A 57,671-nucleotide genomic window follows, 5' to 3' on the forward strand; every position below is an offset into this window, starting at 1 on the left:
TAATAAGGATAAGGAGTGAATATCGTGAGAGTAGAAAAGATAACGTTAAGGCACTTAAAAATGCCCATGAAAACACCATTTACAACGAGCTTTGGCACAGTCGATGAAAAAGAGCTGTTATTAGTAGAAGCAAGAGATGAGTCAGGAATTACAGGATGGGGAGAAACCGTTGCTTTTGTAGCACCTTGGTATACAGAAGAGACATTAAAGACCACATGGCATATGCTACAGGATTTTTTGATACCCATCTTGTTACATAAAGGGATTGGGCATCCAGATGAGGTCAATTCCTTATTTGCCCCTATTCGTCGAAATTGTATGGCGAAGGCTTCGATAGAGGGTGCTGTCTGGGACATCTATGCTCAACTAACGAAGCAATCACTTGCACAGGCATTAGGTGGCCAAAAGCAGCGTATTGAAGTCGGAGTCAGTGTAGGTATCCAGCCTTCCACTGCGCAATTAATAGAGGTAATAAAAAGTCATATTGAAAAGGGTTACAAAAGGGTGAAAATAAAAATAAAGCCTGGCTATGATGTTGAGGTAGTACGAGCAATCCGTGCGGAACTACCAGACTTACCTTTGATGGTGGATGCAAACTCTGCTTATACATTAGAGGATATAAATATACTTCAGCAGCTGGATGACTTTCGTTTATTAATGATTGAACAACCATTAGCTACGGATGATATTGTCGATCATGCAACATTACAGAAAAAGTTAAAAACGCCTATTTGTTTAGATGAAAGTATCACATCTTTTGAGGATGCCAGACGAGCGATTGAGCTTGGGAGCTGTGGTGTCATTAACATCAAGATTGGACGAGTAGGTGGTTTAACAGAAGCGAAACGAATCCATGATTTATGTAAAGCGAAACGAATTCCAGTTTGGTGTGGTGGTATGTTAGAAGCAGGGATCGGACGAGCACATAATATTGCCTTAACATCGCTTAGTCATTTTATTTTACCTGGTGATACTGCAGGTTCTAGTCATTATTGGTATGAAGATATAATTGATCCTGAAGTAGTAGTGAAAGATGGTTATATTGAGGTGTCGCAGTCAGTTGGTATTGGGTATGCGCCTAATATGACTATTATTGATAAGTTAACGATTAGTACAGAGGTCTATCAATAAAGCATTAGTAAGTCAATAAAGGAAAAACGAGGAGAGAACTGATTGAAAAAAAGCTTGCAAGTCGGTGGGGCCTATGTAGGAATCATCGTTGGAGCTGGATTTGCATCAGGACAGGAAATTGTCCTCTATTTTACAAGCTATGGCTTTCAAGGCGTATATGGTGCGCTGTTAGCCATGGTTGGCTTCTCTATTGTTGGCATGTGTATTGCTCAAGTGAGCTCAAGACTCCGCACAGCCTCACATAAGGATTTGATTTATCAAATTTCAGGGAATACGATTGGCTTTGTGTTGGATTTTGTATTATCTCTCTTTTTATTTGGTGTAGCCGTAATTATGTTTGCTGGTGCGGGTGCAACATTTCAGCAAATGTTTGGACTACCTATTTGGCTAGGGAGTATTTGTATGATCTTACTTACAGTAGCTACGGTCATGATGGATGTCAAAAGCATTATTAATATCATTGCCCTTGCCACACCCTATCTACTAACAATTGTCTCTATTATCGCAATCTATGCTATAGCAACGATGGACCTTACCTTTGTAGAGCAGGCAGTTATTGCCCAACAGGTTCAAGTAAGTGCAAACAGTTGGTGGGTGACGGCCTTACTGTATATGTCATTCAATGTAGGGGTTAGCTTTTCTTTACTAACGGTTATGTGTGGTTCTATACGCAATGCCAAAGTTGCTGGCATGGGTGGCATAATTGGTGGCATTTTGTTAGGTGCTTTAATTTTACTTGTTAATTTTTCCCTTCTAGCAAAAATGAATATCATTGTTGGACTAGATATTCCAATGCTAGCCTTAGCGAATGAAATTCATCCTATAGTGGGCCTTTTAATGGCAATTTCCCTTTTGGGGATGATTTATAATACGGCCGTAGGAATGCTCTATTCTTTCATGGTAAGATTTTTCGAGCCTAGTAAAGCTAGCTTTAGAGTAGCGGTTATTTTTATAGGTGGTCTCGGATTTCTAGCGAGTCTTGTAGGCTTCACGACACTAGTGGCAAAGCTGTATGCAGTCATGGGCTATGTAGGTTTGGTGTTAATTATATTTATTGTTTCTGCGTGGTTAAGAGGTACGAGGAAGATTATTTAATATAAAAATGGTAATTGAGAGATAGCTTTTGTTCTCAATTACCTTTTTGTTTGGATAAAAAATTTGTAGAAATAGTGAATTATTTCAGTTGTAGAGTTTAGCGAACTTACTGATATTTTGTTTATTAGACACGTTTTTTAGTTAATACTCAATAAAACGAGAATAATTCTCAATTGTTGGTTGACTGACAATAAAATCATGCTTATAATGGGAAACGTGAGTAATGATAATCATTTTCACTAGAAAGTGAATTACACACAAAAATGAAATCTACCGGGGATTACTATGAAAATAAGATATCTTTTAACAGCAACGATTGTGCTGTCTATTGTGTCGCTATTTATCGGAGTAATAGATATTAAGCCTAGCGACCTATTAGACTTTCAATCAGAAGAAGCTAGACTATTTTTAATTAGTCGTGTACCTAGACTTGTTGCTATTTTGCTAGCAGGTGCAGGTATGAGTATTGCTGGTTTAATTATGCAAAGCTTAAGTAGGAATAAGTTCGTATCGCCAACAACAGCTGGTACATTAGATGCCACGCGGTTGGGTGTATTGATTTCCATGATGTTCTTTACGAATGTCACGTATTTTCAAAAAATTTCCTTCGCTTTCATATTTGCTTTAGCCGGCACATTACTATTTATGCAAATATTAAACCGAATTAAGTTTAAAGATGCGATTTTTATACCGCTTATTGGCTTAATGTATGGAAATATTTTGTCCTCCGTTACAACATTCTTTGCGTACAAGGCGAATATTATCCAGAACATTTCTGCATGGTTACAAGGAGATTTCTCATTAATCATGAAAGGCCGTTATGAACTGTTATACATAAGTGTGCCAGTACTTATTTTAGCTTACATTTACGCAAATCGTTTTACTGTAGCTGGGATGGGTGAGGATTTTGCAAAAAACCTTGGTCTATCCTATAAATTTGTGGTGAATTTAGGCTTAGTGTTGGTAGCCCTTATCTCCACAACAGTGGTGTTAACAGTCGGTGTCATTCCTTTCCTTGGTTTGATCATTCCAAACATAATTTCACTGTTTAAAGGTGATAATTTGGCAAAAACCTTGCCACATACAGCATTACTTGGTATGTCATTTTTATTATTCTGCGATATTTTGGGACGTGTACTGATTTTCCCTTATGAAATACCAATTAGTATGACTGTTGGTGTAATTGGAAGTGCCATCTTCCTATTCATGTTGTTTAGGGGGAGAGCATATGCGTAATCGTACAAAGATGTTCATTTTACTAGGTCTTGCCGTAATAGCCATTTTATTGTATTTATTTTGGGCACTAAATGGTAACTATCATTATGCTTTTCCACGTCGTGTCATAAAGGTAGTAGCGATGTCGTTAACAGGTATAGCTATTGCCTATTCAACAGTAGTTTTCCAGACAATTACCCATAATCGTATTTTAACGCCAAGTGTCATGGGATTAGATGCTTTATATATGTTGATTCAAACATTCATCTACTTTTTCTTTGGCTCTACATCTATATTAGTCATTAATATTTACTATAATTTCACGCTTGCTATTGTAGTGATGATTATATTCGCTTTAATTTTTTACCGAGTATTATTTAAAGAAGGAAAGCGACCGATTTATTTTTTACTGCTTGTCGGAATGATTGTTGGTACGTTTTTAGGAAGTATTACGACGTTCTTCCAAGTATTAATCGATCCTAATGAGTTTTTAGGTTTACAAAGTAAAATGTTTGCAAGCTTTAATAATGTCAATTCAGATTTAGTTTGGCTAGCAGGTGTTATCATTTTAATAACGTTTGCATATGGTGCTCGCCACATGAATCAATTAGACGTGATGTCCTTGGGACGAGATACAGCGATTAATTTAGGTGTACCTTACGATAAGTTGGTACAACGTATGTTGATTTTAGCTTCGATCTTGATTGCCGTTTCGACGGCGCTCGTTGGGCCGATCACATTCTTTGGTTTAATTGTTGCAAATTTATCGTATCAGTATTTCAAAACATACAAGCATTCTATTTTGATTACTGGCTCCTGTGTCATGAGTATTATTGCTTTAATCGGTGGACAGTGGATGGTTGAACGTGTATTTGGTTTCAGTACTACACTTAGTGTCATTATTAATTTTGTGGGTGGGGTTTACTTCATCTACTTATTATTAAGAGAAAGTAGGTCAGCAGGATGATTCAAGTCAAAGAAATTACGAAGTTTTTTGGGAAAAAGCCTGTCGTTCAAGATGTAAGTGTTGACATTGTTTCAGGAAAAATCACATCTTTTATTGGACCGAATGGTGCAGGGAAGTCCACGCTACTTTCAATGGTAAGCCGTTTACTGAATGCAGATACTGGCGAAGTACTACTCGATAAAGCAGATGTACGTCGTTGGAAATCAGATGATTTTGCCAAGCGTGTCTCGATATTAAAGCAATCAAACTTTATGAATGTCCGTCTAACCATTCGTGAGCTTGTATCCTTTGGTCGTTTCCCTTATTCAAAAGGAAACCTAAAGCCTGAAGATGAAGAAAAAGTGGACGAAGCTATTCGCTACATGAATTTAGAAGATATGCAACAAAGTTATTTAGATGAACTATCAGGCGGTCAACGTCAGCGTGCTTTTATTGCAATGGTTATTGCGCAGGATACAGAGTATATCTTACTGGACGAGCCATTGAATAATTTAGATATGAAGCATTCTGTCCAGATTATGAAGATTTTACGTAAACTTGTTGATGAGTTAGGGAAAACAGTGGTCATCGTATTACATGATATTAATTTTGCCTCTGTTTATTCTGATAATATCGTGGCATTGAAAGATGGCCGTGTAGTTAAAAACGGTCCTACAAATGACATTATTAACTCAGATGCATTGAAGGAAATCTATGATATGGATATCCCTGTTCAAGAACAGGATGGCTGTCGAATTTGTGTTTATTTTAATTCGTAAAAATAGTTATCGATGGATCAACCATCAATTGACTATCAAATAAATTATTTAAAGGAGAATTTTACAATGAAAAAATGGAAATTACTTACGGTATTAATGGCAATGATGCTATTAGTATTAGCTGCTTGCGGTTCAAAAGACGAAGCAAAAGAAGAAGATAAAGGGACTTCAACTGACAAACCGGCTGAAGAACAAAATGAAGAATCATCAGTATACCCACTAACAATTCCTGGAAGCACAGTTGAAGGTCGTGATAGCACTACTACATTTGAAGAAGTAAAACTTGATAAAATGCCAGAAAAAGTTGTCGTTTTTGATAATGGTTTCCTAGATACATTAGATGCTTTAGGTGTTAATCCTACTGCTGTAGTACAAGATTCATTACCAGCTTACTTAAGCAAATATAAAGATAGCACTTATGTAAATGCAGGTACATTATTCGAGCCTGATTATGAAAAACTATCTGAAATCAACCCTGATATTATTTTCATCTCTGGTCGTGCATCAGCAGCTTATGCTGAATTATCTAAAATTGCACCTACTGTATATGTTGGTGTAGATAACAATAACTTCTTAGAGTCATTCAAAGCTAATACAGAATTAGCAGGTAAAATCTTTGGTAAAGAAAAAGAAGCAGCAGATGCAATTGCTGCCTATGAAGCAAAAGTAGAAGAAGTTAAAGCAAAAGCAACTGCAACAGAAGAAAAAGCATTAATCGTTTTAGGTAGTGAAGGTTCATTATCTGTATTTGGTCCTGGTTCACGTTTCGGTGTGATTCATGATGTATATGGTGTAAAAGCTGTAGCTGAAGCTGGCGGATTTAAAATTGAGTCTCATGGTGATAATGCAAGCTTTGAGTTCGTACGTGAGAAAAACCCAGATATTTTATTCGTTATTGACCGTGACGCTGTTGTAAATGAAAACGGTGAGTCAGGTACAAAAGCAGCAATTGAAAACGAAATCGTAAGTGCAACAAATGCTGTGAAAAACAGTAAAGTATTCTACTTGGATCCGGAAGTTTGGTACCTTTCAGGTGGCGGTTTACAATCAGAAACACAAAAAGCTGAAGATGTGTTAAAGGCGTTTAACTAATATGTTTGTACAAATTAAACGTATCGTTGTGACGGAAGGTAATTCGGATAAGGTTGTGGAACGCTTTGGTGCTAAGCCAAACAGTCCATCATTACTTGAACAACAACCTGGTTATATTGATAAACAGGTTCTTGTAAAGAAAGTTCGCCGCGGTGATGAGGAAGTGCTAGTGATGGTTCGCTGGGAATCAGAAGAAGCATGGAAAAATTGGGAGAAGAGCCCTGAGCATATTGCCGGCCACAAGGCAAGCGCAGGAAAGCCAAAGCCTGATCATATCATTGAAAGTGGACAAGAAGTTTATTATGTAAAAGGTTAATAGCCTTAAGGTGTCTCAAGAGATTGAGGCACCTTTTTTAATACATATAAAAGCAGGTCACGTTGATGATGGTGACCTGCTTAACTATATTTTAATGTTTGATTGATGTTTTTCGCCACCCACTAAATGTTGAATCCATATTAAAGGATATCGTGCTTTCATTGATGGACAATCCTGAAATGCTTGTATTTCCTTGCTCATCAAAATGATCTTGAGTCGTCGTCTCCATTTCTAGCCCTCTAGCATTGATGATGGTGTATTGTGGTGTCATATAGACAGAAGGTGAATCTAGGTTTAATCCAAAGGTAAAAGGATTGACAGATGCCATACTGGATAAACTTTCGGTCGAAACTCTTATAATGCCATGCTGCTCCATATAAAGATCCCTTTTTTGTTGGAATGTATCCTCAAATCCAGGAATATCACTAATAAGATTTGATACGGTTGAAATACCTTGATATGCTGCTAAAGTTTCTTGATAAGCTTTTAACTCGGATTGAATAATGACTTGCTCCATTCGATGTTGATCAATTGTAGGCTGTTTAATTGTAATTTCTTCAGCTGAGACAGAGATATTACATGAAAAAGTAGCCGTAAGTATGAAAATAGTTTCATTTAATGCATTTTTCAATATTAAATCACTCCCAGTACAAAAGAATTTATTGTTCACTAATGTTTAATTTATTGCTATAAAATCTTTTGTTCTAATAATACAGATATTGTAGTAATATCAAATTCCGTTAATTGGTATATTAGGTAATTAGGACAGAAATAAACATACAGAAAATAATATTTATTTCAAACCGTAAGTCCTGATCCCCTTATTTGTAAATTAAATATGTATAAGACAGTACAGATAGTCATTTACCAGTACTTTCATTTGTTTTACATAGCAGTAGTATATTGAGCAGGATAAAAATCTTGCTATAGTTAAAATTACTAATCCTCGAGTTACTATAAGCGTAACATCTGTTAGAACGCCATTTCAAGGGTAAGTTTACGCCACTTTAGTGGCGGTGCTTAGTTCTCTACCGCCATTTTTTTAGTAATTATTAGCAAAAATCTGGCGTGGTTTGCATGAATAACGCCATTTTTTGGCGGTCTCTATCTCTAAAAAAGAATTAATGCTTTTATATGGCTTACCTAATTATGTTACTAGTATTAATTCCCACTAATCTATATAATATCTAGTAATATGCTAGAGAGGAGAGAGGACTATTGAACGGTTTAGATGAACGTATTAATGAATCATTAGACATTCTTATAGAAAATGAGACATTACTGGGACATGAGCTACAATTACTGTTAAAAAGCTTTAAAGAAGAAAAAACAACCAGAGGTTTTTCCTTTGGTAAGTTATGTTTTTGGCATTATGAAGCATTTTCTGACGGAGTAAATGAAGATATCTATAAAGTAGCTGCAGCAATTGAACTTTTAATACTTTCCTTTGATATTATTGATGATATACAGGATAAGGATTCAGATTATATTTGGAGTAAAACACCTGAGTTATCATTAAACGTTGCCTTAGCAATGCTGATCATGGCATCTAAAGCAATCGATGACACTTCCTTTGAGCATAAACAAGTTGCTATAAGGCTACTTGAGAAATACGCGTTACAAAGTATAAATGGTCAACAACTAGATTTACTAAATAATTGCCGCGATGAAGAATCCTATGTACAAATGATAACTCAGAAATCGGGCTCTTTAACAGCAATGGGTTGTTTGATCGGCGAAGTACTTGCAAAAGGGGAAGTTTCTAAAGAAGTAGAGGAGTATGGGAAATACATAGGTATTATCCAGCAAATTAAAAATGATATACAAGGCTTGAAAGTGTGGGGCCCTAAAAATGACCTGCTAAACAAAAAATATTCTTTGCCTATTATATACCTTTTAACCAAGAAAAATGATATTTCAAATTCTGTTGCCAGCTATTATAATGATGATATAGTTACAGTTTTAGATCAAAATGCAACAGAAAATGAGTTGACAAATAGTGGGGCAATACGCTATGCCATCACAATAAAAAATGTTTACAAGTTTAAAGCCTTGAATTACCTTGAAAATGTAGAGATAAACGAATTAGGTAAAATATATCTGCAAGAATTAATGAAATGAGGAGAGATTAGTATGATTAATGTAATCCAGTATTTAGAACAAAATCCTAGCCTAGTTGGACTATTAAAAGAACAAAAAGCCTCATTAATTGGAGTTTCACCTGTTGAACAAAAAGCAATTCTAGAAGCATTTAGCGGAGAGATGATTGCAGAAAGTGATGTTTGGAACTAAAAACATTGCGTAGTAAATTATTTTGGCCAGCTATAATTCTCTATTTAATGATTGGCTTTTATTTAAATTATGTGAATTATAGCGCGCCATATATTGATATTGAGGTAGAAAAAGAAAATGGTCAGTGGGTAGTAACTCAACTTGATTATAAAGACTGGGCGGACAGTCAAAATATAGCCATTGGTGATGTTATTGTAAAGGTAGATGAACGTCCAATTGACCATTTAAATCAGCTGAAGTATAAATCCAAAATATTATCAGCTAATGATTTAACAGTTATGAAGCCAAGTGGAAGTTTAATAAACATACATATTAGACACTTAGATATTCCTCAGCAATTTTTATATATATTTTTTGTTCCGGCGTGTTATTATTTTTTGACGTTATTCATTGCGTTTTATTTACATTCCAAGCAAAGGAATTCAAAGTTAGCAGACTTACTTATTCTTTTTATGTTAAATGTTTCATTAGCATATGTGAGCAGTGGTGTCTCTGGTAGGTTAGATGCGATCGGTATTATCGTCAATCGTAGTAGTATGGTGTTATGTTTAGTCCTATTATTACATTTTTTAAGAAATTACTTTTTATTTGTGAAAGCGAATTGGGTATTTATGGATAATGTCAAACTCTTTTATGTTTTCCCCATAATCGCTTTTATACTAGGTTTTACAGGCACTATTTATCCTGCTGCTAACGATATTCTTTCCAATATAGTATTAGCCATGTTTCTTCTTCTCCTTGTGATTATCCTTAGTATTTTACTAATAAGCTATTTCAAATACAGCTCACCACAGTTGAAAATTTTATTAAATAGTATATTAATACCGTTTCTACCATTTCTTTTTTTGTATGCACTTCCACAAATTCTTTTTCATACGTACATTCTTTCAGCTGAAATTTGCTCATTATTTTTATTGCTTATACCTTTTAGCTTTATCTTTACACAACTAACGGAAAGGCTATTTGATATTGAGTATCATATTACAAGATTACGCTATTATGTCATATTCTCTTTAAGCTTTACGTTATGGATTACTATGGGACTGTATTTTATTGCAGGACAGTATTTAACTATGACTGTCATGTCAGGAGTAGCACTTTTTACATTTTCATCATTAGTAATTCTCTTTTACGTAAAAGAAAAGGTTGATTATCGAAAACGGAAAATACTATTTTCTACAAAAGGTGACTATATTCATCAACTATATACTGCTGTAGATAAAATTGGTAAAACCATTAAAATCGACGAGCTTTTAGAGAAATTTGCTTATGAAGTTTCTATGCATCTTGAGTTAGAGGATGTTTTTGTCATAACATATAACTATGTTACGAATGAATTCTTAACGATGGCTGGAGAAAGTTTTACGATTCATCCTGATACTGTGGAAGAGTTGAGATTAGGAGAAATAAGAAAGATAGACAAAGTTTATGTAGCCTTTCTCCATCAAGACGCACATTATAAAAGAGCATTAGTGTTGGGGCATAATAATACGATCCATTTAAAAGATGAGGAGCTTTTATGGCTTGAATTGCTCCTATTGTATGTAAATAATTTTATTGAAAATACAAAGATGGTGGAAGAACTGATAGAGGAACTAAAGCATATGAAACAGGCTGACGATGGTCAGTTACCATGGCTAAATAAGCTATTATGGTTAAGGTTTGAAGAAGAAAAATACCAGTTAGCTCAAGAGTTACATGACACCAATTTACAAGAGCAACTCCATATTGCACGAGAAGTGGATGTCCTTGTTAATGCAAAGAATACATCGGATATTCAAGAGCAACTTGCTAAAATTCATAAACAAATGCTTATCTCTTTATATGAATTGCGGAGCTATTGTGAAAATCTAAAGCCTCCTTTATTGGATACTTTAGGTTTAAATGCTGCATTAGAAAAGTTAATTCGAAAAGTTCAAGAAAGAGCTAACTTTGTGCTCATTTATACAATCGATCGTCTTTATTTAGAGGATGAGCGCATGAATTTAATGATTTATCGATTGTTTCAAGAACTACTGAATAATGCGTTAAAGCATTCCTATGCCGCATCCGTTGAAATCCATTTAAATGAGATGAATGATGGCTTTGAAATCATTTATAATGATGATGGTGTAGGCTGTAACGTGGAGGATATTATTGTAGCAGAGTCTATGGGTATTCGAGGTATGCAGGAGCGTGTAAAAGCATTTAATGGGCAATTTTATATTGACGCTCACATAAACAAAGGGATGTCTATTAGAATAATAGTGAAAGAAGGGAGTGAAACACTTGATTACGATGCTCATAGTGGATGATCACCCAATAGTATTAGAGGGAACTAAAAACTTATTTCAAGAGAATGATGATATTATCATTGATACGGAAAGCGATGCTACTTGTGTTATTCAAAGAATAAAAAATAAGCCATATGATATCTATTTGATTGATATCAATATGCCACTCGAAAATGGCATTAACTTAGCCCGTAATATTAAAGCTTTTCAGTCAAATGCTGCAGTTATCCTCTATACAGGTGATGATATCACGGATTATTACCCGCTTATTTTGGAAAGAAAAATAGAAGGCATTTTAGCTAAAACGGCCTCTAAAGAGCAAATTTTACGAACGGTGAGAGCCATTGCAAACGGAGAAATTGTTTTACCTAAAAATTTCTTGGATTTTTTGGATGATAAATTTAAACTGCAAGATGCAAAAGATATTCATTTAAATGAAAAGGAAAAGAAAATTTTAAGATTGATTGCGGAGGGCCATACAAATAAAGCCATCGCGATTGAATTAAACATTCCTCAGCGAACAACTGAGAGATATTTGACACAACTCTTTTCTCTGCTCAATGTAGATTCACGAACAGAGGCTGTAAATCTAGCTGAAAGAATGAATTTACTCTAAACTATTTCTATGCTATACTCTTGGTATATTTTTCAATAAAAAGGGAGCTTTCTGGGAGTTTACTATCCTAAATATTACCTTAGTAAAATAAAACCATATTTATATGAGAAATAACCTATAAAATACTAGGAACACCGCCAAAAAAGTGGCGGTGTTTTTTATGACCGCCAAATCACGCCAGATTTTCACTTGAATCACGCCAAAAAATTGGCGTAAACCCGAAGTTGAAAAGACGGTGTAAGTACTGGTACGCTTAAATTAACGGTGGTTAAGTAGATTTGCTTTAGTGAGTAATAGACAATAGATTTTATTAGAATAAGCAGCCTGACTATCTATGAATAAAGTAGCGTTAGTAGATTGTAGAATGTTACTAGCTAGTCAATATACTTCACCATAAAACTTTATAAAGGTAGGCGTGTATTGTGAAAGTAGAACTTGAAAATTTGTTTTCCGTAGATGAAACTAGTCAAGATCAAGTTATTAACGTTTATAATCGTCATGGTATTGCGATTGGTGCGCCTGAAATTAGAAAAAGAAATTTAAAAACAAAGTTTAATCCTATTTTTACATTAAATGAAGATGTAACATACGAACAGGTAACAGCTTTATATAAATCATTAGAACGCGAATTTGGTATTGTTTCAATAGGAGAACGTTTTTACTTTGAATTTTCAGATATGGAATATGAACGGGCACCATTATTTACTTTAAATTCAACAGGTAATTCACCAGAAATGTTCTTAGAGGACAAAGGGACATTATTTTCTTTAAGCACACACTGTAAATACTGTGGTCTAATGGATAAAGAGCAGTTATCACCTATAGTCATTGATACTACACAAATGAAGGATCGCCATTTAGTCCATGTAAATGGTTATTGGGTTGCTTCTGAGGCACTAGCATCACTCATGAAAAAGGAAAATTTAGAAGGCTTTGAACTTTTAGAGGTTATCCATCAAGGACCTGAAGAAGGAAAGCAACTAGCTTATCAAATTATTCCTGTGCAAGTGCTGCCTGAATGTAGCAAGGATAGAGTAAAATTATATTTTGCAACGGAACAACCTCCATGTAGCTGCGGCTTAAATGGCGTGATTAATGGTCCTGATACCTATGAGCATGAAGATTTAAAGCACTTAAAAGGCGATGTATTTTACTCAGCTGAATGTAGTCACGATGGAAGATATCTTTATAGAAAGACTTTGTTCAGTAAAAGATTTAGAGAAACGATTATAAAAAATGGTATTTCTCGTGAAGTTAGAGGAGAAAAGGATTCAAACTTTGGCCCAAAAGATTGGCTATTTGATCCTGTGTTAATCAAGTAAACGAAGTGGAACAAAAAAGGATAAGGGAGTGTTTAGGATGTTTAGAAAAATACTACCTATAGTAGCCATTTTGTTTATTATTGCATTGGCTATTTCCGATTATTTTAACAAACCTGAAGAAGCATCCATCCATGTTTATCAAGAATACGAACGTGCTTACCTTTCTTAAAACGAGAGTCTATATTTCGCTCAGAATAGACTTATTTATGTTATGATGTGAAGATCATAGCATGAATGTTTTTGAGGTGAAAGAATGAAAAAATGGGCATATCCATTAGCAATTTTAACGCTAATTGTATTTTTCGTAGTAAGAGCTACTTATCAAAGCGAGTTCATGAATACATTTGACGCAAAGATGGCGGAGATCTTTTTTGGTAATCGATTTATAGAGATCTTTCATTATATAGGAGAGCCTAAATTTGTTGTCGCTGTCGCAGTAGTCTTAATGGTGTATTTAGCTTGGAAGGTAAAAAATTATCGAGCCATGCTATTTGTAGTGTTAACTTTTGCAGCGGGCAATGTTTTGAATCAATTACTAAAAAAATGGATCCAAAGACCACGTCCTGAATTGGAGAACCAACTGACATCCTTTAGCTTTCCATCTGGACATGCTATGACGGGTATTCTGTACTTATTCACAATCGCTTATATTTTCGCCGAGAATAATAGTAAAGGTCGTAAAATTGTGCTGTGGCTAGGTGCAATAATTCTAATGGTACTCATTGGATTATCACGTATTGCAGGAGCTCGACACTTTGCTACGGATGTGCTTGCAGGTTGGAGTATGGGATATACTTGGTTTATCATCTGTGTCATCTGGTATGAACGTCGTAAAAAATCATTTCAATCAAACCATAAATAAAAAAGTATAAATAGTATCAGGATGAACTGATACTGTCTACAAAAGGAATCGAGAAATTTAATCTCGATTCCTTTTTACATGTTTCGGTCCTTTTTATAAGCATTTCTTTAAATTCCCCACAACATCACAGTCGTGACAGCAAGATAAGCAAAATGTCTCTGTCTTTGCTATATTTGATTATCTTCTATGTAGAAGTAGATGAAACGGGAGGCAGTGACTCTCTCAGAAAGAATGTGCTCACGGTTTTTTATATACTAATGAATGAGCATGATTTCCCTATTGTAAAGAATGATATTTACCTTATAAAAAAGAATTGCGTATAGGAAACTTCTAAGTTAAGATGAGTACAATAATAAAAAGAGAAAAGGAAGAAGGGAATGGACGGAAATGTTTTACTGGCACTAGGGTTGACTCTTTTTGCCGGACTTGCAACGGGTGTAGGTAGTTTAATCGCCTTTTTTACATCAAGAACAAATACAAAATTTTTATCATTCGCATTGGGCTTTTCAGCAGGGGTCATGATATATGTATCCCTTGTAGAAATTTTTGTTAAAGCGAAAGATGCTTTAACCGACGCATTAGGCACAACAAATGGCTATTGGATGACAATTCTCGGATTTTTTGGCGGGATGTTATTTATTGCTTTAATAGATAAATTTATTCCTAAGGCTACTAATCCTCACGAAGTAAAGCTAGTTGAAGATGTGAATGCAGTGAAGCCTCAGGTCAATGAAGAGCATTTGATGAAGATGGGTATTTTTACAGCTCTCGCTATTGGCATTCATAATTTTCCTGAGGGCATTGCTACATTTATGTCAGCTATTAATGACCCAAATGTGGGGATTGCTATTGCTATTGCAGTAGCCATTCATAATATTCCAGAAGGCATTGCTGTATCAGTCCCTATTTTCTTTGCAACGGGCAATCGTCGAAAAGCTTTTAAGTTATCTTTTTTATCAGGATTAGCAGAGCCTGTCGGTGCACTAGTAGCATTTTTGCTCCTTATGCCCTTTTTAACAGATGTAATGTTTGGCATCGTGTTTGCTGGTGTTGCAGGCATTATGGTTTTTATTTCATTAGATGAATTATTACCTGCAGCGCAAAGATACGATGAAACACATTTATCCATGTATGGTCTAGTAGGGGGAATGGCTGTCATGGCCATTAGCTTAGTATTATTAGCATAATTAAAATAGGAAAAGGGAGTCATTTAAAGTGGCTCCCTTGTTATTTTTCTATATTGTAGGAACAGCCTTTTTTTATTCCACAAGCTCTTGTACACTATTTAGACAATCATGAAATGTAGTAAAAGGTTTATATGGAATATGAAGCTCCTCACAGCGCTGAACAAGATGATCTCTAGCAAGAACAATATTTGCTAGTTTAGCTGCCTCAAAATCAGAAAGAGAGTCACCAATCACAATTTTAAAATGATCCTCCTCTGCAACCTTCCGCATCACGCTAGGTTTACAGCAACCGCAACCTTGTGTGCTATATTTAACACATTCCTCGTCACAGTTATTTGGATAGATTAGTTCTATTTGTTCACCTGAAAAATCGGCTTTATTACAGTAGATGCCCGAAAAAGGACCATATTTTTCAACTAGAGGCTCAATGAAAAAATCAACGCCACCGCTTACAATATAAAATGGTATGTTATGGTCTTGAGCATAGCGAACAAAATCCCCAAAGCCCTCACGAATTACTGCTGAATCCATAAGATATTGAATTACTTCATCTTTTTGTTGAGTAGAAAGTAGATGAAACATAGCAGAAAGCCCATCTTTAAATGAAATGGTTTGTTCCATCATGGCTTTAGCAATTTTTTCAGAATCCTCTCGTACAAATTCAGTCATTAATGAAAAGATATTATCAGTTTCTGTTATCGTGCCATCGAAATCACAGAATATAATTGGTTTCAAGATAGTCCCTCCTTAGAAAAGCACGTATAAAATATCCTTTTCTATACTTCTATCATATTAGTTTTATAAGTACTTGCTTTCAAAAAAACGCCTACTAGGGTAGTAGACGTTTCAAACATTTATTGCTTATGGACTTGCACACCATGTTCATCCGCTTTTGTTAAAATTACTTGATGCTCTGGGAATTGCTTTGTCATTAACTGAACAAAGTCAGTAGCAATAGCAGAAGGAATAATGGAAATCAACGTTGGCCCAGCGCCACTTAGAGCGGTACCGTATGCACCGTTAGCTTTTGCAGCAGTACGAATTTCTGCATAGGCAGGAATTAGCTTTGCACGAAACGGTTCATGGAATAAATCAGCCTCCATATAATGACCAGCACGCTCGAAATCACGTGCCATTAAGGAAGCTGCCAACATATTCGCATTTGCAGAAGCACAAACAGCATAGGCGCGATTTAGTTGTTCTGGTAAAACAGAACGAGATTCGCTCGTTTTGAGCTCAACATCTGGTACGTATACCACAAATGATGCCTCGATATCATTGATATGAAATGTATCGACAATTCCGTTGTCATCCATTGAGGAAATGGTTAATCCCCCTAAAACAGAAGCGGTTGCATTGTCTGGATGTCCTTCAATCTGTGAGGAGAGATTGAGCTTATCTTGAACAGTTAAACCAAGTTCACATACTTGGTTAGCAAGTTCAATACCTGCCACAATCACAGCTGCACTGCTTCCAAGGCCACGTGCTAATGGAAGTTCACTAGTCATCTCGACACGACAAGCAGGTAGTTGCTGATCATATTGATCTGCAATTTTTTTAGCAATGACGTATAGTAAGTGTTCTTCAAGCTCAAACTCTTTAGGACCATTATCATCGAGATGGATAATATTCCATTGATCTTGTAAAGTAACGGTAAGCTTTAAGTAAAGGGACAAGCCGAGTCCTATCGAATCAAAGCCTGGCCCTAGGTTGGCCGTGCTTCCAGGAACTGAGATTTGCCACACTTTACTCATAGTACACCCTCGATATATGCACGAATTTCTTCTTCATCATTTTTAAGGGACACTACTTCTACAGTAGAAACGTTCATAGCTGTATCAGGATCTTTTAGTCCGTTCCCAGTGAAGATTGTGACAACTTTTGCACCCTGTGGTATTTTTCCGTTTTCAACTGACTTAATAACACCTGCTAAAGAAGCAGCAGAGCCAGGCTCAACGAAAATACCTTCTGTACTTGCGATTAATTTATAGGCAGCTACAATTTCTTCATCTGTAACAGAATCAATGATACCGCCAGATTCATCACGAGCTGCTTCTGCCAATTTCCAACTAGCAGGGTTACCAATTCGGATGGCTGTTGCCACTGTCTCAGGATTAGCAATAGGTTCTCCTTTGACGATAGCTGCGGCACCTTCAGCCTCAAAGCCATACATTTTTGGTAGACCGCAATTTTTCGCTGCATGGTATTCTTTAAAGCCTTTCCAGTATGCAGTAATATTTCCTGCGTTACCTACTGGAATACACAAATAATCAGGTGCTGTACCTAAGCCATCTACAATCTCAAAGGATGCCGTTTTTTGACCTTCAATACGGTATGGGTTCACAGAGTTTACAAGTGCGACAGGAGTCGTTTCACTTACTTGGCGAACAATATTAAGGGCATCATCAAAGTTACCGTCAATTTCGATGATTTTTGCACCATACATGGTAGCTTGAGCAAGTTTACCAAGAGCGACTTTTCCTTTCGGAATAACAACGATGGATTGAATACCAGCGCGTGTTGCATAAGCTGCCGCAGCTGCAGAAGTATTTCCTGTAGAGGCACAAATAACGCATTGACTCCCATCTTCAATAGCCTTTGCAACGGCAAATACCATCCCTCGGTCTTTAAATGAGCCTGTCGGGTTTGCACCTTCAATTTTTCCGTAAAGCTCAATGCCTAGTTTCTTAGATAAATTCACTAAATGTATAAGAGGCGTATTGCCTTCGTTTAAAGTTAAAGCAGGTGTGTTTTCAGTTACGGGTAAAAATTGTTTATATTCTTCAATAAGGCCTTTCCACATAACGATACGATCTCCTTTTGTTCTTATAGGAAGAACAGTTGTTTTTGTATAAAAGACATTTTAACGCAAATCGTACTATTATTTCAATAGCATTTCATTAATTGTCGAAACAATTCGGTAATTTGAATTTTACTTGTCACTTTCTTGAAACAACTGTATAGTAATCTTGTAATGTAAAGTCAAGTGTAAAGACAGGTGGTTGGGATGACAACAAATACAGTAGTAACAAATAAACCTCAGCAATCCATTTCTAGAAATAAACTTTTAGGTGTAGCGGGGGTAGGTTGGCTTTTCGATGCCATGGATGTTGGTATATTATCCTTTGTCATTGCGGCATTGGCAGCTGAATGGGGACTATCACCAAGTCAATCTGGCTGGATAGGTAGTGTTAATTCAATCGGGATGGCTGTAGGAGCACTTTTCTTTGGTGTTTTTGCTGATAAAGTAGGGCGAAAGCAAATTTTTATGTGGACTCTGGTCCTATTTTCTATTGCAAGTGGACTATCCGCTTTTACAACTACATTAACTGCATTTTTAATTTTACGCTTTTTAGTAGGTATGGGGCTAGGGGGAGAATTACCTGTAGCTTCAACATTAGTATCTGAAAGTGTAGCGGCCAAGGAAAGAGGGCGTGTAGTTGTCTTATTAGAAAGCTTTTGGGCGGCAGGATGGTTAATTGCTGCACTTATTTCATATTTCGTTATCCCTACTTGGGGATGGAGAGTGGCCCTTATATTAACAGCACTTCCAGCCTTTTATGCTATTTATCTTCGTTGGCATTTGCCAGACTCACCACAATTTACGGTGAAGGAAGAATCCAAAAAACGCAGTATTGGCCAAAATATGAAAGAAGTTTGGTCGAAGAAGTACGCACGTTCTACATTTATGTTGTGGCTATTATGGTTTACAGTTGTATTCTCCTATTATGGCATGTTTTTATGGCTGCCAAGTGTAATGGTTGGAAAGGGCTTTGATATGATTACAAGCTTTAAATATGTTCTAATCATGACATTAGCTCAATTGCCAGGTTATTTTACAGCAGCTTGGTTTATAGAAAAGTTCGGCCGTAAATTTGTCCTTGTTTCCTATCTAATTGGTACTGCTGGAAGTGCTTTCGTTTTTGGGAATGCAGATACACTTGCCGTATTGTTAATTTCAGGGATGTTTTTATCCTTCTTTAACTTAGGGGCATGGGGTGCATTATATGCCTATACACCTGAGCAATATCCAGCTATTATTCGCGGCACAGGTGCTGGCATGGCGGCAGCTGTTGGGCGAATCGGAGGTATTTTTGGTCCATTGCTCGTTGGTTTTTTATTAACGGCAGGCTATGATATAGGCTTTATCTTTGCCATTTTCTGTGGTGCTATCATTATAGGCGTGGTGGGTGTCATCTTCCTTGGAAGGGAAACAAAGCAGCTTGAATTAGAATAAAAATAAAAAGTTCTGGATCAGAGTAATGAATCCAGGACTTTTTTGTTTATATTCGCTAGTGAAATACATAAAAATAAGTATTTATTAATTTTTATTCAATTTTACGAATTTATTTGTTAAAATGACAAATCAATATAAAAAGGTAAATCAAATTGTTCTATTAGCAGGTTAATGTGTTAAAGATTTTTCAGAAAAGTCATTGTATTCAAATTGTAATCGTGATACTGTATTTTTAATCGAATTTTGAGTCAGTAGGAAACAATCTCCCGTTCGTGATAAGGTCATTGAAAGAAAGGTTGTTAGGAATGAGTATTCATGAGGATATAAAGAAAAGGTTTGTAAGGCTGTCAAAGGGGCAGCGTAAAGTAGCACAATTTGTGATGGATAATCCCACTACAGTTATTGCTAATGGAGCAGCAGAGGTTGGCAGGCTGGCGAATGTAAGTGAATCTACAGTAATTCGTTTTTGTTATGCCATGGATTTATCAGGATATGTAGAATTGCAAGAGGAAATTAGAGAATATATGATGTCTCAAAATGAAGGGGTAAATCTACAACCTACATATACAGTAAAAAAATTAACTAATTCTAGCTTTGGTAAGATCATGCAACAAGATAGCCAAAATATTCAAGAAACGATTCAATTGATTAACGATCAGCAAATTCAAAAAAGCTCGAAATGGATGCATGAGGCAGATCATATCTATATTCTTGGTACTCGTCACAATGCATATGTCGCCAATTGGTTAGCCAACACATTAAAAACATTACGTTCTAATATTAAGCAGCTTCGCTTAGACTCGGATGATCTCGTTAATCAAATGAATAGTATGGGCGAACATACGACATTCATTGTGCTATCCTTTGATAAACAGATGAAGGATATGAAGACGATTGTTGAAATTGCCAAGATGAAGAAAGTAAAGATTATTGCGATTACAGGGTCTACATTTTCCCCTATCCGAGAATATGCCAGTGCATTATTTGCTCTTGGCACAAAAAAGCATTCTTCACTAAACATTGCACCAGTCTTATTTTCCTTTTTGCATGCCTTGTTAGAGGAAATGATGAGTCAAGATAAGGGACAATATGAAAAATATCAGCAATCCTATGAGCAAGTTGAAAGTAATGTGTTATTCTTAGATGCTGCTAGAGAGAAGCAGGTTTTTTAATGTAGGCAACGCATAGATGGTGTGTACTCATACACAGGTCTATGCGTGTTTTTATGAAATTCACTATAAAAAAAGATGTCCAAATATGATTTAGACATCTAGGAAAAATGAATTATAGAATTTTACTTAAGCTATATTCATTCACATACGTATCATTTAATTTAATGGCATTTTGTCGGATGCCTTCTTGTTGAAACCCTAGTTTTGTAAAAAGGTGTAATGCTACATTATTATGTTCCATCACCGTTAACTCTAGACGAGAAATGTCTCGCTGTTTAGACCAATTTTCAACAGCGTTCATCAGTGCAGAGCCAATGCCCTTTTGTTGATGTTCTTCCTTTACTGCTAAGCGAACAGAAGCAACATGTCTAGCTTTCGATTGTTTATACCCATGAATGACTGCATAGCCTGCAAAAATGCCATTTAATACACAGAGTAGTATTGTGCGGTTTTTTAGCTGTTTCCAATAGGCTAAATTTTTACGAAGTTGTTGGACCGTTAGATCTACTTCATTTTGAACATTATACATGAAGTCAGTTTGCTGAAAGATTTCCTCTTGTAAATGAATGAATGATCTAGCATCGGATGCTTCAATCCCTCGAATTATGTATGCAGATGGGCTTTCCTCATTGTTAGAAGTACTGCTTTCAGTTGGCTTCATTTGCGAACGTGAGAAAGTTACGCTTGTCCCTAATTTAACATCAATAACATAATAACCTGCATTGGTCCAAGATAAATAGTGTGAGAGAGGGGGCTTAGTTTTTTTCCACCAGCTCTTATTTAAGTAGGCGGCGTTTGGTAATACTTGTCCCATAATGTTTTCTAATTCACTAAAGGATAAAGTGATCTCTTGTTGTAAAGCTACTTCAAAATAGTTTGCTAAAGGAATGTACTTTTTTTCCATCTTCTTTGTCATCGTAATCCCCATTTCCTGAATATCCAAAAATATAGACTATCTGATGATAGCATAAAATTACGATGACTTAAATATGAAAACCCAACTAAATATCTATATAAACTAATTATTTTTTTAAAAAGATGCATTTTTACTATTAAATGTTAAAAATAGGTTGGTAAAAATAGAGAGTATTATAGGAGTGTGTAGACCCAATAGAAGTTATATAGCAACATAAGGTAGTTATAATATATATCTTATTTGCAAAGTATGTATTTAAAGATTAATTATTCTTTTATATAATAAATGATAGGCAGTAAGATTTTATCTGGATTCAGCAAATGCTTTTAGGAGCAAATTTTCGAGTGAGTTTGATGAGGCTTCGTTGATTCAAAGTTACACTTTATCACTTATTAGGCTATAAGATATGATAAAATAAAATACAAATGTAAGTGCTATTTTAGGAGGAATTGATTGAATGAGTAAAGTATTAGTTTTTGGACATAAAAACCCAGACACAGACACAATCACGTCTGCTATTGTATATGCCTATTTAAAACACCAAATTGGTGAAGAAGCTGAGGCAGTACGTCTTGGAGATATTAATAATGAAACTCAGTTTGCATTAGATAAATTTGGTTTTGAAGCACCTCGTTTAATTTCTTCTGTAGTAGGGGAAGCGGACAAGGTAATTCTTGTTGACCACAATGAATTCCAACAATCAGCGGATGGTATTGAGGAAGTACAAATTACAGAGGTAATCGACCACCATCGTATTGCAAACTTCCAAACAGCAGATCCACTATACTATCGTGCTGAGCCAGTAGGTTGTACAGCAACAATTCTAAACAAAATCTTTAAGGAAAATGGTGTAGCAATACCAGCTAATATTGCTGGCTTAATGTTATCAGCAATTGTTTCTGATACATTACTTTTTAAATCACCAACTTGTACAGAGCAAGACGTAAAAGCTGGTGAAGAGCTAGCAAAAATTGCAGGTGTGGACGTTGCAGACTATGGATTAGCTATGCTAAAAGCAGGGGCTGACCTATCTGATAAATCACTAGAAGATCTTTTATCATTAGATGCGAAAGAATTCCAATTTGGTGAGTACAAATCAGTTGTAGCCCAAGTTAATGCAGTTGATATTAATGATGTACTTAATCGTCAAGAAGAACTAGAAATCCTATTAAATAAAAACGTTGCAGAAAACGGCTTAGATTTATTCTTCTTCGTTGTGACAGACATTTTAAATAATGATTCAACTGCTGTTGCAATTGGACAAGTAGCAGAAGCGGCAGCAAAAGGATTCGGTGCGGAACTCATTAACAACCGTGTTGTACTACCAGGTGTTGTTTCTCGTAAAAAACAAATTGTACCAGTATTAACGGAAGCACTAAAATAATAGGCAGAGGCTGGGACAAAAGAATTTTAGCCAAAGAAAACCCCGAACTACGAAATGTTCATTAATGTTTCGTAATAGTTCGGGGTTTCTGTTTAAATTGCTTAGTTCATTCGAAAATTATCCAGCTTTCATATTAATCGAGTTTTAATGGTTGTACTGCTGGGCCTTCAAGTACCTCACCCTTAGCGTTAAAGCGTGAACCGTGGCAAGAACAATCCCATGTCTCATCTGCTTCATTCCATTTCGTTTTACAGCCTAAATGGGTGCAAGTCGGTGCTTTGGCGTTCTTCATATAACCAGCTATATATTCCTTTGCAACAAAGCCCCCTACTTTAAGCATCTGCATGAATTGCGCGCCGAATTTTGTACGTGACGGTGAATAAAGGGCAATGGCACCATCCTCACTCTGTGCGCCTGTAATCAGGGTGGACAAGATGTCACCAGCGACAAAGGAATTGGAAATCCCCCATTTACGGTAGCCAGTAGCAATCAGTACATTAGGTAAGGAGTTTGTAATTCTTCCAACGTAAGGAACAATGTCAGGTGTTTCAATATCTTGAGCTGACCATCGATAAAGTGGCTGTTGTTCAAAGTGTTCCTTCATTTCATTGGAAATCGCTTCATAATACGGCTCCGTATGAACGGTTTCGCCAGCTATATGATTCGCTCCACCCATTACTAAATAATGTTCCTTGTCTATCGTGGCAGTCCGAATCGAACGGGAAGGGAAATCAACGGATAGATATTGCCCCTGCATCGTTTCGGAAATCTTACTAGCAATCATATAAGAGCGACTATTGGACAGTTTAAAAAGTTTGAGTCCTTTAAACGCCTCAATGGGATAATGCGAACACAAAATAAGCTTATTGTATTGAACCGACATATTTTTTTCGGTATGTAAGTTATTTTGTGATATGTTTAATTGCTGAACACGAGTATTGCTGTAAAGTCTTGCCCCCATTGCCTGTGCCTCTTTGACAAGGAAATTACTCACCTCTAAAGGATTTATTTGAGCTTGCTGTGACATACATAATGCTTTTGTGATAGGAAACGGTAGCTCTGTCTCAGAGGTAATTTTAGATTTAATATTTAAAACCTTATAGGCATTCCATTCTTTTAATAATTGTGCATAGCCTTCTTTTGTTTGACAGTACAACAGTGAGTCCACTGATCGAACACTGTGTGTCGGAAGTAATTGCCTAGCTTTCTCGATGGCTTGTTGGTTGAGCTGATAATAAAGCTGCGCCTCTTCTATAGATAGTTTTTCTAACAGATTCGCATAGACAATACTATGCTGTGCTGTTAATTTTCCTGTGGAATGCCCTGTCGTTCCGTGACCAAAATGGGTATTCGCCTCAAGTAGAACTACATCCACACCTGCTTTTGCTAAAGTATAGGCTGTATACAAACCTGTTAAGCCCCCACCGATAATACATACATCACAAGTTGTTGAGGAAGTAAGAGAAGCTAGCGAGACTGACTCGGTTGATGCGAGCCACAGAGATTGTGTCATATTGAAACCTCACATTGTTTTTATGTTCAGTATGTAGAAGGGCTTGAAAATTTATGCAGTGAAGCATAAATATTGCCTTGTGATTTGTTCTATCGCTACAATGAAGCAAAAGGAGTGAGTGTAATGAAAATTGAAATTTGGTCTGACTATGTATGTCCATTTTGTTATATTGGTAAAAAGCAATTAGAGAAAGCGATTGAAGATACTGGCTTTGGAGGGCAAGTGGAGTTTGTTTATAAAAGCTATCAATTAGATCCAACTACACCAGTAGAATCGACTAGTACTGTATATGAATCATTAGCCAAGAAATATGGAATGTCTTTAGAAAAGGCTAAGGAAATGACATTGGGCGTAACGGCACGTGCAAAAGAAGTGGGCTTAAACTACGACTTTAGCAGTTTGATGGAAGAAAATACGCTAAAAGCACACCGACTTGTGAAATGGGCTGAACAACAGGGAGATGTTACAGCACTTGTGGAATTACTTTTACACAGCCATTTTATTGAAGGAAAGCGTATTGGCCAAGAAGACATTTTATTAGAGATAGCTGAGCAAGTAGGGCTACAGCGTGAAGCGGTTGCAAAGGTTCTTGCAAGTGACGATTATAAAAACGAAGTAGAAGTAGATATTCAAGAAGGTCTACAACTTGGTGTTCGTGGGGTACCATTTTTTGTCTTAAATCGTAAATATGGTATTTCAGGTGCTCAGCCACAGGAGGTATTTGAAGATACACTACGTAAAGTTGCTGAGGAAGAGGGTTTGCAACCAAAGTTAAAGATGGCTGGCTCTGATGATGAGGGTGTATGTACAGATGATAACTGTAAATTGTAGTTTACACAGAGGGGAGTAAAGCTTTAAACCCCCTCTTGTTAGATGAATGAAAGAATCTTAACATAATATTTCAGTCAAAAGTCTGAGGAAAGTAACGTTGACATTTTAGGTGAAATTTTTTAAGATTGATATATATCTTGAATTCGAGATATTAGATTATGATGTTTAAGGGAGAATTTATATAATGAACGTTTTAGTAGTAAAAGCTAACAACCGTCCAGACGGTATTTCAACAAAAATGTATGATACATTCATGGAGAATGTACAAGGCCTCAACGTTATAACTTTTGACGTATTTGCTGAAGATATGCCTTATTTTGGACAAGACCTTTTCAATGCATTTGGTAAAGTTCAAAATGGCGGTGAGCTAACAGACATCGAATCACGTCTTTTAGCTGCAAAACAAAAAGCAATGGACGCATTAACTGCAGCTGATATCGTTGTATTTGCATTCCCACTTTGGAACCTAACAATTCCAGCACCTTTACAAACATTTATCGACTATGTATACCAAGCTGGATTTACATTCAAGTATGGTGAAAATGGTCAATTAATTAGCTTAATGACTGACAAAAAAGCAATCATTTTAAATGCTCGTGGTGGCTACTACTCATCACAAGAAGCACAACCAATGGAAATGTCAGTAAATTACATTAAAAATGTAGCAGGTGGCGTATTCGGTATGGAAATTATCGAAGAAGTTATTATTGAAGGTCACAATGCTTCACCTGATAAAGCACAAGAAATTATTGCAAATGGCCTAGAAGAAGTGAAAAAAGTAGCTCAATCACTTCAAACTGTGAATGCATAAAAAATATTTTTTAATAAAAGTCCTCTCAAATTCGGGAGGATTTTTTTTATTTTGTGAACAGATGTATGGTGTGGTATGGAGGTCGGATATATTGATATTAATTAATTATTTAGAATTTACATTTACTAACATCCTGTTTGCGACGCAAGAATTAAAATGATAGTAATCTATGATTTTGGAGAAAAGTAATTAACCATTCTTTTAAAAATACATATAATCAGGACTATTTATTCAGTAAAAAATAGAATTAGTTTAATATAATAGGATTTGTAGGAAAATACTAGATTATTAAGGAGGTTGTTGTATGAATAAGAAATTAATAACTAATTTCTTGGCAATGTTACTCGTTCTATTCGCGTTTATACCATTTGGATTTTCTGCAGATGCTGCTTCCAATGATGTAACACGTGCAGATTATGTAAAAGAACTAGTAAAGAGCTTAGATGTAGAGATAGGTGATGGTTCTTCTCTTGCCTTTACCGATGTCTCTAAGGATTTAGCACCTTATGTAGAAAAGGCTGTGGAATTAAAACTTATTAAAGGTAAAACAGCAACTACATTTGGACCAAACGATAAACTAACACGTCAACAAGCATTTGTTATATCTGCTCGTGGACTAGTTAGTGAAAACGCTTCCCTTTCTATTTTAGAGCAATTTAAAGATGCAGACCAAATTGCAGAGGCATATAAACAAGATTTAGCTAACGCAGTTGCTGCAAACATTTTGCAAGCATTTGAGGATAATACCATTCGCCCTCGTGATTATGTGACGAAGGAGCAAATGGAAAGTATTGTGGAGCGCTTTGTAGCAGAATATAAAGCACCTTCAGCTGGAGCATCAGTAGACCTTCAGATTTTAGGGACAACAGATATCCATACAAATTTAGCTAATTATAATTACTATTTAGATGCTCCCTCAACGGAGGTTGGTTTAGCTAATACGGCTACATTAATTGAACAAGCGCGCGCTAAAAATCCAAATACATTGTTATTCGATAATGGGGATTTAATTCAAGGTACACCACTTGGCTCTTATAAAGCGTTAGAAAGTGTATTAAAGCCAGGGGAAGTGCATCCAGCTATCGCAGCACTTAATGCATTAAAATATGATGGTGGAACTTTAGGAAACCATGAATTCAACTATGGCCTAGACTTTTTAGATGAAGTATTAAACGATGCTAAATATCCAGTCGTAAATGCTAATACTTACGATGCAAAAACGAAAAAGCGTATGTATACACCGTATGTCATTCTTGATAAAGAAGTGGTCGATAGCTCAGGTAAAAAGCATACACTAAAAGTTGGTGTAACGGGAATCGTTCCAACAAAGATTGTTGAATGGGATGCCATTCATTTAGCAGGTAAAGTGGAAATGCAGGAGCCTGTTGAAGCAGTAAAAGAGGTAGTACCAGACATGCAGAAAGCTGGTGCAGATGTAATTGTTGTTCTTTCGCATTCAGGTATTGGTGGGGACACTTATGTGAAGGGTGCTGAAAATGTTGGTTACCAACTAGCAGAAATTGAAGGCATCGATGCTTTAATTACAGGGCATTCTCATTTAACATTCCCTGGTGACTATAAGGACTTGAAAGATGTAGATCAAGAAAAGGGTACGATTCACGGTGTACCGACTGTTATGGCGGGTAGCTATGGTAGTCACCTTGGTGTCATTGATTTAAAATTGGAACAACAAGGATCAGAGTGGGTAGTGGTAGACGGTAAAGGTTCATTGCAATCAATTAAGCAAGAAGGCTTAAAACCATCTGCAACAGTGCTAAAGGCTATTAAAGAAGCACATGAAGGTACATTAACATATATCCGTCAGCCTGTTGGAGAAACAACTGCACCAATCCATAGCTATTTCTCAATGGTACAAGATGATCCTTCTATTCAAATCGTAACACAAGCACAAAAATGGTTTATTGAACAGGAGTTAAAAGGTACTGCTGATGAAAAGACACCTCTTCTTTCTGCTGGAGCACCTTTCAAAGCAGGCTCTCGAAATAACCCACTAGATTACACAAACATTCCTGTGGGACCACTTGCCATTAAAAATATGGCGGACATCTATCATTATGATAATACTGTTGCTACTATTAAAGTGACAGGTGCTCAAGCAATTGAATGGTTAGAAATGGCTGCGGGTATTTTTGCAACAATTGATTCGAATAAAACAGAAGAGCAAAATATTATCGATTCAGAAGCACGTTCTTATAATTTTGACGTGTTGGATGGCTTAACGTATCAAATTGATGTATCATCACCAGCAAAATATGATCGCCGTGGTATCCTTGTTGATGAGAAGGCAAACCGTATTAAAAATGTACAATATAATGGTAAGCCAATCGATCTAAAACAAGAATTCATCATTATTACAAACAATTATCGTGTTGGTGGATCATATGGGGCAACATTTAAAAATGCTGATGGCTCTAATATTACTAACTATGCGTATGAAAATCGCCAAGCTGTAGTTGATTATATTATGGCGAATAAAACAATTAACCCTGCTGCGGATAATAACTGGTCATTTGTGCCGTTCCCAGCTAATACAAAGGTTATTTACCTATCTGCAAAAGATGCACAAAAGTTCATTCCTGCAGGTAGTAGCATCGAATATTTAGCAGAAACAGAAGCTGGATTCGCTAAATATTTAATTAAATAACGGTTTATGAAAAGGAGAGTACGATTTAATCGCTACTCTCCTTTTTATGTCTGTTAAATGAATGGTACCGTGTGCCCTGATAAGTTAAAATGCCGAAATCCCCGTCTACTAGCAGTCCATAGTCGTGCCCATTCATTTTTAGTTCATGACGCTCTCCGTTTAGTTCTTCAAACGTTACATAATAGGACGTAGATGCTCCAGTATTATTAGAGCCTCCACGTATATTTGTACGTTTTGTCACAACCTTAGCGGGTACCGTTAAAATGGGAGAACTGTTGTTTTTAGACCAGCTGATAATGCCTTTCACAACTATGAAGGCAATGCTGCCGAAAACAATGAAAAAGATAATTGTTATAAAAACGGAACCAAATAAAAATTGATCGTCAAACCAGAGCATCTAAATTACTCCTTTCCTTTGGTGTTGAGGTGATTCTTACAGAAGATTTAACTCTAGATCAACAACAATATCTATTTCATCACTGATTAAAACGCCGCCTGTTTCTAGAAACGTATTATAGACTAGATTAAAATCGCGACGATCAATTTGTGTCTTTGCTTGAAAGCCAAATACTTCTTGTGCCCATGGATTGACACCTTTTCCTGTATATACTGTTGTAAATACAATGGGCCTTGTTATGTTTTTGATAGTTAAATCCCCATGAATTGCAAATTTTCTTTCATGAAGTTGATCAATGTATGTAGAAGTAAATATGATTTTTGGATAGACGTCTGCATCAAAAAAATCGGGAGAAACGAGATGGACATCACGATCATGATTTTTGGTAGAGACACTAGCCACGGCAATAGTAAATGAAATGTTTGCCTTCTGCATTTGTTCAATATCTGCTGCAACTATCTCAGCATTGTACGCTTCGAATGTTCCGTGAATACGGGAAATCATCATATGTCGCACAGAAAAGCCAATTGTTGAATGACTGAAATCAATAGTGTATTTTTTCATTTGAAAACCCCCTAAAACAGCATTCTACAACGAATGATAAAGTAAATAATTTGCTTATTCAATGAGTTTTTCATAAATGTGGAAATGTAGACACTTTTATAAAAGTGTAATCTGTGAGCATCTTAGTCATATTCTTATAAAGATGGGCATTTTATTGTTAGCAGGTGATCTAAAAAATTCCCTCTATAAATTGAAAAAAATGAGATTAAAGTTACTTTTAGTAATTTAATATAAAAAAGTTAATTGATTATTTTATGTAAATAAGTTACTTCAAATTTACATTTACTACATTAATCGTTACAATAGTTACATAGAGGTGAAAAATTATGAATGAGACAACTTTATGTCCTCGTTTAGCAAAAGCAATGGATTTAATCGGAAAACGATGGACGGGGTTAATATTATATCAATTACTAGATGGACCACAGCGTTTTAATGAAATCGAGTCTGCCTTACCTGTCAGTGGGCGCTTATTATCAGAACGCTTAAAGGAACTTGAGAAAGAAGGGCTTGTTGAACGCAAAGTATATTCCGAAGTTCCTGTACGCGTAGAGTATTCTTTAACAGATAAAGGTCGAGCATTAGAAGGCGCTATCCGCAATATAGAAACATGGGCAAGTAGTTGGCTCTAACATGAACAGATTGTTCTACTAGTAAATAAACTGGTTTTAATATTGTGCCAAAAACGACACTTGGAATGACTGTCAATTTTCTTTATAATATTCATCATCTCTGCACAGGTCTTACCTGGCATATAATATGAGATAAAAATACCCTTCATTTTACTTGTCAAATTGGGGTTCTAAATCCATACTGGTGTAGAGTAAGAAGGACGTTAGAAAGGAATTAGCTCTCATGACAAAAGAACAATGGGCGAAGGATTTAGCAAAAAATATTAATCCTGCCAATATTAAGTTAGATGAATCTTTACAGCAATATACAATGACAAAATTAGGTGGCAAAGCAGATGTTTTTGTTCTTCCTGAAACAGAAGAAGAGGCAGCATCAGTTATTCGCTATGCATATATAAATAATATTCCTTTATTAATGTTAGGCAACGGCTCAAATATGGTTGTTCGTGATGGCGGTCATAGAGGAATCGTTGTAACATTCTCAAGTCTGGATGAGATTCGTATTAATGGTGAGCATGTTTATGCACAAAGTGGTGCACTAATCAAAGATGTATCGAAGCTATCAGCGCAAGCCTCTTTAACTGGTTTCGAATTTGCTTGTGGTATTCCTGGATCAATTGGCGGAGCAATGGCTATGAATGCAGGTGCTTATGGCGGTGAGATTAAGGATATTATCGTTTCATCTAAGGTGTTAACGAGAGAAGGAAACATTTTAGTATTATCTAAAGAAGAGCTTGAGCTCGGCTATCGACAAAGCATAATTGCCAAAAAAGGCTATTATGTGTTATCCTCTGAATTTCAATTGGCGGTAGGGGTGCAAGAAGAAATTGATGCGAAGATTGCTGATTTAACGTTCCAACGTGAATCAAAGCAGCCTTTAGAATACCCATCTGCTGGAAGTGTCTTCAAACGCCCACCAGGTCATTTTGCAGGTAAACTTATTCAAGATAGTGGCTTGCAAGGCCAAGGTGTAGGTGATGCAGAAGTCTCTACCAAGCATGCAGGTTTTATTGTCAATAAAGGTAATGCCACTGCTACTGACTATATTGAAACAATCCGAATGGTCCAACGCGTCGTGAAGGAAAAATTTGGTGTTGAATTAGAGACAGAAGTTAAAATTGTTGGTGACGATCTATAATATCACGCCCTTCGTTTAAGTCGAAGGGCGTTTTTTTAGGAGTGAGGATGAAATGAAATTTATATCATGGAATGTTAATGGAATACGAGCATGCTTAGGTAAAGGCTTTTTAGAATTCTTTCATCAAATGGAAGCAGATTTCTTTTGTATCCAAGAAACAAAATGTCAGGCTGGACAAGTAGAGCTTGCTCTTGAAGGATATGAGCAGTATTGGAATTATGCACAGAAGAAAGGGTATTCAGGAACCGCTATATTCACTAAGCATACCCCGTTGTCTGTTAAGTATGGAGTGGGGGAGGAAGACACTCAGGATGAAGGTAGAATTATTACATTAGAATATGAAAACTTCTATTTAGTGAATGTCTATACTCCGAATGCACAGCGCGATTTAGCCAGATTACCTCTCCGCTTAGATTGGGAGGACCGTTTAGCAAGCTATCTACAAAAACTGAATAGTAAGAAGCCCGTAGTCTATTGTGGTGACCTAAATGTTGCACACACTGAAATTGATTTAAAAAATGCAAAGTCTAATATAGGAAATTCAGGATTTACATATGAAGAGCGAGCGAAATTCTCAGAGTTATTAGCAAGTGGTTTTGTAGATTCTTTTCGCTATAAGCATCCTGATGAAACTGACCATTACACATGGTGGTCTTATATGAATAAAGTACGTGAACGCAATATTGGTTGGCGTATTGATTACTTTGTTGTTTCTGATCTATTAAAGAATCAAATTGATATTGCAACAATCCACCCACACATTATGGGCAGCGATCACTGCCCAATTGAATTACAATTACATGTCTAGTGCTAAAAAATCGTATTTTCATGGAGAAAATACGATTTTTTTATGGTTGTTCTAGAAAATTAATAGGGGTTGCTTCGCTCAAAAGTGAAAGCAAAGCGTTGAGGGAACCACTAAAGGATAGCATCGAAGCGCTCATAAAATAGGAGACCGTAAGCCAAATACATGAAACCAACACAAGATAACCTTCTCACATAAAGTCATATCTTCCTCTATAGGAAAATATGATTTTTTAAAACGGTTCAGTAGCCTTCAAAATTCTTATTGTTTATACTATTTTAATAGCGGATTGATATGAAATTTCGTATTTAAAGAAGATTTTTTATACATAACATACGGAAATTCGCTAAAAATTTGCTTATTAAAACGGGTTTGGGAAGGTAAAACGAGAATATAGTGCAAAGAGGGGGTTATGCAATGGGAAAGAGAAAGTTTAGGTGGAAAAAGTGGCTCATTGTTTTTGCTGGGGTATTAGCTGCTTTGGCTGTTGTGGCTTTTATTGGGTTTACATGGTTTATGAATAAATCCAAGCCAGTAATTGATGGTGAGTTAGTTGTTAGTATTCTGGATCAGGATGTGACGGTCACAAGGGATGATAAAGGGGTTCCGCATATTTTGGCTGAGACAGATGCCGATCTGTATCGTGCACAAGGTTATGTCCAAGCGCAAGATCGACTGTTTCAAATGGATTTAGCACGAAGACAGGCAAGTGGTCGATTATCTGAAATTATTGGGGAAGCAACCATTAATACGGACAAGCACTTCCGTACGTTCAGTTTACGGGATGCGGCGGAGAAATCATTAGCAGCTTATGATGAAGAAAGTAAGCAAGTACTAGAATGGTATGCTGAAGGGGTAAATGCTTTTATTGCACAGGCGAAGGAAAACAATACCTTAAGCTATGAATTTGCTTTGTTAGGCTATGAACCTGAGGAATGGACGGTTGTTGATTCCTTAACGATAGGTAAATATATGGCTTATGATTTGGGCGGAAATTGGAATACATTAGCCTTCCGTCACTGGGCATTACAAAACTTTGATGAAGCAAAGGCGAAGGAATTATTTATTAAATATCCTGAAAATGCTTCGTCCATTATCGAGGCCAATATCCAAACTCCTGTAGCAGTGGCAGGGCAGTTTAGTGCAGATTTATTACCAAATGAATTTAATGGTAGTAATAACTGGGTTGTTTCTGGGGATAAAACGAAATCTGGAAAACCGATTTTAGCAGATGACCCACATTTAGGATTAAGTACACCTTCTATTTGGTATCAAATGCACCTACAATCCCCACAACAAAATGTCAGTGGTGTTATTTTTGCAGGAATTCCAGGTATTATTTTAGGTCATAATGATGAAATTGCCTGGGGTGTTACGAATGTGGGGCCTGATGTACAGGATCTATATATTGAAATACCAAATCCGGATGACCCAACACAATTCCGCTATGATGGTCAGTGGGAGCAAGCGGAGGTACGTGATGAGCCAATCAAGGTGAAGGATGGTGAAACGGTAGATTTTGACGTCGTTGTCACGCGTCACGGCCCTATTATGACAGATTTAGCTTTTAAGGATACTGAGCCCACAGCACAATTTTCGATGCAATGGACAGCGCTTCAACCTACAGCGGAATTGAGAGCGGTGCTTGGGTTTAATAAGGCAAAATCTTGGGAGGACTTTGAAAAAGCATTAGAAGATTTTAAGGCACCAGCTCAAAACTTTGTTTTTGCCTCAAAGGATGGCACAATTGCCTATAAAGCTAATGGTCAAATACCTATTCGTAAGCAAGGTGATGGACAATTACCAGTGCCAGGTGATTCTAGTGACTATGGCTGGGAAGATTTTATTCCTTGGGATAAACTACCGACTGTAGTGAATCCAAAGGAAGGCTTTATTGCAACGGCGAATAACCAAGTCATTGGAGAGGACTATCCTTATCACATCACGGATTTCTGGGCGCAGCCTTATCGTTTCGAGAGAATTAAAGAAGTGCTAGAGGCAAATGATGAAATTACAGTAGAAGATATGATGGATTTGCAAATGGATCAGCATAATCTTTATGCAAGAGAGTTTCTACCCGATTTATTAACATCTATAAAAGCGAAAGAGCAGGATGGTCAGTACACAGAGATTATTGCTATGTTAGAGGATTGGGATATGGTAGATGCAAAGGAATCAGGTGTACCCCTTGTCTTCCATACACTTATGATTAAGTTACAGGAAGTGTTGTTTAAGGATCAAATGCCTGAAGATATGTATGACATCATGTATGGGAAGTTTAATATTACAGACCAACTCTTACGTACAGCGTATGCAGGAGAGAAAAGCATTTGGATTGAGGAGCAGGGTGGTGTGGATGAGACAGTTTATAAGGCATTTGAGCTGACAATTGCACAATTACAAGATCAATTCGGCAAAAATGCAGCGAAGTGGCAATGGGGTGATTACCATCAGCTTACGTTTGATCATACATTGGGTAGTGCCTCACCAATTCTTGCCGCTTACTTTAATGCTGAAAAGGTTCCAATCGGGGGATCGAAGGTTACTGTACAAGCAGCAGATAATGATTTAGCTGGTAATGTAAATCATGGTGCATCTTGGCGTTTTGTGGTAGATGTAGGGGATTTAAGCTCAGCCTATCATATTGTTGGTCCTGGTCAGAGCGGGCACGTAAAGTCTGATTGGTACCAGGATCAAGTGCTTGATTGGGCGAATGGTGATTATCATCAAACGTTTGTGAAACAAGAAGATATAAAAGGAAAAAAATTACAATTAAAGGCACGGTAATAAAAGGTTAGCGTACATAATAAGTGCGCTAACTTTTTTTATTAAAAATTACAATGATATAGATCATTAACATTCAAATATTCGTTTGAATATGATGGAATAATATGTTATATTGATTACAATCAAACGAATATTTGAATGAGGTGAGAAAATGCCAAAAGAAATATGTGAGGTGACGCATGTACATGAAGAAGCGGTCACGAAGGTACAACAACAAATGCCTGATTTGTCAGGTGTAGCAAAATTTTTAAAAGCATTATCTGATGAAACAAGACTTAAAATTGCCTATGCCTTAACAGTAGAAGATGAATTATGTGTTTGTGATGTTGCAACTATTATTGGGTCATCAGTAGCGACAGCATCCCATCATTTACGATATTTAAAAGAAAATAATTTAGCCAGATCACACCGTATAGGAAAGCAAATGTATTATTCTTTAGCAGATGAGCATATATACCAAATTGTAACAATTGCCTATGAACATGCGAAAGAGGGGATTGCCAATGGCAGCGACACCAACTAAACAAGAATACAGGCTACAAAATCTATCCTGCGCCAGCTGTGCGGCGAAATTTGAGAAGAATGTAAAGGCTATACCTGCTGTACAGGATGCACAAGTTAATTTTGGCGCTTCTAAAATTACTGTAATCGGCCCTATTAGTGTCGATCAAATTGAAGAAGCAGGTGCCTTTGATGGCATTAAGGTTACCCAATCAGCAGCAAGAACACTTGACAATGCTACCCCTTTTTACCGTAAAAAAGAGAATGTTCTAGCTGGTATATCTTTGCTTTTTGTTATTTTAGGCTATCTATTTGTTAGTATGCTAGAGGAATCACATCCGCTACCGATAGCGATGTTCATATTAGCGATCCTTGTGGGTGGAGTTGGCATTTTTAAAATAGGCTTCCGAAATCTAGCTCGCTTTGAATTTGATATGAAAACGCTTATGACGATTGCCATTATTGGCGCTGCTATTATTGGCGAATGGGAAGAAGCGGCTGTTGTCGTCTTTTTATTCGCTGTGAGTGAGGCGCTTGAAGCGTATTCAATGGATAAAGCTCGTCAGTCCATCCGTCAGTTAATGGATATAGCTCCACCAACAGCTATTATTAAAAGAGCTCACGGAGAACACTTCCATGAGATGGAACTACCAACAGAAGACATTGAGATAGGTGATATTTTAATTGTCAAGCCAGGGCAAAAGATTGCGATGGATGGGATTGTGATTAGCGGGTTGTCTGCAGTCAACCAAGCAGCCATTACAGGTGAATCGATTCCTGTTAATAAAACAGTAAATGATGAAGTATTTGCTGGGACTCTTAATGAAGAGGGTGCGCTCGAAGTACGTGTGACAAAGCGTGTGGAAGACACAACCATTGCCAAAATTATTCATCTGGTAGAAGAAGCACAGGCAGAAAAAGCACCTTCTCAGCAATTTGTTGATCGCTTTGCAAAATATTACACACCAGCCATCATGATTATTGCTTTTCTAGTAGCTGTTATTCCACCATTATTAGTAGGTGACTGGCAGCACTGGATTTACCAAGGTTTAGCTGTTTTAGTTGTAGGATGTCCTTGTGCACTTGTTGTCTCTACACCAGTTGCCATTGTAACGGCAATTGGGAATGCTGCAAGGCAAGGTGTACTTATTAAAGGCGGTGTTCATTTAGAACAATTAGGACATATTGAAGCTGTAGCCTTTGATAAAACAGGTACATTAACTGAGGGACGACCAGCAGTAACGGATATTGTGACAACAGATAATTGCTCAGAGGACTATGTATTACAACTAGTGGCAGCAGTAGAAAAGCAGTCTCAGCATCCTTTGGCTAAAGCCATTTTAAAAAAATCGCATGATAAAAATTTACCAGAGTTAGTACCAACAGATTTCCAATCAGTAACAGGTAAGGGTGCGTATGCTACAGTAGACAATCAGATTATTTATGTAGGCAGTATGAAATGGATAGTGACATTAACTACTGTAGATAAAAAAATTGAAAATCAAGTTAAAAAATTGCAAGAACAGGGTAAAACAGTAATAGCAGCTGTTTCGAATAGCCAATTTATTGGGCTTATTGGAATTGCTGATCAATTGCGCCATGAAAGTAAGGACGTATTACAAAAATTAAATGCCTTGAAAGTAAAGCATATGGTGATGTTAACAGGTGATGCAGAACCCACAGCACAAGCTATTGCTACTTCATTAAAGATGACAGATGTGCGCGCTGGTTTATTACCAGAGGAAAAATTAATGGCGATTAAGGATTTACGTGCACAATTTGGTGCTGTAGCGATGGTTGGGGACGGGGTAAACGATGCACCAGCATTAGCAACTGCAAATGTAGGAATTGCCATGGGTGGAGCAGGAACAGATGCAGCTCTTGAGACGGCGGATATTGCCTTAATGGGTGACGATCTAACCAAACTTCCGTATACCATTGGCTTGAGCAGAAAAACATTACGCATCATTAAAGAGAATATTATATTTGCCCTAGTTTTAAAATTAATTGCGTTGTTGCTTGTCATTCCAGGATGGCTGACATTATGGATAGCAATTTTTGCGGATATGGGTGCTACGCTATTAGTTGTATTTAATTCTTTAAGACTAATTAGAGCAAAAAAATAGTATGTAAGGTGTAGTTATGTAAAATAAGGTAGGAAATTAATCTCACGCTAACGCTATGAATTTTATGCGAATAGATGCTACTAGGGATTCTTGAAAAAGCATTTTTAAAAGGCTATTATAGTTTCAGGAGTAATGTAACAATTAAATATAAATGAGGCGAAAGTTTGAATATGTCAGATCCTATTTTAGTAAATGTTACAGAAGAGATTGTGCGTGGTTTAGTAAGCTTTTTACTACGAGGACCAGAATATCAAACATTTTGTAAATGCGAAATCTGTGAATTCGACACGGTGGCACTTACACTAAATGCATTGCCAAGTAAGTATGTTACATCTATGGAAGCCAGAGATGAGGCATTTAAAGAAATGAATACTCCTGAAAGTATTGAGCGCATCAACAAAGAGATTATTCATGCGTTACATGTGGTAAATAAGTATCCTCGACACAAAGTAGAGCCTACTTCTTAATAGAAGAGGCTCTTTTTAAGTTGGAGAAGAAGTGTTTTTCTGACATATGTATTTTCAGTTAACTTTTAAGCCAAGCTTGTAGTAAACTAGAGAGTAAGAAAAGGAAAGAGAGGGAAAAGGATATGCCAACACCTAGTATGGAAGACCATATCGAACAAATATATTTATTAATCGCCAACAAAGGATATGCGCGTGTGTCTGACATTGCTGAAGCATTATCTGTACTTCCTTCTTCTGTTACAAAAATGGTTCAAAAATTAGATAAAGATGGTTATTTAGTTTATGAAAAATACCGTGGACTGACATTGACGCCTAAAGGAGAAAAGCTTGGCAAGCGTCTTGTGCAGCGCCATGAATTGCTCGAGCAGTTTTTACGAATGATTGGTGTGGATGAAGAGCGTATTTATGATGATGTTGAGGGAATTGAACATCATTTAAGTTGGAATTCAATCGATCGTATTGCAGATCTTGTGCAAGTAATGGAAGAGAATCCAGACATCGTGAAAAAATTAGAGGCATCTAAGACACAGCATAATCTTTAAAATGATGGTGTGAAGGAAAGGAAGACAATATGAACGCATTACAATCAGGTGAAGTTGTTACATTAACGGTATTAGAGCAACAAGCATCGAAATGGATTTTAACAAATGGAGTGGAAGAACTCCCTTTAAATGCTTCAGAGGTAACAGAGCCACTAGCAGTAGGTGATCGCCTTGAAGTATTTTTATTTGTAGATCGTCGTGGTGATTTGGCTGCTACAACGGCTATTCCAGCTTTTACTCAAGGAGAATATGGCTGGGCTCGTGTCTTGAAAGTGGTTGAACGTGAAGGTGCTTTTGTAGATATTGGTACATCTCGTGAGGTTTTAGTAAGAGCAGAGGATTTACCAGCAGTAAAAGAGTTGTGGCCAGAACCAGGTGACCATGTATTTATGACATTGCGCACGGATCGAAATGGTGATTTATTTGGACGTTTGGCAACGGAAGAAAAAGTGACAGAACTATATGAAGGTGCACTAGAAGATATGCACAATAAAAACATTCAGGCACGTCCATATCGTTTGTTACCAGTTGGCACATTTTTACTAGGGGTAGAAGCTCCTTACCGTATTTTTGTTCATGAATCAGAGCGCAATGCAGAGCCTCGATTAGGGCAAGATGTAGTTGTACGGATTATCGACGTAAAAGAGGATGGTTCGATGAATGGCTCCCTTTTACCAAGAAAGCATGAACGACTTTCAAATGATGCACAGCAAATATTGACTTATCTACAAGATGTGGGCGGCAAAATGCCATTTGGTGATAAATCATCCCCTGAAGAGGTTCAAGAAATGTTCAATATGAGTAAAGGGGCATTTAAACGTGCACTAGGAACACTCATGAAGGCCGGTAAAATAAAGCAACAAGACGGTTGGACTGAAGAAGTTTAGTGGAAAATTCACTTGCTAGAATTGCATTACCACAGAAAAAGTGACGAGAGACATCTGAAACCTTCTCGTCTTTTTTTCGTACTAATAATTGTATAGTGGCATACATTATACAGGCTAATAGATGTTTTAGCGAAAGGGGTCACACGATTTGAAAAAAACATGGATTAAAATACTAACAGCTACAATGTTGGTATTTGGAGTGATGGCACCAGCAACAGGGTTTGCATCTGATAATACGCCACCAAAAGCAATTGATGAAAAATTGGGCGTACCTATCGTCGTATATGGAGCAAATTTATCTGAGGCTGAAAAAGAATCCGTCAAAAAATCATTAAAAGTAAGTGAAGAACCTGAAATCGAAGAAATTACTGTGTCTGGTGAGGATCTAGTAAAATACATTAAAGATAGTAATTCAAGCTCTCGTATGTATTCTTCTGCGAAAATTACACGTAGAGATACGGGGAAAGGTTTAGTTATAGAGATTGTAACGCCATCTAATATTACGCAGGTAACTTCTGAAATGTACGCGAATGCGATGCTTACGGCAGGAATTCAAGATGCAACGGTACAAGTAGCTGCGCCAAAAGCTGTTACGGGACATTCAGCGCTAGTAGGTATTTACAAGGCATATGAAGTTACAACAGGCGAAACGCTTGATATTGAGCGTACCGATGTTGCCAACGAAGAATTATCAGTGGCTACATCTATTGCAGAATCTGCAGGGGTAGATGATGCTAAGGTTGCAGAATTACTGACAGAAATTAAAAAGCAAATTGCGGAATTGAAGCCAGCAACACGTGAAGAAGTAGAAAAAATTGTACAAGAGCAATTAAACAAACTTGAAATTAATTTAAGTGAAAAGGACCGTCAATTGCTAGTAGATTTAATGAATAAAATCAGTAAGCTAGACATTGATTTTAGTAAATGGTCTGAACAGTTAAATGATATTAGTAACACAATCCAAGAAAAATTCGGCTCACTCATGGAAGATAAAGGTTTCTGGGAAAGTGTGAAAAGTTTCTTCGCAAATCTAAAAGATACCATTTCTTCATGGTTTAACTAAAGTTTTATAGTCGTTAAAAAAAATCTGTAATACCTACTCAGTATGCTAGAGTGGGTGTTCAGATTTTTTTTGCATAACACAAAGAGTACACAAATTTTGTGAAAATATAAAAAGCTATGGTACTATGAAAAAAAGGAGTGGTGAGAAATGGAATTCCAATTACAGCAACTAGCGGAAAATCAATATGCATTTTTGAATGAGCAAGAAGGGGAGAAACTCGCAGAAATTACTTGGCAGCAAAATGGCTCAGTGATGGTAATGGATCACACATATGTATCAGATAAGCTCCGTGGTCAAGGTGTGGCCAAACAATTACTCGATCAAGCAGCATCGTATGCACGTGAAAAGGGTTATAAAATGGAGGCCGTTTGTTCCTATGTTGTAGCCGCATTTGAAAAATCAGATGCATATAATGACGTGAAACAATAAAAATAAGGCAATCTGCTTTTGATTAAGCGGATTGCCTTTTAATTGCCAGAGCAAATCATGTAAGCAGCTCCTTACAGTAGAGTGACACTATAAATTAATACCGTTAAGAAGCTAGCTCCACCTAGTAATGCAGCCATATCTATCCAATCATAAGCTAAATCGAATTCTTTCATCCTAACCACTCTCCTATTTTTAGTATTAATTCATTAATTCCCTTTACTTGCCTTTTATAATCATAAATAGTTACAAAATTATGTTGAATGAAAAAATAGAAGGTTTTCAAGTTGAGTTTTGGTAGGAGATGGAGTGTGATTGTCCGCAATAAAAACGAGACGAATTGTATTGAATAGCAGTATCATTACTAGATAAAAAAGCAAGTATAAGTCTTACATTTATATATATGCTAGAAGTTATAAAAAAATAATGTTTATTCTTCTAAGATTAGGGAAAAACTATATTACAGAGCTAGTTTTTATATTTTTAGGAGGTCATAGATCATGGCAAAACGAAAAGGAACAGGTGTTGTCCTTGCAGGTTTAGCGGGATTAGCAGCATCTTACTTAAGTAAAAAAGAGAATCGTGATAAAGCACTAACGATGTTTAATAGTATGAAAGCTAAATTCGAAACGTATCTCACATCTGGACCTAATATGGATGACAGAATTACAGAACGAGTTTCAACAGAGGTAGCAACAGAGGCGGGCACATCTCCAACTAAAATTGCTTCGAATGAAATGGTAGCAGAGGGTGGAGGACATACAGGTGTCCATTTCTATAACGAAGAAATTCAAGAAAAAGAAAAATAAAAACAAAACCTTCTCATTTAAGCATGAGAAGGTCTTTTGTGTGAAATAAGGATCGCTCCTGCAAAGAGCAAAAGGACGATTCCAGTAAATATAAAGCCGCTAATTGTACCAAGTGACAGCCAGCCTAATAAAGAAGAGCCTAAAACGACGCCAAGAGAGAAAAATGCATAAAAATAACCATACGCTTTTCCTCGTACTTCAGCAGTTGTAGAGTCAATTAGTAAGGAATTGACTGAAGGGAATAGGAAACCGAAACCGACGCCATAACAAGCCATCGCTATATAAAGTAAAGTGTTAGAATCAGCTTGACTAATTAATAATTGACTTATGCCCATTAACCCTATACCAACAGACAATGTTTTCAGAGGATCAACCTTATCAAAAATGCGGTTCGTTGGTAAAAGAAAAACAAGAACAGCAATTATACCAAATGTGCTCATTAAAGTACCGCTTAAACGAGAGTCATAGCCTAAAGATTGGACTTTGAGCGGAAGTAGATAAGCAATGACACCTTGAGAAAACATTAAGAAGAAGGCTCCTAAAAAGGCTTTTAATGTTCCCGTGTTCTTAAAAAAGACCCTTATCGGAATATATGTATTCGGTTCTGCTTTCTCTTTTTTTACTTGGTTTGCTTTCAGTAGAAAGAACGCAAGAATGCCTAATAGCAGCATAAAGCTTGCCGTGATATTGAAAACAAATGGGACACTTGTTCGACTTGCTAAAATACCACTAAAAGCAGGGCCTATAATGGCAGCAATACCAACAAATGCACCAGAAATAGCACTGCCCTTACCTCTTTTTTCTTGCTCAGTAGCATTTGCTAAAAATGTGAAGGCAGCAGGAACAATGAAGCCTGCAACAAGTCCATGGATAAAACGTACAATTAATAGTGCGATTGGCTCCTCTATTAAATTATATAGTGTTAACGATAAACCTGTTGTGAAAAGACCAACAATTAGTATGATAAAAGGTCCTTTACGATCTGTTAAAAAGCCTGAAATGATATTACCAAATGTATTGGAAAGTGAATACATACCCACTGCTAGACCAGTTAGAAATGCTGATGCTCCTAAAGATTCAGCATATGTACTCATAACAGGAAGCTGGGTAAAAAGGTCGAAAAACGAAAAGAAAATAATTACATAGATAAATTTCTTCATAGCTCCTCCGATGAAATAGAACATTATAGTAAGTTAGATTCGTAGTTCTATTATAACATTTCCAATACAAAAGGACGCCCAATAAGTTTTGACTTATTAGACGTCCAAAAATTAAAAAATTAAGCTTTTACAACTTCTTTTTTCATTGTTTTGTTTTTAGCAAGATTTACATGCCAAGAAAGTGCTTCCTCTAAAAGATGAGGCGTTTGGTGGTTACCTGTTGCCTCAACTGCACGGTTGTAGTAATCCCATAATTGTTCTTTGTAATCTGGATGTGCACAGTTTTCAATAATTAAAGGTACACGCTCTTTTGGTGCAAGACCACGTAAGTCAGCAATACCTTGCTCTGTTACAATTACATCCACATCATGCTCAGTGTGGTCAACATGAGAAACCATTGGCACAATCGATGAAATAGCTCCACCTTTTGCATATGATTTTGTAACAAAAATACCAAGACGTGCGTTACGTGCAAAGTCTCCTGAACCACCGATACCGTTCATCATACGTGTTCCAGATACATGTGTAGAGTTAACGTTACCATAGATATCTAACTCTAAAGCCGTATTAATTGAGATTAGTCCCAAACGACGTATAAGTTCTGGGTGGTTAGAAATTTCTTGTGAACGTAAGCAAATTTTATCGGCATATTTTTCTAAATTGCCGTATACTTTCTTCTGTAATTCCTCAGTCAGTGTAATGGAAGTAGCAGCAGCAAATTTAACTTTACCTGCATCAATCAGGTTAAATACTGCATCTTGCAGTACTTCTGATGCCACAATGAGATCTTCGAATTCAGAATCTGCGAAACCATCTAGTACAGCGTTTGCTACAGAACCGACACCAGATTGTAAAGGCATTAATTGTTTTGTTAGACGACCTGCTTTAATTTCATCACTGAAGAAGTTTAATAAAATGTTAGCCATTGTTTGTGTTTCTTCATCTGGTGGAACGATTAATGAAGGGGCATCTGGCTCTTCAGAAATAACAATTGCTTTAATTTTAGCTGGATCAACTTTGATACCAATTTCACCAATGCGTTGCATAGCATTGGTCATTGGAATTGCTTCACGATTACCTTGTTCACCTGGAACATAAATATCGTGGATACCAATTAAAGCTTCTGGGTGAGAAATGTTTAACTCGATAATAATATTTTCTGCATATTCTGCAAAAATTGGTGAGTTACCTACAGAGTTTGTTGGAATGATTAATCCATCTTCAGTAATTGCAACAGCTTCAAGAATTAGATATTTAATTGGCCCAATAATTCCTTGACGTACTAGCTCAGCGTTATGAGAAAGATGAGCATCTACATATAAGACATCTCCAGAATTAATTAAATTACGGATACCTGCGTCCCCCTGGAATGGTCCACGTTTACGAATTGCACCAGCTTCTGCTAAGTACTTATCTACTTCTGGTCCTAATGATGCACCTGTATATACATCAATCTTGAATTCTTCATTTTTCGCGCGCTCAACTAATGCCATTGGCACAACTTTTGCGTCCCCAGCACGAGTAAAACCGCTCATCCCAACTACATCACCGTTAGAAATAAGTGCTGCTGCTTCTTCAGCAGTAACAATTTTACTCTCAAGTTCTTTTAAACCTAGGCGTTTTTGAACATTTGCATCCATAAAAAAATCCTCCCCTAAATAATTTTGATGGAAACCGATTACAAAACTAGAAAAAACATTTGAGAATTTTCTGTTTATTCAGTTGTAGTATGACTCCAACCATTTGAATAATACTATCACCAAATTGTCACAAAAACTTTAGAATTAGCATTAAATTGAGTAAAAAAAGGAAAATCGAGCATTAAGATGATTTTTCGACAGAGAAAACGTTTTATTGTAGAGTTGTATAAAATTAGAAAATTTCCACATTAAAAACTGTGTCAAAATTGTTAATGGAGGGGAGAGAAGTGGTCTCTTTTAACGTAAAAAAGAACAGCGAACAATTCATAAAATTGCTCGCTGTCTGTCCATATTAAAAACCTAGAGAACGACGGAAGTAGCTTGCATAGCGTTGGCTAACAGGAATGCGCGTACCATCTTTCATAATTAATAAAAACGTTGAGTGTGAATCTGGTTGAATTTCATCGATGAAGTCAATGTTAACGATATAAGAGCGGTGACAACGAATAAATGAGTCAGGTGCTAAAAATAGCTCTAGATCACTTAGGTTCAAACGGTGATAACCTTCACGAGTCATTGTTTTAACAAATGTTTTACGGAGTTGAGTTTCTAAATAAATCACTTGATCATGTTTGATTGGGTACCAGCAATCATCAATTTTGATGGTAATATAATTTGTTAAGAATGCTGATGGTTTTTGCGGGAAGATAGCAGTAATAGCTCCTTTAGTTTCGCCTTCCTCCATTAAAGGAATACTCATTCCATAGTAAGCGACACCAAAAACATCAGGTTCGATGTATGAGCTGATTTTTTGACCATAGCTAAGTGCTTTGTGTGCGGCTGAACCTTCTTTAATCGGATCACCTGGCTTAATTTTTAAATCAACTTTTTTGCTTGGCTGGTAATACAAATATTCATTTGTATCAGAGATAGCAATGGATGTATTCTCAGGGAAGAACTCCTTAATTATCTCCATTATTTCTTCTATTTGTTTTGGATCCACTTTAAACACCTCGTCTAAACTTTTAAAAATAGTATTATCATCTATTTTACTACATATCCATATAAATTATATAGAGAAGATTTAGGAATAAAATAGAAAAATGTCGATTGACTCATTAAAATGGTGTAAGATGTCTTGTATAATTTGTAAATAAATTTATATAATGACTAATTTTTTTTAATAGGTATATGGTAAAATCTAATTGTTAGGAATAAGTTTACGAGGTTTCTACTATGCGTATGTGATAAATTAGAACTAGAGTAGCAAGTAAAATGTGGTTGAAAGGAAATCGCAGAATATGGTAAAATCCACTGTATAGTCTATTTTTTTTAGATTTGGTGTTTTAGTTGGGTTATTTTTGAGTTATTTTTAATAAAAAATTGTGAAATAGGACTCAGTTCTTATATTGAATAAGCAAATACTATTTTCTTATTTTTAATTCGTTGGGATTGGTGTCAGATTTTGTCATGCAATTCGTGCACTCTGAGGAAAGATGGGGAAGATTATGCAACTACATCAACATTCTATGTCAGAAACGATATCCAAAAGATACTTCCAAGAAATCGATAATATTAATCAATATATCGGTGTCGAAGAATTTTTTAATATTGAGTCGAAATTAATATTTGAAATTTACCATTTAGAATCTACCAAAGCGAAAAAGTCTTTGCATGAGTTAATTGATATTCTTTCAATCCGTTTTGGTAAGCAGGTTATTAAAATTGTTCGAAGTTATTTTTCCGTTTTATCATCAATTGTTGCCCGTAAACTGCTGGACAATCAAGTACCTTCGAAAAAAGCCTTTGCTTTTAATATTGCTTGTAACGATATGATAGAAAATCAGATGAAAGACGCAGAGTTTTTACAATTTGCGGATGATTTAATTGATTTCTTTGTTTACTTTATTGCAGATCGCAAACAACCGACTTTCCGACATCAGACGGTCAACAAAGTAATTATGTATATAAATGATGAACTTGAGAATGATTTAACTGTAGAAAGTATCGCTAATAACTTTCATATCAGTACTAGTCACTTATCACGTATTTTCAGAGAACATGTAGGTATTACATTAGTTGAGTATTTAAATGTTCGACGTGTAGAAGAATCACAATACTACTTACGACATACAAATAAAAGTATTACATCTATCTCAGATCAGTTCCATTTCTGTAACCAAAGTTATTTCACTCGTATTTTTAAAAAATATACAGGTGTTACACCAAAGCATTTCAGAGATGAACTTCATCATGAATTTTATCGTTTTGAAATGGCAGAGACTGAATTACAGAATGTTTAAATTTTGAGCATAAGATGTGAAAAGGTGCGAACGTTTAGCATGGCTAAAGCTCGCACCTTTTTTACGAACAACTGCGGTCTAAATTAGTAGCACTTGCTATTTGATAAAGGTAGAGCCTATAAGGTATACTTCACAGTAGTTGATAAATTATAGTAGGTGGAAAAATGAAAAATTTGAAACTCTTTTCAATGCTTGGTCTAGCAGTTTTTGTGCTTAGTGGCTGTCAAGCAGTGCAAAACAAAGAAGGTTTTTTCTATAGTATCTTTGTAAAACCTATGGAATTTTTACTGGAGTTTTTCGGGAATGATATCTTTTCAGGAAGCTATGGTTTAGCAATCATTGCGATCACGGTTCTAATTCGTTTAGTTTTAATGCCGATTATGTTAAAAAACTATCGTCAGCAGCAATTGATGAAAACGAAAATGGATGCGTTCAAGCCTGAAATGGAAGCCGTTCAGAAAAAAATGAAGGAAGCTAAGACAAAAGAAGAGCAAACACAATATCAACAAGAAATGATGGCTCTCTATCAAAAGCATGGCATTAATCCACTTAACATGGGTTGCTTACCGATGTTAATTCAAATGCCAATTATTATGGGACTTTATTTCTCGATTTTGTATTCTGCGGATGTAAAATCACATGAGTTTTTATGGTTTAGTTTAGGGTCACCTGATATCGTTATGACCATTATTGCAGGGATTGTTTACTTAGTCCAAGCGCGTGTATCATTATGGACTGTACCTGAGCAACAAAAGGCTCAAATGAAAATGTTTATTTATATTTCTCCAATTATGATTGTCTTTATCTCAATGTCTTCTATGGCAGCTCTACCTCTGTATTGGTCTGTCAGTGGTGCATTATTGATTATTCAAACATATATTGGGCGTAAATATTATTCGGAGCATCCCGAAAAAGCAAAAAAATAAATTAAACAATGTCGAGGCGCCTCTGTTGCCTCGACTTTTTTAGGAGGTCAGCAAGATGAACAGAAAGTGGCTAGTATCTATTCTTGTTGCAATTTTTAGTATTGCGGCACTCGTATTTATTATTATAGGGAAATTTAATTTTGCCGTACTTGCGATGACGATTATGTTCGCTTTATCAAATGGGTTTAGAGCTAAAAGTTTTGCAGAGCAGGGCTATGTAAAAGAAGCAAAGTGGATGAAGTATATGGCAATCTTTTTTGCTATTGCTTCAATAGCAGTATTTGTCATTGTTCTAACAGACTAAATAAATATTTACATGGGAAATTCACACCTGAAAATGTGAACAGTGCTAAAATAAGATTATAACGAGTAATACAAAAAAATGGGTATTTTCAGGATGGCATGTTTTCAGAGCAATATCCTTGTTGTACCTGATATTTTAAAAGGGGCATAAATAGTGAAAAACAATCGTCTTCCGCTCATCATAGGTGCTTTGATTTCTATCGCGTTAATCGCAGCTATTTTTGTAGTCTATAACTATAAAAATGATCAAGTAAATAGTGCGACTGATGAGCAACCAAAAACAACAGAAACAAACGACTCTACAGAGAAAGACTCTTCTGTAACAGAGGAGCCAGACAATACACCTGAAACACCTGCAGAATCAGAGCAGCAACCTGACGAAAACGGTTATCTACCAAATCAAACATTACCTACTGAACCAACCTACATAAATGGTATTTTGCTAGCAAATAAAATATATCCACTTCCTTCTACCTTTGCACCTGAAGAAAATCCAGAGGCACGACAAGCTCTAAATCAGATGTTAGCTGCCGCCAAGCAACAAGGATTTGATTTAGTTGCATTTAGTGGGTATCGTTCTTTTGAATATCAAACAAAACTTTATGATAACTATGTAAAACGTGATGGACAAGCAGCAGCAGATCGATACAGTGCTCGACCAGGCTATTCCGAACACCAAACAGGCTTAGCGTTTGATATAGGAGAGCGTGGAAAAGAGGATGTATGGCTGACAGCAGAATTTGGAGAAACGCCAGCAGGACAATGGCTATTTGCGCATGCTCAAGAGTATGGTTTTATTTTACGTTTCCCACAAAATAAAGAAGATATTACAGGTTATATGTATGAATCTTGGCATTATCGTTATGTAGGCAAAGATATTGCAAAAGAGATTACAAAGCAAAATATTACGTTGGAAGAATATTTAGGAGTGAAATAAAAAGGGAAGAGATGCGGTTCACTATGAACAGGCTCTCTTCCTCTTTATTTTTATAAAATAGGTGTTAATAAACGTGAAATGGATTCTTTAAATTTAATAAGTGCTGAGCGGTTTTTATACATTTCCCATGTTAATTCCGTACAATCAAAAATATCCTTTTCAAATAGCTCTGCAAGTTGGTGCGATATGTTTGCATCATAGATGAAGGCATTGACTTCAAAATTCAGACTGAAACTTCGGACATCGATATTAGCTGTTCCGACAGTCGATGCCTCGTCATCAATAATAATGGTTTTGGCATGGATAAAGCCTTTTTCATAAATGTAGACTTTCGCTCCTGCACGTAATAACTGACCGGCATAGGAATAAGTAGCCCAATAAACGAACATATGGTCAGGTTTGTTAGGAATCATAATGCGCACATCAATGCCCGACAATGTTGCGATTTTAATGGCGTCTAAGAAGCTTACATCTGGGATAAAATAAGGTGTTTGAATATAAATATATTTTTTCGCCATATTAATAAGTTTTAAATAACCAATCTTAATTTGTTCCCAGTCTGAGTCTGGTCCACTTGAAACAATCTGTAAGCCAACATCACCCTTTTGCGGGATAGCAGGGAAGTAGCGATCAGAGTAGCCCATTTTCTGCTGTGCACTTGCTTGATTCCAATCGAGTAAAAAGCGAGTTTGCAGTGGATGCACCGCACTTCCTTCAATTCGCAAGTGAGTGTCTCTCCAATAACCGAATTTTTTTTGTAGCCCAAGATATTCATCACCGACATTAAAGCCACCAATATAGCCAATTCGACCATCAATGACAACAATTTTACGGTGATTCCTAAAATTTAGACGGGGATTGAGAAGTGGCAAAATGGATGGGAAGAAAACTTCTACTTCACCTCCAGCATTCAGCAATTCTTTAAAATGACGCTTTTTTACATTACGTGAGCCCATCTCATCATAGAGTAGACGTACCTTGACACCTTGTTTTGCTTTTTTAATCAGTGCATTCACGATACGTGTACCTAAGTCATCTAGACGGAAAATATAATACTGAATGTGGATATGATCTTTAGCTGCTTCAATATCTTTTAGGAGTTGTTCAAATTTATTGGCACCATCATCGAAAATATCTAAATGGTTGTCTTGTGTTAATACCGCATTGTTTGTTCTAAGGTGCATATAAATCATTTCTTGATAATTTTCTGCGTTTGCAATGCGAAACTCAAATGTTTCACTGCGAATGGCTTCCATTTGATAGCTAATGAGGTTATCTATCCCGATATCCTTACGCCCTTCCCAACGAAATAAATGCTTTCTTCGTAACTGCCTTCCAAGTAATAAGTACAAAATAAATCCAACTAATGGCAAGAAAAATAATACAAGAATCCATGCCCATGTAGAGGTAGCATCTTTACGTTCTAAAAAAATGATGGTCATGGCTAATAAAATATTAAAAAACAAGGTTAAAGGGACTAAATATTCTATGTCTGTAAAAATGCTCATTCCTACACCTGCCTTTACTATTGTTAACAACATACATAAGTATAGCCTACTTCAAAAGAAGAAAGAAGATATGAAATCTAGCTAGGTAGGAAAAGGATTATCTCTTCGATTTGTAAGGGATAATCCGCATGTTTTCGTTAGTAATTTTCCCATTGAAATAAAATATCGGAAAAATCCTTTTGAAGAAGCTTTTCTCGGTTAATAAAAAACTTGCCAACACCGCAATCTGCCCACATAATTCCTAATTCATCATGAGAGTCAATTTGTAATAATAAGACATTATAGCGCTGAAGTAGCAAGGACTCTTGATGAATATCCTCATTTAAATAATAAGCATAGCCACCAATTTTAGCTCCCGCTCCTAGGAAGTGTTGCAAATAAATCTCTTGCACATCATCCATTTGGGAGGATAGGAGGAAGGGAAGGTGACGTTGTGCTCGATAATCTAGTGCAGAAATGGGTTCCTGTGTTAGCTGAAATTGTAAAGCTAATTCCTGACGAATAGGGAAGCCATCTAATGTAGTCGGTATAGAAAAGTGTGCCTGTTGAGAGTGGGCTGCACTGTCATTAACAGTTGGATAAAATCTTACTTTATAAAATTGCTGAAAAATGTCTTCGTAATAATTGACAGTAGTAGTTTTAAAAGTATTGGCTGAAATAAAAAACTGCAGTAATCCCCTTGAAGGAAAACCTAGTAGTGGTGGGATTTCGGCAAAATTAATTTGAGCTAATAATCTCATTGGCTCCCCTGTTAAATCTTTTGGATAGGTTTGAAAAGAGGGGAGATAGGGTTCGCCAGCAAATTTACTTTCAGTTAACGTAGTTGAACGTTGGTATGGCTGAATAATGATTGTTGAAAGTAGCGTGTCTTCGATTTCTGAGCGAAAAGCTTCTAGCTCTTTAGGAAGTAAAAAATTGGTTGCTTTGTTCATGCAAACCCTCCGAATATCTCTCTAGGTCTTTAAAGTATAACAAGTTACGGTATAGTGAGAATCTATTCAAAACGCAATGATTTACTGGAAGCCTTATAGATAAAAATCAAACTTATCGAAAGAATGGCTATTGCTGCCGATATATAGTACCCGAGACTTGCTTGCATCGTAAATAACCAAGTGAAAAATAGTGGACCAAGAATACGTCCTAAGTTATCCATTGAATAGGAAAGACCTGCGGCAGTTCCATATTGTCCTCCAGATTCTTTCGAGGAGAGCGATACCACACACGTTCTAGCAAGTGCATTACCAGCTGTAAAGACACATAGGGCTAGACCAGCGATAAAAAGATTAGCTGTGAGTGTGAATAATAGCATACCGATTGCTGTTACAATTTGAGCACCGATTAACCATGTTGTTTCGCTGCCATTTTTTATACGTCGAACAACGCCACCTTGAATGGCTGCATCAACGAAACCACTAAACATAAATAAATATCCAATTTGTAATGGTGTAATATGAATCTTTTCGATTTGGAATAGTTGGAAAGTAGCCTCAACACCCGCTAGCATAAAGGTTACTAAAAATGAAAACATAAATAAGTAACGCACACGGTACTGTAGCATCTTGCTAGCGCCTTTTGGTACAATAGCACGTTTAGTTGAATCTTTCCGTTTTTCAGGTTCTTTTAAGACGAAACTTGCATAAATAAATAATAGTGCAATTAATGATGCGGATGCGATAAATGGTAATTGCAAACTATAATGGCCTAGCACCCCACCGATTGCTGGACCAAAAATAAAACCAAGACCAATGGACATGCCCATAAAGCCCATATATTTATTACGATCCTCTTCACTGGACATATCTGCGATAAATCCTGTTACTGCTGTATACAATGCTCCTGAGAATAAACCACCTACAATGCGTGAGACATACAAAATAGCTAGGTTATCTATAAATAATGAAAAAATAACAAAACTAAGGCTAAAACCAACCAGACCTGTTAAGATTAGTTGTTTACGACCTATCTTATCTGATAGCATGCCCCAAAATGGTGCTGTAAAGAAACTTGCAAGTGAATATACGGTTAGTAAACCACCGACGTGGAGATCATTCCAATTTTGCTGCACAATCACCTCAGGTAAGACAGGAATAATAATGCCAAATCCTAGGTAAACGAGAAATTGAACAGACATCAATAATAAAATTGCCTTTTTCATACAGTTCCCTGCTTTCATACAATATTTCACTATGTACATTCTACCCTTCTTGCTCTTACGATGACAAGAATTCGGATGGAGAAACATGGTGGAGATAGTTATTAATTGAAGATGAATAAAATATAGTGATTGTGGTTATTTTATAAGTGTTTGGTGGTATAAATAATTTACAATGTAACAAAAATGAAAAATTTTATATGTAAGTTAAATGGTATGATAAATTTGTCAGACATCTTACTCGTAGAAAAATGAAACTTTTTTGTTCCCTAAAACGTTATATAAAATCGAGGAAAGATTGAGGTGGAATGTATGAGGAAAGAAGTAGATTTGAAAAAGATTGTTTCGAATTTATCTAAGTTGGGTGTAACAGCCACTGTAACAAAGTCTCGACTAGAACTTTTAAAAGTGCTAACACCACCAACGCAGACTCCGCAAGTTCAAGCTTAACTCGTTTACAATAGGAAAAGGGAAGTCTCAATGCGCGAGACTTCCCTTTTTCTATATTTATTCATCTTCATCATGTGTCGTAAACATGTACGTTCGATAATGGAACCGCATACTAAAGACTAGCCCAATGGCTAAAGCATTGCCCATTAAAGAACTTCCTCCGTAACTAATGAACGGAAGCGGGATACCTGTAATTGGTAATAACTGAATAGTCATGCCTATATTTTCGAAGACGTGGAAAGTAATCATGGCAATGATACCTGCACAAACATATGTTGAGAATGGATCTTTCAATAAGAGCGTTGTCTTTGTTAAGTGATAAATTAATAAGAAGAAAACACAAATAACAATACTAGCGCCAATAAATCCCCATTCTTCACCGATAACAGTAAAAATGAAATCGGTATGGTTTTCTGCTACATATACCTCTCGATTTCGGAACCCCTTACCAAAGATCTCTCCTGACCCAATAGCATTTAACGATGTTATTAAATGATAGCCTTCGCTAGATGAATAGGAATAGGGGTCTAGCCAAGAATAAATTCGAGCAAATTGATAAGCCTTTAAGCCGAACGTTTTTTCTAGGAAATCCTGCATATAAAGTGCCATCCACAGTAGGGTGCCACCTGCTACCACTCCACCTAAAAAGGTCGGTAGAATGATTTTCCAAGAAATTCCGGCTACGATGATAAGAGCAGCAGTAATCGCAAAGAATACAAGAGCAGAACCAAGGTCAGGCTGCTTCATAATGATAGCCAATGGTATGATGAGTGTGATACCAATTTTCCCTAGTAGTAGGAAGTCCGTTTTTACTGATTTTAACGAATAAACTTCATGATGCTTACTGATTAGTCGTGCTAGTGCTAAAATGTAAAAAGTTTTCATAAACTCAGAAGGCTGAATATTTCCAATCGGCGTATGATACCAGCTTTTAGCACCATTAACGGGTGCACCGATTTGACCTTCTCCTTCAGGCATAAAAATAAGCAGTACCAATAAGGCAATCCCTGCTCCATACATATACCATGACATTTTTTTATATTGATCTGGCTCAAAAAACATGACGATGCCAATAATTACTGCACCAATAACATACCATTGCATTTGTTTAGGTACGTAGTTAATGCCATATTGACCCGATGTCTGGGCAGATGCAATAGCTAACAAACTGATGACTAGAAAAGTGAAAAGAATAAAAGCGAGGGTCCAGTCAAAACGGTTTGCGAAATTTCGTTTATTTTCCATAAAAGCCACCTAAATTAAAATAGTATCTCAATATGAGTAAATATGATGCGAATCTTCCAATTTCGTTTATAATTGTTCAAAGAAGAGAGCTATTGACCAGTAGAGTGTATGAGATAACTCATATCTATTGATAAGCTTGCAACTTGCTTTGAACATTGTCAATGGAATTTTCAGCAATACTTGTACTCATTGAGTAATCTTAAATTAATATGCAAATGCATGTTTAACATTCCTATTATAACGCAAAAAATACTTTTATGCCTGTGCATATAGTTGGGACGACAATTAACATAAAATGTTTCAAAAAAATCATGTTTAGACTTATAATGTAGTGAAGAATGGGGTGATGGTTGTGGCTAAAAAATTAAAGTCAGCTGATGATTTTATGTATCATATTTATGTCCATATGAATGATGTAGATAAATTTGTCATTTTTAGCGGGTTAAAATTCCCGCAATTTGTGGCTGCACTTGAACCACTGCATCACTTACTGTTATTAAAACATTCCTATGAAGACGGTTCTTTTAATATGCATACACAATTTGAATATGTCTTGGAAGATGAAGTTCCTCGTTTTGTGAAAAAATCAGCAGAGTCAAAGGAATTGTGTTGGGTTGATTTTATGGACGAAAAGAGGCTAGATCATTTGACACCAATGGAACAAGGAGAATTGCTTTACATAAGTCATAAAAAAGAACCGATTACGTCTGCATTTTTTAACAAATTACAAAATAGATTTGTCTATTATTCTTCAGATCAAGAGAAGATGACAAAAATTTATTTTCGTCATTTAAGTGATTCGGATTTATTGGTTGCCAATGTATTTAATAGCCTAATTCGTGAAAAGGAACGGAGTACTGGTTTTTGGCGTCGAAAAGTAAAGGCGAGTATTCCATCTATATCGCCCGATTTTTTACGATCTTACCGATCCTTTGCTAAGGACGGAGCGTTACTATCTTTGTACAGAATTGAAAAGCCAAAGGTAGCCTATGGCATAGAAGTTCGCAACCTATCAGAGTATTCATTTCCTGATGAAGTTTGGGATGACTTAAATACGATCCTGAAAACGGAACATGATGAATTAATTTATATTATTTAATCTTCATATCAGTAACGATTTTTGCGATTAAGCGACTATCAAATGAAGATCAGTTGTTGGCAGATATGCTGAATTTTGAATTGAGCCTAGACAATTTAAAAATTAGATGCAACTAAGGCATAATCGATGAAATGTCAAAATCTCACCGTCAAAAATTACGGTGAGATTTTTATGTCATTTGTCAAGACGTTTCATGATAAACTAATAGTACTCAAGAAGTATGTGGAGGGCACAAAAATGAAAAAAAGAATCGGTTTATTATACGGCGGAAAGTCAGCGGAGCATGAGGTGTCATTATCGACAGCTCGTGCAGTTACTGGAGCTTTGAATTTCGAGGAGTATGAAGTATATCCGATTTTCATTACATCTGACGGGGAATGGCGACGTGGAGAACGTTTGGAAAAACCTGTAAGTGCAATAGAAGAATTACAATTTGGTGATAATGCCACAATTTTAGAAAATAATATTACTGATTTTTTAATCGATGAAAAAGGCAATGCGGTGCAGTTTGATGTTATTTTCCCATTGTTACATGGAACAAATGGTGAGGATGGAACTGTGCAAGGATTACTGGAAGTACTGAATTTACCATATGTAGGAAACGGTGTATTAGCATCTTCAGCTGGTATGGATAAAGTGGTGATGAAGCAATTATTTGAAATTGCAGGCTTACCACAAGTGCCCTATACGTACTTTATTCGTAGTGAGTGGAAAAACGAGCAACAGACCATCATTGAACGATGTGAACAGGGCTTGAGTTGGCCGATGTTTGTGAAGCCTGCAAACTTAGGTTCAAGCGTTGGGATTAGCAAAGCAACTAATCGTGAGGAATTAATAAAAGCAATTGAGATTGCTCTGCAATATGATCGTAAAATTGTTGTAGAACAAGGTATTATGGCTCGCGAAGTTGAACTAGCTGTGTTAGGTAATGATTATCCTGAAGTTTCGGTACCAGGCGAAATTAAACCAGTCACTGAATTTTATGATTATGACTCGAAGTATAAGGACGGTTCTACAGCCCTTATTATTCCAGCGGAGCTACCAGTGGAAACTGTGACAAGCTTAAAGGAATTAGCAAAACGTGCATTTAAAGCAATAGATGGTAGCGGTTTAGTTCGTGCCGACTTTTTTGTAACGGCTGAAAATAGCGTTTACATCAATGAAGTGAATACAATGCCTGGTTTCACGCCTGTAAGTATGTACCCATTATTATGGCAACATACAAATGTGAGCTATCCAGAGCTGATTGACCGTCTCATTAAGCTAGCAATCGAACGTTACGAAGAAAAACAACAGCTTCACTATAAAAAAGACTGAGTGGGATTATTGTGAAAAAAACATTAAAACAATTAGCTGCATGGTTAAATGAGGATATGGCGGCTTTTGGTGATACCGTTGTATCAGGAATTTCTATCGATACAAGAACAATTCAACAGGGAGATTTATTTGTGCCATTTCGTGGCGAGCAAACAAATGGGCATCAGTTTGTTGTTCAAGCATTTGAGAAAGGCGCGGGAGCTTCTCTCTGGCAAAAAGATGAACCAAATCCTCCAGAAGGTTATCCTTTACTATTTGTGGATGACTCAGAAGTGGCTTTACAGGAAATGGCAAGAGCCTACCGTAATGAACATAAGGCGAAATTTATCGGCATTACAGGTTCAAATGGTAAGACATCCACAAAGGATATTTTAGCGGGTACACTTGCGCCATTTTTTAAAGTACAAAAGACTATTGGGAACTTTAATAATCAATTAGGGTTACCTATTACAATTTTACAGCTTGATGAAAATACAGATGTTGCTGTTCTTGAAATGGGTATGAGTGGTTTTGGTGAAATTGAATTTTTAACGAAGCTTGCTCGTCCACATATGACGGTTATTACAAATATCGGCGAGGCTCATATGCAGGATTTAGGGTCACGAGCAGGTATAGCAAAAGCAAAATTTGAAATTATTCAAGGGATGCAGCCTGATGGTCTATTATTCTATGATGGTGATGAACCGCTGCTCCAAGAATTGGTGGCCAAGGAACAGCACTTACAAGCAGTGCCGTTCGGATTAGAGCCAGGTAATCTTTTATACGCTGAAAATATTCATGCTAATGCGGATGGCAGTCACTTTACTACGCATGGAATCATTGAAGGCGACTT

The 57,671-nt window shown here is 36.4% G+C and carries 57 protein-coding genes (2 of these 57 only partly in view); 42 read left to right on the forward strand and 15 right to left on the reverse strand.

The features are described from left to right. The 8 genes from CRI88_RS17710 to CRI88_RS17745 form a co-directional block, all read left to right on the forward strand. On the forward strand, positions 1 to 3 hold the end of the coding sequence (locus tag CRI88_RS17710) for a GNAT family N-acetyltransferase (protein ID WP_058844744.1). The gene continues 822 nt to the left of window position 1, outside the view; 3 of the gene's 825 nt are visible here — the last part of the coding sequence; its start codon lies beyond the left edge, outside the window; the stop codon is at positions 1 to 3. A gap of 21 nt (positions 4 to 24) precedes the next feature. Further along, positions 25 to 1,131: an o-succinylbenzoate synthase gene (gene menC / locus CRI88_RS17715; protein WP_058844743.1), complete on the forward strand. Its 1,107-nt coding sequence runs from the start codon at positions 25 to 27 to the stop codon at positions 1,129 to 1,131. Between the two features lie 42 nt (positions 1,132 to 1,173). Beyond that, positions 1,174 to 2,226: a YkvI family membrane protein gene (locus tag CRI88_RS17720; protein WP_036128403.1), complete on the forward strand. Its 1,053-nt coding sequence runs from the start codon at positions 1,174 to 1,176 to the stop codon at positions 2,224 to 2,226. A gap of 285 nt (positions 2,227 to 2,511) precedes the next feature. Further along, positions 2,512 to 3,462 carry an ABC transporter permease gene (locus CRI88_RS17725; RefSeq protein WP_036128401.1) on the forward strand — a complete coding sequence of 317 codons (951 nt, stop codon included), beginning with the start codon at positions 2,512 to 2,514 and terminating at the stop codon, positions 3,460 to 3,462. Then, positions 3,455 to 4,408, forward strand: a complete 954-nt coding sequence (locus CRI88_RS17730) for an iron chelate uptake ABC transporter family permease subunit (RefSeq protein WP_036128399.1) — start codon at positions 3,455 to 3,457, stop codon at positions 4,406 to 4,408. Before CRI88_RS17725 ends, CRI88_RS17730 begins: the two co-directional genes overlap by 8 nt. Further along, positions 4,405 to 5,166 (forward strand): iron ABC transporter ATP-binding protein, encoded by a 762-nt coding sequence (locus tag CRI88_RS17735; protein WP_036128397.1) that lies wholly within the window; start codon positions 4,405 to 4,407, stop codon positions 5,164 to 5,166. The genes CRI88_RS17730 and CRI88_RS17735 overlap by 4 nt, the downstream gene beginning before the upstream one ends. A 66-nt stretch (positions 5,167 to 5,232) precedes the next feature. Continuing rightward, on the forward strand, positions 5,233 to 6,258 hold the full coding sequence (locus CRI88_RS17740; protein ID WP_036128395.1) for a siderophore ABC transporter substrate-binding protein: 1,026 nt from the start codon (positions 5,233 to 5,235) through the stop codon (positions 6,256 to 6,258). 1 nt (position 6,259) lies between these two features. Continuing rightward, complete coding sequence (locus CRI88_RS17745; protein ID WP_036128393.1) at positions 6,260 to 6,574, forward strand: antibiotic biosynthesis monooxygenase family protein; 315 nt, start codon at positions 6,260 to 6,262, stop codon at positions 6,572 to 6,574. Between the two features lie 91 nt (positions 6,575 to 6,665). Here CRI88_RS17745 and CRI88_RS17750 read toward each other — a convergent pair whose 3' ends face one another. Further along, positions 6,666 to 7,205, reverse strand: coding sequence for a hypothetical protein (locus CRI88_RS17750; RefSeq protein ID WP_036128391.1), 540 nt, complete (start codon positions 7,203 to 7,205; stop codon positions 6,666 to 6,668). A gap of 587 nt (positions 7,206 to 7,792) precedes the next feature. On the opposite strand from CRI88_RS17750, the gene CRI88_RS17755 reads away from it, so the two are divergent. The 8 genes from CRI88_RS17755 (at position 7,793) to zupT (ending at position 15,126) form a co-directional block, all read left to right on the forward strand. Further along, on the forward strand, positions 7,793 to 8,695 hold the full coding sequence (locus CRI88_RS17755; protein ID WP_036128377.1) for a polyprenyl synthetase family protein: 903 nt from the start codon (positions 7,793 to 7,795) through the stop codon (positions 8,693 to 8,695). A gap of 12 nt (positions 8,696 to 8,707) precedes the next feature. Next, positions 8,708 to 8,866: a competence pheromone ComX gene (comX, locus tag CRI88_RS17760; RefSeq protein ID WP_036128375.1), complete on the forward strand. Its 159-nt coding sequence runs from the start codon at positions 8,708 to 8,710 to the stop codon at positions 8,864 to 8,866. Positions 8,867 to 8,913: 47 nt separating this feature from the next. Then, on the forward strand, positions 8,914 to 11,160 hold the full coding sequence (locus CRI88_RS17765) for a sensor histidine kinase (protein ID WP_089934479.1): 2,247 nt from the start codon (positions 8,914 to 8,916) through the stop codon (positions 11,158 to 11,160). Then, on the forward strand, positions 11,144 to 11,755 hold the full coding sequence (locus tag CRI88_RS17770) for a response regulator transcription factor (RefSeq protein WP_244504882.1): 612 nt from the start codon (positions 11,144 to 11,146) through the stop codon (positions 11,753 to 11,755). The genes CRI88_RS17765 and CRI88_RS17770 overlap by 17 nt, the downstream gene beginning before the upstream one ends. Positions 11,756 to 12,177: 422 nt before the next feature. Further along, positions 12,178 to 13,077, forward strand: a complete 900-nt coding sequence (locus CRI88_RS17775) for a hypothetical protein (protein WP_036128369.1) — start codon at positions 12,178 to 12,180, stop codon at positions 13,075 to 13,077. A 37-nt stretch (positions 13,078 to 13,114) separates the two neighbouring features. Then, entirely contained in the window at positions 13,115 to 13,246 is a 132-nt protein-coding gene (locus CRI88_RS23025; protein ID WP_255358824.1) for a hypothetical protein, read from the forward strand. An 84-nt stretch (positions 13,247 to 13,330) separates the two neighbouring features. Next, positions 13,331 to 13,939 (forward strand): phosphatase PAP2 family protein, encoded by a 609-nt coding sequence (locus CRI88_RS17780; protein ID WP_036128368.1) that lies wholly within the window; start codon positions 13,331 to 13,333, stop codon positions 13,937 to 13,939. A gap of 377 nt (positions 13,940 to 14,316) precedes the next feature. Beyond that, positions 14,317 to 15,126 (forward strand): zinc transporter ZupT, encoded by an 810-nt coding sequence (zupT, locus tag CRI88_RS17785; protein WP_036128366.1) that lies wholly within the window; start codon positions 14,317 to 14,319, stop codon positions 15,124 to 15,126. Positions 15,127 to 15,198: 72 nt separating this feature from the next. Here the strand turns inward: zupT and CRI88_RS17790 are convergent, their stop codons facing one another. The 3 genes from CRI88_RS17790 to thrC all read right to left on the reverse strand — a co-directional run bounded on the left by CRI88_RS17790 (position 15,199) and on the right by thrC (position 17,929). After that, complete coding sequence (locus CRI88_RS17790) at positions 15,199 to 15,861, reverse strand: MtnX-like HAD-IB family phosphatase (protein ID WP_101966898.1); 663 nt, start codon at positions 15,859 to 15,861, stop codon at positions 15,199 to 15,201. Positions 15,862 to 15,980: 119 nt separating this feature from the next. Next, positions 15,981 to 16,880 carry a homoserine kinase gene (gene thrB / locus CRI88_RS17795; protein WP_036128360.1) on the reverse strand — a complete coding sequence of 300 codons (900 nt, stop codon included), beginning with the start codon at positions 16,878 to 16,880 and terminating at the stop codon, positions 15,981 to 15,983. Further along, positions 16,877 to 17,929, reverse strand: coding sequence for a threonine synthase (thrC, locus tag CRI88_RS17800; RefSeq protein WP_036128358.1), 1,053 nt, complete (start codon positions 17,927 to 17,929; stop codon positions 16,877 to 16,879). The genes thrB and thrC overlap by 4 nt, the downstream gene beginning before the upstream one ends. Before the next feature lie 204 nt (positions 17,930 to 18,133). On the opposite strand from thrC, the gene CRI88_RS17805 reads away from it, so the two are divergent. Together CRI88_RS17805 and CRI88_RS17810 are read left to right on the forward strand one after the other, a co-directional pair. Continuing rightward, positions 18,134 to 19,363: an MFS transporter gene (locus CRI88_RS17805; RefSeq protein WP_051891771.1), complete on the forward strand. Its 1,230-nt coding sequence runs from the start codon at positions 18,134 to 18,136 to the stop codon at positions 19,361 to 19,363. Positions 19,364 to 19,668: 305 nt separating this feature from the next. Beyond that, complete coding sequence (locus CRI88_RS17810) at positions 19,669 to 20,535, forward strand: MurR/RpiR family transcriptional regulator (RefSeq protein WP_089934452.1); 867 nt, start codon at positions 19,669 to 19,671, stop codon at positions 20,533 to 20,535. 112 nt (positions 20,536 to 20,647) lie between these two features. Here the strand turns inward: CRI88_RS17810 and CRI88_RS17815 are convergent, their stop codons facing one another. Continuing rightward, positions 20,648 to 21,451, reverse strand: a complete 804-nt coding sequence (locus tag CRI88_RS17815) for a GNAT family N-acetyltransferase (protein WP_036128353.1) — start codon at positions 21,449 to 21,451, stop codon at positions 20,648 to 20,650. A gap of 457 nt (positions 21,452 to 21,908) precedes the next feature. Here CRI88_RS17815 and CRI88_RS17820 point away from each other — a divergent pair, with 457 nt between their 5' ends. Next, on the forward strand, positions 21,909 to 22,835 hold the full coding sequence (locus CRI88_RS17820; RefSeq protein ID WP_036128351.1) for a manganese-dependent inorganic pyrophosphatase: 927 nt from the start codon (positions 21,909 to 21,911) through the stop codon (positions 22,833 to 22,835). Between the two features lie 133 nt (positions 22,836 to 22,968). Here the strand turns inward: CRI88_RS17820 and CRI88_RS17825 are convergent, their stop codons facing one another. Then, positions 22,969 to 24,348, reverse strand: coding sequence for an FAD-dependent oxidoreductase (locus CRI88_RS17825; RefSeq protein ID WP_101966899.1), 1,380 nt, complete (start codon positions 24,346 to 24,348; stop codon positions 22,969 to 22,971). 123 nt (positions 24,349 to 24,471) lie between these two features. Between CRI88_RS17825 and CRI88_RS17830 the strand changes: the two genes are divergently transcribed. The 3 genes from CRI88_RS17830 (at position 24,472) to CRI88_RS17840 (ending at position 28,655) form a co-directional block, all read left to right on the forward strand. Next, positions 24,472 to 25,179 (forward strand): DsbA family oxidoreductase, encoded by a 708-nt coding sequence (locus CRI88_RS17830; protein ID WP_089934456.1) that lies wholly within the window; start codon positions 24,472 to 24,474, stop codon positions 25,177 to 25,179. 184 nt (positions 25,180 to 25,363) lie between these two features. Continuing rightward, on the forward strand, positions 25,364 to 25,990 hold the full coding sequence (locus tag CRI88_RS17835) for an FMN-dependent NADH-azoreductase (RefSeq protein ID WP_089934458.1): 627 nt from the start codon (positions 25,364 to 25,366) through the stop codon (positions 25,988 to 25,990). 304 nt (positions 25,991 to 26,294) lie between these two features. Continuing rightward, a complete protein-coding gene (locus CRI88_RS17840) occupies positions 26,295 to 28,655 on the forward strand; it encodes a bifunctional 2',3'-cyclic-nucleotide 2'-phosphodiesterase/3'-nucleotidase (RefSeq protein ID WP_058844738.1) in 2,361 nt (786 codons plus the stop codon). Between the two features lie 25 nt (positions 28,656 to 28,680). Here CRI88_RS17840 and CRI88_RS17845 read toward each other — a convergent pair whose 3' ends face one another. Both CRI88_RS17845 and CRI88_RS17850 read right to left on the reverse strand, forming a co-directional pair. Further along, entirely contained in the window at positions 28,681 to 29,052 is a 372-nt protein-coding gene (locus tag CRI88_RS17845) for a DUF2500 domain-containing protein (RefSeq protein ID WP_101966900.1), read from the reverse strand. Between the two features lie 36 nt (positions 29,053 to 29,088). Then, a complete protein-coding gene (locus CRI88_RS17850; protein WP_036119238.1) occupies positions 29,089 to 29,616 on the reverse strand; it encodes a YceI family protein in 528 nt (175 codons plus the stop codon). Between the two features lie 326 nt (positions 29,617 to 29,942). On the opposite strand from CRI88_RS17850, the gene CRI88_RS17855 reads away from it, so the two are divergent. The 12 genes from CRI88_RS17855 to CRI88_RS17910 all read left to right on the forward strand — a co-directional run bounded on the left by CRI88_RS17855 (position 29,943) and on the right by CRI88_RS17910 (position 41,799). Next, on the forward strand, positions 29,943 to 30,248 hold the full coding sequence (locus CRI88_RS17855; protein ID WP_036119224.1) for a winged helix-turn-helix transcriptional regulator: 306 nt from the start codon (positions 29,943 to 29,945) through the stop codon (positions 30,246 to 30,248). Positions 30,249 to 30,471: 223 nt separating this feature from the next. Then, positions 30,472 to 31,386: a UDP-N-acetylmuramate dehydrogenase gene (gene murB, locus CRI88_RS17860; RefSeq protein ID WP_101966901.1), complete on the forward strand. Its 915-nt coding sequence runs from the start codon at positions 30,472 to 30,474 to the stop codon at positions 31,384 to 31,386. Between the two features lie 52 nt (positions 31,387 to 31,438). Next, the gene (locus CRI88_RS17865; RefSeq protein WP_036119219.1) at positions 31,439 to 32,194 is read left to right on the forward strand and encodes an exodeoxyribonuclease III; all 756 of its coding nucleotides are present in this window, start codon (positions 31,439 to 31,441) and stop codon (positions 32,192 to 32,194) included. Between the two features lie 414 nt (positions 32,195 to 32,608). After that, positions 32,609 to 34,978, forward strand: coding sequence for a penicillin acylase family protein (locus CRI88_RS17870; protein WP_101966902.1), 2,370 nt, complete (start codon positions 32,609 to 32,611; stop codon positions 34,976 to 34,978). 151 nt (positions 34,979 to 35,129) lie between these two features. Continuing rightward, positions 35,130 to 35,501, forward strand: a complete 372-nt coding sequence (locus tag CRI88_RS17875) for an ArsR/SmtB family transcription factor (RefSeq protein WP_036119214.1) — start codon at positions 35,130 to 35,132, stop codon at positions 35,499 to 35,501. Continuing rightward, positions 35,482 to 37,605: a heavy metal translocating P-type ATPase gene (locus tag CRI88_RS17880; protein ID WP_101966903.1), complete on the forward strand. Its 2,124-nt coding sequence runs from the start codon at positions 35,482 to 35,484 to the stop codon at positions 37,603 to 37,605. Before CRI88_RS17875 ends, CRI88_RS17880 begins: the two co-directional genes overlap by 20 nt. A 170-nt stretch (positions 37,606 to 37,775) precedes the next feature. Then, positions 37,776 to 38,072 carry a late competence development ComFB family protein gene (locus CRI88_RS17885; RefSeq protein ID WP_369802788.1) on the forward strand — a complete coding sequence of 99 codons (297 nt, stop codon included), beginning with the start codon at positions 37,776 to 37,778 and terminating at the stop codon, positions 38,070 to 38,072. A gap of 122 nt (positions 38,073 to 38,194) precedes the next feature. Beyond that, positions 38,195 to 38,614 (forward strand): transcriptional regulator MntR, encoded by a 420-nt coding sequence (gene mntR / locus CRI88_RS17890; RefSeq protein WP_036119205.1) that lies wholly within the window; start codon positions 38,195 to 38,197, stop codon positions 38,612 to 38,614. 29 nt (positions 38,615 to 38,643) lie between these two features. Then, a complete protein-coding gene (locus CRI88_RS17895; protein WP_036119203.1) occupies positions 38,644 to 39,501 on the forward strand; it encodes a CvfB family protein in 858 nt (285 codons plus the stop codon). A 148-nt stretch (positions 39,502 to 39,649) separates the two neighbouring features. Then, on the forward strand, positions 39,650 to 40,564 hold the full coding sequence (locus CRI88_RS17900; RefSeq protein ID WP_036119200.1) for a DUF1002 domain-containing protein: 915 nt from the start codon (positions 39,650 to 39,652) through the stop codon (positions 40,562 to 40,564). A 147-nt stretch (positions 40,565 to 40,711) separates the two neighbouring features. Continuing rightward, a complete protein-coding gene (locus tag CRI88_RS17905) occupies positions 40,712 to 40,993 on the forward strand; it encodes a GNAT family N-acetyltransferase (RefSeq protein ID WP_036119196.1) in 282 nt (93 codons plus the stop codon). Between the two features lie 497 nt (positions 40,994 to 41,490). Further along, positions 41,491 to 41,799: a hypothetical protein gene (locus CRI88_RS17910; RefSeq protein WP_036119194.1), complete on the forward strand. Its 309-nt coding sequence runs from the start codon at positions 41,491 to 41,493 to the stop codon at positions 41,797 to 41,799. A 17-nt stretch (positions 41,800 to 41,816) separates the two neighbouring features. Here the strand turns inward: CRI88_RS17910 and CRI88_RS17915 are convergent, their stop codons facing one another. The 3 genes from CRI88_RS17915 to CRI88_RS17925 form a co-directional block, all read right to left on the reverse strand. Beyond that, positions 41,817 to 42,959, reverse strand: a complete 1,143-nt coding sequence (locus CRI88_RS17915) for an MFS transporter (protein WP_036119191.1) — start codon at positions 42,957 to 42,959, stop codon at positions 41,817 to 41,819. Positions 42,960 to 43,078: 119 nt separating this feature from the next. Further along, positions 43,079 to 44,599 carry a succinate CoA transferase gene (locus CRI88_RS17920; protein ID WP_036119187.1) on the reverse strand — a complete coding sequence of 507 codons (1,521 nt, stop codon included), beginning with the start codon at positions 44,597 to 44,599 and terminating at the stop codon, positions 43,079 to 43,081. Between the two features lie 352 nt (positions 44,600 to 44,951). Beyond that, positions 44,952 to 45,602 (reverse strand): LytTR family DNA-binding domain-containing protein, encoded by a 651-nt coding sequence (locus CRI88_RS17925; RefSeq protein ID WP_036119184.1) that lies wholly within the window; start codon positions 45,600 to 45,602, stop codon positions 44,952 to 44,954. A 505-nt stretch (positions 45,603 to 46,107) separates the two neighbouring features. On the opposite strand from CRI88_RS17925, the gene CRI88_RS17930 reads away from it, so the two are divergent. The 4 genes from CRI88_RS17930 (at position 46,108) to CRI88_RS17945 (ending at position 49,068) form a co-directional block, all read left to right on the forward strand. Then, a complete protein-coding gene (locus tag CRI88_RS17930) occupies positions 46,108 to 46,902 on the forward strand; it encodes a helix-turn-helix transcriptional regulator (protein WP_036119181.1) in 795 nt (264 codons plus the stop codon). A 164-nt stretch (positions 46,903 to 47,066) separates the two neighbouring features. Further along, positions 47,067 to 47,828, forward strand: a complete 762-nt coding sequence (gene yidC, locus CRI88_RS17935) for a membrane protein insertase YidC (protein ID WP_036119178.1) — start codon at positions 47,067 to 47,069, stop codon at positions 47,826 to 47,828. Positions 47,829 to 47,883: 55 nt separating this feature from the next. Beyond that, positions 47,884 to 48,132 carry a hypothetical protein gene (locus CRI88_RS17940; protein ID WP_036119175.1) on the forward strand — a complete coding sequence of 83 codons (249 nt, stop codon included), beginning with the start codon at positions 47,884 to 47,886 and terminating at the stop codon, positions 48,130 to 48,132. Between the two features lie 153 nt (positions 48,133 to 48,285). Continuing rightward, positions 48,286 to 49,068, forward strand: a complete 783-nt coding sequence (locus CRI88_RS17945; RefSeq protein WP_036119172.1) for a M15 family metallopeptidase — start codon at positions 48,286 to 48,288, stop codon at positions 49,066 to 49,068. Positions 49,069 to 49,118: 50 nt separating this feature from the next. Here the strand turns inward: CRI88_RS17945 and cls are convergent, their stop codons facing one another. From cls to CRI88_RS17960, 3 genes are all read right to left on the reverse strand, one after another. After that, the gene (gene cls / locus CRI88_RS17950; RefSeq protein ID WP_036119229.1) at positions 49,119 to 50,576 is read right to left on the reverse strand and encodes a cardiolipin synthase; all 1,458 of its coding nucleotides are present in this window, start codon (positions 50,574 to 50,576) and stop codon (positions 49,119 to 49,121) included. Positions 50,577 to 50,713: 137 nt separating this feature from the next. After that, positions 50,714 to 51,508 carry a YwqG family protein gene (locus tag CRI88_RS17955; protein ID WP_036119169.1) on the reverse strand — a complete coding sequence of 265 codons (795 nt, stop codon included), beginning with the start codon at positions 51,506 to 51,508 and terminating at the stop codon, positions 50,714 to 50,716. A 62-nt stretch (positions 51,509 to 51,570) separates the two neighbouring features. Continuing rightward, positions 51,571 to 52,731 (reverse strand): MFS transporter, encoded by a 1,161-nt coding sequence (locus tag CRI88_RS17960; protein ID WP_058844749.1) that lies wholly within the window; start codon positions 52,729 to 52,731, stop codon positions 51,571 to 51,573. A gap of 309 nt (positions 52,732 to 53,040) precedes the next feature. Here CRI88_RS17960 and CRI88_RS22555 point away from each other — a divergent pair, with 309 nt between their 5' ends. Beyond that, positions 53,041 to 53,178, forward strand: a complete 138-nt coding sequence (locus CRI88_RS22555; protein ID WP_164908744.1) for an Lmo0850 family protein — start codon at positions 53,041 to 53,043, stop codon at positions 53,176 to 53,178. A 57-nt stretch (positions 53,179 to 53,235) separates the two neighbouring features. Here the strand turns inward: CRI88_RS22555 and CRI88_RS17965 are convergent, their stop codons facing one another. Then, a complete protein-coding gene (locus tag CRI88_RS17965) occupies positions 53,236 to 54,423 on the reverse strand; it encodes an FtsW/RodA/SpoVE family cell cycle protein (protein WP_036119166.1) in 1,188 nt (395 codons plus the stop codon). A gap of 346 nt (positions 54,424 to 54,769) precedes the next feature. On the opposite strand from CRI88_RS17965, the gene CRI88_RS17970 reads away from it, so the two are divergent. The 3 genes from CRI88_RS17970 to CRI88_RS17980 all read left to right on the forward strand — a co-directional run. After that, positions 54,770 to 55,522: a hypothetical protein gene (locus CRI88_RS17970; RefSeq protein WP_036119163.1), complete on the forward strand. Its 753-nt coding sequence runs from the start codon at positions 54,770 to 54,772 to the stop codon at positions 55,520 to 55,522. Between the two features lie 237 nt (positions 55,523 to 55,759). Next, positions 55,760 to 56,839 carry a D-alanine--D-alanine ligase gene (locus CRI88_RS17975; RefSeq protein WP_101966904.1) on the forward strand — a complete coding sequence of 360 codons (1,080 nt, stop codon included), beginning with the start codon at positions 55,760 to 55,762 and terminating at the stop codon, positions 56,837 to 56,839. Positions 56,840 to 56,850: 11 nt separating this feature from the next. Beyond that, positions 56,851 to 57,671 carry the 5' portion of a UDP-N-acetylmuramoyl-tripeptide--D-alanyl-D-alanine ligase gene (locus CRI88_RS17980; protein ID WP_036119153.1) on the forward strand. It continues 550 nt past the right edge of the window, so only the first 821 of its 1,371 coding nucleotides appear in the window; it begins with the start codon at positions 56,851 to 56,853; its stop codon lies off the right edge, out of view.

This window comes from Lysinibacillus fusiformis (assembly GCF_002845985.1).
GTDB lineage: Bacteria > Bacillota > Bacilli > Bacillales_A > Planococcaceae > Lysinibacillus > Lysinibacillus fusiformis_D.

Coding starts and splice junctions, on each gene's coding strand:
- CRI88_RS17850 (WP_036119238.1), bottom strand. CDS start 29,616: ATGAAAAAATACACTATTGATTTCAGTCATTCAACAATTGGCTTTTCT.
- CRI88_RS17895 (WP_036119203.1), top strand. CDS start 38,644: ATGAACGCATTACAATCAGGTGAAGTTGTTACATTAACGGTATTAGAG.
- thrC (WP_036128358.1), bottom strand. CDS start 17,929: ATGTGGAAAGGCCTTATTGAAGAATATAAACAATTTTTACCCGTAACT.
- CRI88_RS17915 (WP_036119191.1), bottom strand. CDS start 42,959: ATGAAGAAATTTATCTATGTAATTATTTTCTTTTCGTTTTTCGACCTT.
- CRI88_RS17770 (WP_244504882.1), top strand. CDS start 11,144: ATGCTCATAGTGGATGATCACCCAATAGTATTAGAGGGAACTAAAAAC.
- CRI88_RS17910 (WP_036119194.1), top strand. CDS start 41,491: ATGGCAAAACGAAAAGGAACAGGTGTTGTCCTTGCAGGTTTAGCGGGA.
- comX (WP_036128375.1), top strand. CDS start 8,708: ATGATTAATGTAATCCAGTATTTAGAACAAAATCCTAGCCTAGTTGGA.
- CRI88_RS17830 (WP_089934456.1), top strand. CDS start 24,472: ATGAAAATTGAAATTTGGTCTGACTATGTATGTCCATTTTGTTATATT.
- thrB (WP_036128360.1), bottom strand. CDS start 16,880: ATGAGTAAAGTGTGGCAAATCTCAGTTCCTGGAAGCACGGCCAACCTA.
- CRI88_RS17735 (WP_036128397.1), top strand. CDS start 4,405: ATGATTCAAGTCAAAGAAATTACGAAGTTTTTTGGGAAAAAGCCTGTC.
- CRI88_RS23025 (WP_255358824.1), top strand. CDS start 13,115: ATGTTTAGAAAAATACTACCTATAGTAGCCATTTTGTTTATTATTGCA.
- CRI88_RS17865 (WP_036119219.1), top strand. CDS start 31,439: ATGAAATTTATATCATGGAATGTTAATGGAATACGAGCATGCTTAGGT.
- CRI88_RS17810 (WP_089934452.1), top strand. CDS start 19,669: ATGAGTATTCATGAGGATATAAAGAAAAGGTTTGTAAGGCTGTCAAAG.
- CRI88_RS17745 (WP_036128393.1), top strand. CDS start 6,260: ATGTTTGTACAAATTAAACGTATCGTTGTGACGGAAGGTAATTCGGAT.
- CRI88_RS17930 (WP_036119181.1), top strand. CDS start 46,108: ATGCAACTACATCAACATTCTATGTCAGAAACGATATCCAAAAGATAC.
- CRI88_RS17975 (WP_101966904.1), top strand. CDS start 55,760: ATGAAAAAAAGAATCGGTTTATTATACGGCGGAAAGTCAGCGGAGCAT.
- CRI88_RS17920 (WP_036119187.1), bottom strand. CDS start 44,599: ATGGATGCAAATGTTCAAAAACGCCTAGGTTTAAAAGAACTTGAGAGT.
- CRI88_RS17730 (WP_036128399.1), top strand. CDS start 3,455: ATGCGTAATCGTACAAAGATGTTCATTTTACTAGGTCTTGCCGTAATA.
- CRI88_RS17725 (WP_036128401.1), top strand. CDS start 2,512: ATGAAAATAAGATATCTTTTAACAGCAACGATTGTGCTGTCTATTGTG.
- cls (WP_036119229.1), bottom strand. CDS start 50,576: ATGAGCATTTTTACAGACATAGAATATTTAGTCCCTTTAACCTTGTTT.
- CRI88_RS17940 (WP_036119175.1), top strand. CDS start 47,884: ATGAACAGAAAGTGGCTAGTATCTATTCTTGTTGCAATTTTTAGTATT.
- yidC (WP_036119178.1), top strand. CDS start 47,067: ATGAAAAATTTGAAACTCTTTTCAATGCTTGGTCTAGCAGTTTTTGTG.
- CRI88_RS17875 (WP_036119214.1), top strand. CDS start 35,130: ATGCCAAAAGAAATATGTGAGGTGACGCATGTACATGAAGAAGCGGTC.
- CRI88_RS17855 (WP_036119224.1), top strand. CDS start 29,943: ATGAATGAGACAACTTTATGTCCTCGTTTAGCAAAAGCAATGGATTTA.
- CRI88_RS17845 (WP_101966900.1), bottom strand. CDS start 29,052: ATGCTCTGGTTTGACGATCAATTTTTATTTGGTTCCGTTTTTATAACA.
- CRI88_RS17780 (WP_036128368.1), top strand. CDS start 13,331: ATGAAAAAATGGGCATATCCATTAGCAATTTTAACGCTAATTGTATTT.
- CRI88_RS22555 (WP_164908744.1), top strand. CDS start 53,041: ATGAGGAAAGAAGTAGATTTGAAAAAGATTGTTTCGAATTTATCTAAG.
- CRI88_RS17740 (WP_036128395.1), top strand. CDS start 5,233: ATGAAAAAATGGAAATTACTTACGGTATTAATGGCAATGATGCTATTA.
- mntR (WP_036119205.1), top strand. CDS start 38,195: ATGCCAACACCTAGTATGGAAGACCATATCGAACAAATATATTTATTA.
- CRI88_RS17805 (WP_051891771.1), top strand. CDS start 18,134: ATGACAACAAATACAGTAGTAACAAATAAACCTCAGCAATCCATTTCT.
- murB (WP_101966901.1), top strand. CDS start 30,472: ATGACAAAAGAACAATGGGCGAAGGATTTAGCAAAAAATATTAATCCT.
- CRI88_RS17840 (WP_058844738.1), top strand. CDS start 26,295: ATGAATAAGAAATTAATAACTAATTTCTTGGCAATGTTACTCGTTCTA.
- CRI88_RS17765 (WP_089934479.1), top strand. CDS start 8,914: ATGATTGGCTTTTATTTAAATTATGTGAATTATAGCGCGCCATATATT.
- CRI88_RS17905 (WP_036119196.1), top strand. CDS start 40,712: ATGGAATTCCAATTACAGCAACTAGCGGAAAATCAATATGCATTTTTG.
- zupT (WP_036128366.1), top strand. CDS start 14,317: ATGGACGGAAATGTTTTACTGGCACTAGGGTTGACTCTTTTTGCCGGA.
- CRI88_RS17970 (WP_036119163.1), top strand. CDS start 54,770: ATGGTTGTGGCTAAAAAATTAAAGTCAGCTGATGATTTTATGTATCAT.
- CRI88_RS17835 (WP_089934458.1), top strand. CDS start 25,364: ATGAACGTTTTAGTAGTAAAAGCTAACAACCGTCCAGACGGTATTTCA.
- CRI88_RS17870 (WP_101966902.1), top strand. CDS start 32,609: ATGGGAAAGAGAAAGTTTAGGTGGAAAAAGTGGCTCATTGTTTTTGCT.
- CRI88_RS17825 (WP_101966899.1), bottom strand. CDS start 24,348: ATGACACAATCTCTGTGGCTCGCATCAACCGAGTCAGTCTCGCTAGCT.
- CRI88_RS17880 (WP_101966903.1), top strand. CDS start 35,482: ATGGCAGCGACACCAACTAAACAAGAATACAGGCTACAAAATCTATCC.
- CRI88_RS17960 (WP_058844749.1), bottom strand. CDS start 52,731: ATGAAAAAGGCAATTTTATTATTGATGTCTGTTCAATTTCTCGTTTAC.
- CRI88_RS17815 (WP_036128353.1), bottom strand. CDS start 21,451: ATGACAAAGAAGATGGAAAAAAAGTACATTCCTTTAGCAAACTATTTT.
- CRI88_RS17820 (WP_036128351.1), top strand. CDS start 21,909: ATGAGTAAAGTATTAGTTTTTGGACATAAAAACCCAGACACAGACACA.
- CRI88_RS17965 (WP_036119166.1), bottom strand. CDS start 54,423: ATGGAAAATAAACGAAATTTCGCAAACCGTTTTGACTGGACCCTCGCT.
- CRI88_RS17885 (WP_369802788.1), top strand. CDS start 37,776: ATGTCAGATCCTATTTTAGTAAATGTTACAGAAGAGATTGTGCGTGGT.
- CRI88_RS17955 (WP_036119169.1), bottom strand. CDS start 51,508: ATGAACAAAGCAACCAATTTTTTACTTCCTAAAGAGCTAGAAGCTTTT.